41 protein-coding genes and 1 tRNA gene are annotated in these 51,390 nt (G+C 44.1%); 26 read left to right on the top strand and 16 right to left on the bottom strand.

Features of this window, described 5'->3' with window-relative positions; genetic code table 11:
- Positions 1-48: 48 nt before the first annotated feature.
- From INT03_RS00590 to INT03_RS00570, 5 genes are all read left to right on the top strand, one after another.
- Entirely contained in the window at positions 49-1,218 is a 1,170-nt protein-coding gene (locus INT03_RS00590; RefSeq protein WP_193007157.1) for a hypothetical protein, read from the top strand.
- 50 nt (positions 1,219-1,268) lie between these two features.
- Complete coding sequence (locus INT03_RS00585) at positions 1,269-1,538, top strand: hypothetical protein (protein ID WP_193007156.1); 270 nt, start codon at positions 1,269-1,271, stop codon at positions 1,536-1,538.
- Positions 1,539-1,660: 122 nt separating this feature from the next.
- Positions 1,661-2,071 carry an OsmC family protein gene (locus INT03_RS00580; RefSeq protein WP_193007155.1) on the top strand — a complete coding sequence of 137 codons (411 nt, stop codon included), beginning with the start codon at positions 1,661-1,663 and terminating at the stop codon, positions 2,069-2,071.
- 36 nt (positions 2,072-2,107) lie between these two features.
- Positions 2,108-2,572 (top strand): flavodoxin family protein, encoded by a 465-nt coding sequence (locus INT03_RS00575; RefSeq protein WP_193007154.1) that lies wholly within the window; start codon positions 2,108-2,110, stop codon positions 2,570-2,572.
- A gap of 74 nt (positions 2,573-2,646) precedes the next feature.
- Positions 2,647-3,300 (top strand): DUF938 domain-containing protein, encoded by a 654-nt coding sequence (locus INT03_RS00570; RefSeq protein WP_193007153.1) that lies wholly within the window; start codon positions 2,647-2,649, stop codon positions 3,298-3,300.
- A gap of 95 nt (positions 3,301-3,395) precedes the next feature.
- Here INT03_RS00570 and ppc read toward each other — a convergent pair whose 3' ends face one another.
- Together ppc and INT03_RS00560 are read right to left on the bottom strand one after the other, a co-directional pair.
- Positions 3,396-6,185 (bottom strand): phosphoenolpyruvate carboxylase, encoded by a 2,790-nt coding sequence (ppc, locus tag INT03_RS00565; protein ID WP_193007152.1) that lies wholly within the window; start codon positions 6,183-6,185, stop codon positions 3,396-3,398.
- A gap of 94 nt (positions 6,186-6,279) precedes the next feature.
- Complete coding sequence (locus tag INT03_RS00560) at positions 6,280-7,071, bottom strand: dienelactone hydrolase family protein (RefSeq protein WP_193007151.1); 792 nt, start codon at positions 7,069-7,071, stop codon at positions 6,280-6,282.
- Between the two features lie 312 nt (positions 7,072-7,383).
- Between INT03_RS00560 and INT03_RS00555 the strand changes: the two genes are divergently transcribed.
- The 3 genes from INT03_RS00555 (at position 7,384) to INT03_RS00545 (ending at position 11,961) form a co-directional block, all read left to right on the top strand.
- On the top strand, positions 7,384-9,471 hold the full coding sequence (locus INT03_RS00555) for a catalase (RefSeq protein ID WP_193007150.1): 2,088 nt from the start codon (positions 7,384-7,386) through the stop codon (positions 9,469-9,471).
- Positions 9,472-9,664: 193 nt separating this feature from the next.
- Positions 9,665-10,888, top strand: a complete 1,224-nt coding sequence (locus INT03_RS00550) for a hypothetical protein (protein WP_193007149.1) — start codon at positions 9,665-9,667, stop codon at positions 10,886-10,888.
- 284 nt (positions 10,889-11,172) lie between these two features.
- Entirely contained in the window at positions 11,173-11,961 is a 789-nt protein-coding gene (locus INT03_RS00545; RefSeq protein ID WP_045451637.1) for an MBL fold metallo-hydrolase, read from the top strand.
- A gap of 63 nt (positions 11,962-12,024) precedes the next feature.
- Here the strand turns inward: INT03_RS00545 and INT03_RS00540 are convergent.
- From INT03_RS00540 to INT03_RS00530, 3 genes are all read right to left on the bottom strand, one after another.
- Positions 12,025-12,100, bottom strand: a tRNA-Lys gene (locus INT03_RS00540).
- A 338-nt stretch (positions 12,101-12,438) separates the two neighbouring features.
- Entirely contained in the window at positions 12,439-14,388 is a 1,950-nt protein-coding gene (locus INT03_RS00535; RefSeq protein WP_226950260.1) for a MacB family efflux pump subunit, read from the bottom strand.
- A gap of 198 nt (positions 14,389-14,586) precedes the next feature.
- Positions 14,587-15,927 (bottom strand): efflux RND transporter periplasmic adaptor subunit, encoded by a 1,341-nt coding sequence (locus tag INT03_RS00530; protein WP_193007147.1) that lies wholly within the window; start codon positions 15,925-15,927, stop codon positions 14,587-14,589.
- Positions 15,928-16,168: 241 nt separating this feature from the next.
- Here INT03_RS00530 and INT03_RS00525 point away from each other — a divergent pair, with 241 nt between their 5' ends.
- Complete coding sequence (locus INT03_RS00525) at positions 16,169-16,582, top strand: Imm63 family immunity protein (RefSeq protein ID WP_193007146.1); 414 nt, start codon at positions 16,169-16,171, stop codon at positions 16,580-16,582.
- Here the strand turns inward: INT03_RS00525 and holA are convergent.
- The 3 genes from holA to leuS form a co-directional block, all read right to left on the bottom strand.
- The gene (holA, locus tag INT03_RS00520) at positions 16,556-17,629 is read right to left on the bottom strand and encodes a DNA polymerase III subunit delta (protein WP_193007145.1); all 1,074 of its coding nucleotides are present in this window, start codon (positions 17,627-17,629) and stop codon (positions 16,556-16,558) included. The two genes, INT03_RS00525 and holA, sit on opposite strands and share 27 nt — an antisense overlap.
- A gap of 58 nt (positions 17,630-17,687) precedes the next feature.
- Positions 17,688-18,407 carry a hypothetical protein gene (locus INT03_RS00515; RefSeq protein WP_226950252.1) on the bottom strand — a complete coding sequence of 240 codons (720 nt, stop codon included), beginning with the start codon at positions 18,405-18,407 and terminating at the stop codon, positions 17,688-17,690.
- Positions 18,408-18,480: 73 nt separating this feature from the next.
- Entirely contained in the window at positions 18,481-21,168 is a 2,688-nt protein-coding gene (leuS, locus tag INT03_RS00510) for a leucine--tRNA ligase (RefSeq protein ID WP_193007144.1), read from the bottom strand.
- A gap of 226 nt (positions 21,169-21,394) precedes the next feature.
- Here leuS and INT03_RS00505 point away from each other — a divergent pair, with 226 nt between their 5' ends.
- Positions 21,395-21,766 (top strand): arsenate reductase, encoded by a 372-nt coding sequence (locus INT03_RS00505; RefSeq protein WP_193007143.1) that lies wholly within the window; start codon positions 21,395-21,397, stop codon positions 21,764-21,766.
- Between the two features lie 31 nt (positions 21,767-21,797).
- On the opposite strand, the gene INT03_RS00500 is transcribed toward INT03_RS00505, so the two are convergent.
- The 6 genes from INT03_RS00500 to INT03_RS00475 form a co-directional block, all read right to left on the bottom strand.
- Positions 21,798-22,031 (bottom strand): hypothetical protein, encoded by a 234-nt coding sequence (locus INT03_RS00500; RefSeq protein WP_193007142.1) that lies wholly within the window; start codon positions 22,029-22,031, stop codon positions 21,798-21,800.
- A 12-nt stretch (positions 22,032-22,043) separates the two neighbouring features.
- Entirely contained in the window at positions 22,044-22,958 is a 915-nt protein-coding gene (gene argB, locus INT03_RS00495; protein WP_055124537.1) for an acetylglutamate kinase, read from the bottom strand.
- A gap of 82 nt (positions 22,959-23,040) precedes the next feature.
- Positions 23,041-24,819, bottom strand: coding sequence for a phosphomannomutase/phosphoglucomutase (locus tag INT03_RS00490; RefSeq protein WP_193007141.1), 1,779 nt, complete (start codon positions 24,817-24,819; stop codon positions 23,041-23,043).
- 90 nt (positions 24,820-24,909) lie between these two features.
- A complete protein-coding gene (gene dut / locus INT03_RS00485; RefSeq protein WP_045444733.1) occupies positions 24,910-25,374 on the bottom strand; it encodes a dUTP diphosphatase in 465 nt (154 codons plus the stop codon).
- Positions 25,375-25,436: 62 nt separating this feature from the next.
- A complete protein-coding gene (mgtE, locus tag INT03_RS00480; protein WP_083475673.1) occupies positions 25,437-26,840 on the bottom strand; it encodes a magnesium transporter in 1,404 nt (467 codons plus the stop codon).
- Between the two features lie 112 nt (positions 26,841-26,952).
- Positions 26,953-28,986, bottom strand: coding sequence for a UvrD-helicase domain-containing protein (locus INT03_RS00475; protein ID WP_060490569.1), 2,034 nt, complete (start codon positions 28,984-28,986; stop codon positions 26,953-26,955).
- A 901-nt stretch (positions 28,987-29,887) separates the two neighbouring features.
- Here INT03_RS00475 and ndhC point away from each other — a divergent pair.
- The 14 genes from ndhC to INT03_RS00405 all read left to right on the top strand — a co-directional run bounded on the left by ndhC (position 29,888) and on the right by INT03_RS00405 (position 47,328).
- Positions 29,888-30,511: an NADH-quinone oxidoreductase subunit A gene (gene ndhC, locus INT03_RS00470; protein WP_193007140.1), complete on the top strand. Its 624-nt coding sequence runs from the start codon at positions 29,888-29,890 to the stop codon at positions 30,509-30,511.
- 120 nt (positions 30,512-30,631) lie between these two features.
- Positions 30,632-31,300, top strand: coding sequence for a NuoB/complex I 20 kDa subunit family protein (locus INT03_RS00465; protein WP_025653094.1), 669 nt, complete (start codon positions 30,632-30,634; stop codon positions 31,298-31,300).
- Between the two features lie 246 nt (positions 31,301-31,546).
- Positions 31,547-33,322, top strand: a complete 1,776-nt coding sequence (gene nuoC / locus INT03_RS00460; protein ID WP_055124533.1) for an NADH-quinone oxidoreductase subunit C/D — start codon at positions 31,547-31,549, stop codon at positions 33,320-33,322.
- Between the two features lie 187 nt (positions 33,323-33,509).
- Positions 33,510-34,019 (top strand): NADH-quinone oxidoreductase subunit NuoE, encoded by a 510-nt coding sequence (gene nuoE / locus INT03_RS00455; protein ID WP_109592522.1) that lies wholly within the window; start codon positions 33,510-33,512, stop codon positions 34,017-34,019.
- Positions 34,016-35,440, top strand: coding sequence for an NADH-quinone oxidoreductase subunit NuoF (nuoF, locus tag INT03_RS00450; protein WP_193007139.1), 1,425 nt, complete (start codon positions 34,016-34,018; stop codon positions 35,438-35,440). The genes nuoE and nuoF overlap by 4 nt, the downstream gene beginning before the upstream one ends.
- A 10-nt stretch (positions 35,441-35,450) precedes the next feature.
- The gene (gene nuoG / locus INT03_RS00445; RefSeq protein ID WP_193007138.1) at positions 35,451-38,531 is read left to right on the top strand and encodes an NADH-quinone oxidoreductase subunit NuoG; all 3,081 of its coding nucleotides are present in this window, start codon (positions 35,451-35,453) and stop codon (positions 38,529-38,531) included.
- A gap of 52 nt (positions 38,532-38,583) precedes the next feature.
- A complete protein-coding gene (gene nuoH, locus INT03_RS00440) occupies positions 38,584-39,576 on the top strand; it encodes an NADH-quinone oxidoreductase subunit NuoH (protein WP_045445151.1) in 993 nt (330 codons plus the stop codon).
- A gap of 55 nt (positions 39,577-39,631) precedes the next feature.
- Positions 39,632-40,180 carry an NADH-quinone oxidoreductase subunit NuoI gene (gene nuoI / locus INT03_RS00435; protein WP_045444743.1) on the top strand — a complete coding sequence of 183 codons (549 nt, stop codon included), beginning with the start codon at positions 39,632-39,634 and terminating at the stop codon, positions 40,178-40,180.
- Positions 40,177-40,923: an NADH-quinone oxidoreductase subunit J gene (nuoJ, locus tag INT03_RS00430; protein ID WP_193007137.1), complete on the top strand. Its 747-nt coding sequence runs from the start codon at positions 40,177-40,179 to the stop codon at positions 40,921-40,923. The genes nuoI and nuoJ overlap by 4 nt, the downstream gene beginning before the upstream one ends.
- A 98-nt stretch (positions 40,924-41,021) precedes the next feature.
- Positions 41,022-41,330, top strand: a complete 309-nt coding sequence (gene nuoK / locus INT03_RS00425; RefSeq protein WP_193007158.1) for an NADH-quinone oxidoreductase subunit NuoK — start codon at positions 41,022-41,024, stop codon at positions 41,328-41,330.
- A gap of 4 nt (positions 41,331-41,334) precedes the next feature.
- Positions 41,335-43,209: an NADH-quinone oxidoreductase subunit L gene (gene nuoL / locus INT03_RS00420; RefSeq protein ID WP_193007136.1), complete on the top strand. Its 1,875-nt coding sequence runs from the start codon at positions 41,335-41,337 to the stop codon at positions 43,207-43,209.
- A 1-nt stretch (position 43,210) separates the two neighbouring features.
- The gene (nuoM, locus tag INT03_RS00415; protein ID WP_193007135.1) at positions 43,211-44,836 is read left to right on the top strand and encodes an NADH-quinone oxidoreductase subunit M; all 1,626 of its coding nucleotides are present in this window, start codon (positions 43,211-43,213) and stop codon (positions 44,834-44,836) included.
- A gap of 3 nt (positions 44,837-44,839) precedes the next feature.
- Positions 44,840-46,318, top strand: coding sequence for an NADH-quinone oxidoreductase subunit NuoN (gene nuoN, locus INT03_RS00410; protein ID WP_193007134.1), 1,479 nt, complete (start codon positions 44,840-44,842; stop codon positions 46,316-46,318).
- A 167-nt stretch (positions 46,319-46,485) separates the two neighbouring features.
- Positions 46,486-47,328 (top strand): ferredoxin--NADP reductase, encoded by an 843-nt coding sequence (locus tag INT03_RS00405; protein ID WP_193007133.1) that lies wholly within the window; start codon positions 46,486-46,488, stop codon positions 47,326-47,328.
- A gap of 141 nt (positions 47,329-47,469) precedes the next feature.
- On the opposite strand, the gene INT03_RS00400 is transcribed toward INT03_RS00405, so the two are convergent.
- Complete coding sequence (locus INT03_RS00400; protein ID WP_193007132.1) at positions 47,470-48,249, bottom strand: hypothetical protein; 780 nt, start codon at positions 48,247-48,249, stop codon at positions 47,470-47,472.
- Positions 48,250-48,803: 554 nt separating this feature from the next.
- Here INT03_RS00400 and INT03_RS00395 point away from each other — a divergent pair.
- Together INT03_RS00395 and INT03_RS00390 are read left to right on the top strand one after the other, a co-directional pair.
- Entirely contained in the window at positions 48,804-49,691 is an 888-nt protein-coding gene (locus INT03_RS00395) for an energy transducer TonB (RefSeq protein ID WP_060490580.1), read from the top strand.
- Between the two features lie 108 nt (positions 49,692-49,799).
- Positions 49,800-50,675 (top strand): mechanosensitive ion channel family protein, encoded by an 876-nt coding sequence (locus tag INT03_RS00390; RefSeq protein ID WP_045451667.1) that lies wholly within the window; start codon positions 49,800-49,802, stop codon positions 50,673-50,675.
- A gap of 17 nt (positions 50,676-50,692) precedes the next feature.
- Here the strand turns inward: INT03_RS00390 and ybeY are convergent, their stop codons facing one another.
- A complete protein-coding gene (ybeY, locus tag INT03_RS00385; protein WP_193007131.1) occupies positions 50,693-51,307 on the bottom strand; it encodes an rRNA maturation RNase YbeY in 615 nt (204 codons plus the stop codon).
- Positions 51,308-51,390: the final 83 nt, after the last annotated feature.

The following is a 51,390-nucleotide window of genomic DNA, read 5'->3' as shown; positions in this document are numbered from 1 at the left end:
CTCAGAAGTGAAACATCATTGCGCCAATGGTAGTGTGGGTTCGCCCATGTGAGAGTAGGTCATCGTCAGCTCTCTATTCTAAAAGTAAAACCCCCTTCTGCTTATGCAGAAGGGGGTTTTCTTTATTTATTTTTTTGTTTTAATGATAGTATTACAGAGAAAGAGTTACATACTTTTCTAGGGATAACTTTAATGTCTTCTGTTTTATTGGATAATGCAACAATCTCAAGCGTACAACGTGCATTGGGTAAAGCTCCAACTAAAGAACCAGCTTTACTTGATATAGAACATGTTGCTCTTGAACGCTTTAGTGAGGCTTTTTTATTAAGTGATAGTATAGTTGTTCCAGATACTTATAAAGCATCTTTAACACCTGCTAGAAAGAAGATGTTATCTGATCCTGTATTTTCTTTTAAAACGGTTTTAAAAGAAGAAGACAATGATTTATTGACTATCTCTAAGTCTCTTTCTGAAGCATGGACTACAGCGTTTAAGAGTGGATCTGACAGAAGTCTATTTTCACAATATTTTGAACAAGCTAATGCTTTTAGTGAATTCATTTGGGAGCATTCAAGTTCAGAGTTTTATTTAGTTTTTCGGACTATGGGTATTGAAAAGGAAAACCCTTTAATTGAAGCTTTTTTAGCGAGTCCAGCTGATTATAAGTTAGGAGAAGATTTTAAAATTCACGGTATTGACGGGAGACATGTCGACTGGAGAAGATTATCGCCACATGTTAAGCGAATGCTCGCAGTTATGGCGTGGTTAGGGACTCAGTATATATGGCATCAAGTATATGCTGCAAAACTAAATGTAACCTACATGTCTCATCCACTAAGAGACTTTTTTTCGTATGACTTCCTCGATCGTTTGAATTCTGGGTCAAATAATTCTACTGATTTTGCTAAATCTTTCAATGTTGGTATGAGAGGATTTAAGAAAAGCATGCTTCAAACATATAACGACTTAGATTTAGTTCCTAGCTCAGACGAACTCCATCTTCCTAATTTTATACCTATGCTAGTAAAAGAATGTACTGATGGACAAGAATACCTTGAAGCACTTTCGTATTATCGGAATAATTCGGAAGTGAAGGAAATACGAGAGAGACTTACTGAAATAGAAAAAGATATGGAACAGGGACGATATCAGAAGCATTCTAAAATGGTTAGTGAAATCAAGTGTGTTGGAGATAATCTTCTAAAGGCTAAAGGCTAAAGGCTAAAGGCGTAGATCCTAGGTTTATTAAATTAGCTCCTCCAACGAAAATGCTTGGTATTTCTGTCTCTGGAGATGACGCTAAAATAGAGCTTCCAATTCCTCCTTATTTATATAAACAATATTTTCTTGGAAAGAGATATCGCTCATTCGTGAGAAAGGTTATGAATGAGTTGTCAATGCCTTCACAATATGGTGCATTAAAAGATCGCTTAAATGGATATGCTTGGATTGAAAAAGATCAAATGCCTAAGTTCTATTTAAAACAGGATCAAATGCCTTCTTTATTCCATAAACCATTTCATAAATCCGCTTTATGATAGTAGTGAGAAATATTATGAACCACCATAACTCGATGCTACAAAGAAGATATATTTTTGCATGATGAAAGAAAAAATTTTTCAAATAGTAATTTAATAGCGATAACTACAAAAGGCAAAATATGACAACCTCAAAAGTAACTTATCAAGGCGATCTACGTACTACAGCGATACACCTACAATCAAATAACAAGATTATCACCGATGCGCCAACGGACAATCACGGTAAGGGCGAGGCATTTTCACCAACTGATTTATTGGCGACGAGTTTAGCCAGTTGTATGCTGACCATTATTGGGATTAAAGCTCGCGATATGGATATCGATATTGCAAGTACTACAGCTGAAGTTACGAAAGTGATGGCAGCTGACCCAAGACGAGTCAGTGAAGTGCATGTTGCTATCACCTTTAATAAGCAGCTAGATGAGAAAACGCAAAAGATATTCTATAACACCGCGCTGACTTGTCCGGTTGCGAAAAGCATCCATCCTGATATTATTCAAAAAGTGACTATTCATTCTAATAGTTATTGATTCCAAGAACTATTAACCTCTATAACGGTGATTAATATGGCTACCAAAACCTTACTTATCGTCGCGCATACACCGTCTACCAATACCAAAAAATTGGCACAAGCGGCTTACGATGGTGCCAATCATCCTGACTTAGATATCAATATCATATTAAAGTCCCCACAGGACACCCAACCCGAGAATGTATTGGCAGCTGATGCAGTATTATTAGGGACGACTGAGAACTTGGCTTATATGGCAGGGCTGACCAAAGACTTCTTTGATCGTTGTTATTATCCTGTGCTAGAAGAGAAGCAAGGCATGCCATTTGCACTATACATTCGTGCAGGACATGATGGTACGGGTACTAAGCTTGCTATCAAGACGATTACTACTGGGTTGCGCTGGTCATGGATTCAAGAGGCGCTGATACTACAAGGTGATTGGCAAGAAATCTTTACTGAGCAAGTCGAAGAGCTTGCGATGACGCTAGCCGCTGGGGTAGAAGCGGGTATTTATTAGTTTTTTCGACGCTTTGCTTGTCGCCATTATTAATATCAAAGCTACAGTAATGAAGACATATAAGGATATTAGCAGTGTTGAATGATGATTCAGATAATAGCCAATCGATTGCTCCTGCTGGAATAGCATTTTCTCAAGCGTGTGAAAATAATAAACAGCCGATTTTAGAGGTTTTACAGCAAGAGTTGCAAGATTCTACTTATATATTAGAAGTGGGTTCTGGAACCGGTCAGCATAGCGTATATTTTGCCCCTAGATTGACCTATTTAACATGGCAGACCAGTGATGTGTTTGTCAATCACGCCACTATCAATGCTTGGCATGCTGCTTATCCTGCCCCTAATTTATATGCACCGCTTACTTTTGATGTATCGCGTGATTCAGTGCCAGTCAATGAGGTTGCCACTGCGTCTTATGATGCAGTATTTACCGCCAATACCTTGCATATTATGTCGTGGACTTTAGTGGCTAAATTATTCCAATTGGTCGGTGATATGCTACCTTTAAATGGTAAATTCATCGTTTATGGACCATTTAACGAAAATGGCATTTATAGCAGCGCAAGCAATCGTCAGTTTGACCATAGCTTGCGCCAGCGCGATGCTAACAGCGGCATCCGTCATTTAGAAGACGTTATAGATTTGGCAAATACACATCATTTAACGTTAAATAAGCGTTATGAGATGCCATCTAACAATCAAATATTAGTATTCGAAAAACTCTATTAACGTAAAACGCTGAGTTGAGTCACTGTGATAACACCATGAATCAACTCAGCTTTGATACGATTTTGATTGAGTAAGTATCTATCAATATATTAATACTAACCCGTATTGCGTAGCCCTGCTGCCAAAGCATTGATGCTACGAATTAATGCATCTTCGACAGCCAGTCTCTCGTTATTTTCCAATTTATCATCACTAGCGTTATCAGGCTGGCGCATACGCTTGAGTAGCTCAATCTGGATGTAGTTGATGGGATCTAAATAGGCGTTACGCCATTCCAATGAATGAGCCAATTCTTGTTGGTTTGAGAGTAAAGACGCCTGCTCTAGCAAGGAGTTGAGACCTGCGTGCGTCAGTTCATGCTCATCAATCACTGCCTGCATGACTTGCTCACGCAAGCTTTCGTCTTTACACAGTTGACTGTATGCACGGGCGATATTCATCTCGGATTTTGTAAAAGCCATTTCAATATTACTGATAAAGACATTGAAAAATGGCCAGTTTTTATTCATCTCCTTCATTAACGCTTCGTCTTTTTTGACGCTATCTAAAGCACTGCCCACGCCATACCAAGCGGGAAGGGTAAAGCGTGCCAATGACCAGCCAAATACCCACGGTATCGCCCGAATCGTCGATTTGCTCGGCAGTCCTTTTTTACGGTGAGCAGGACGCGAGCCAATATTGAGCAATGAAATCTCTTGTACTGGTGTGGCCTCAGAATAAAACTGATAGAAGCCCTCTGTATTATCCGTCAGCTCTCGATATTGCTGTTCGCCTGCATCTGCCAAATCAGCAAACAAGGCTTCATAGCTATGTAGCTGTTTGGGTTGTTCAACAAATCGTGACGAGCTGGCTTTTAGCGCCCCCGTGATTCCCATGGTTAATTCAAACACGGCGGTATCTGGATTGGCATACTTGGCGTAAAGTACTTCGCCTTGTTCAGTGAACTTGATCTGTCCATGTAAAGTGCCAGCAGGCTGCGCGGCAATGGCTTGATGGGTTGAGCCACCACCACGACTGACGGAACCACCACGACCATGGAACAGGCGGGTGGTGATACCATATTGATTGGCGATATCGGTGATGGTTTGCTGGGCACTATATAACTGCCAAGCGGAGGTAATAATGCCGCCATCTTTAGAGGAGTCTGAGTAGCCAAGCATAATCTCTTGAATGTTTCCTGAGTGCTCAAGTAACTCCCGATATAGCGGATTGTCCAACACCATTGGCATAATCTTATCGATATTTTTTAAATCTTCGATGGTTTCAAACAGTGGCGCAACTGGTAGGGCAGAAAATAAATGCCCGTTCTTATCAATACCCGATAAGCCTGCAAAACGCATCAGTAGCAGCACTTCTAACAGCTGACTGGCGTTATTGGTCATCGAAATTACATAGCTACCAAAAGTATCGTCGCCGACCAGTTTGCGCAGTTTAGCGACAGAATTCATCAGAGCAAGCTGTTCGTGTGTTTGCGCGCTTAAGTTGTCGGTATAAATCAGCGGTGCACCTGGCTTTTCTAGCAAACGCGTTAGCCATTCTTGGCGCTCTGTTTCGCTGAGGGTGCGATAGTCGGGCAGATTCGAGGCGCTAGCAAAAATATCTGCAATAACTTCGCCGTGATATCCTGAATCTTGGCGAATATCTAGCGCAGCCAAATGAAATCCACAGGTTTTGACTAGGCGAATGGTATCAAGCAGTAAGCCTTCGCCATGCGCTTTGTCATGAGTATTGACGCTTTTGCGAATAAGGCGTAAATCATCTAACAACGCAGTCGGTGTTGAATAAGCCTCTTTTGCAGCCTCCTCATCTGTGCCTTGGCTTTGGATATGCTGGTTAGTCGCTTTTATTTTAGCCAGAATAATGGACAGCAGTCTTCGGTACGGCTCATTATTGTAATCATCAGGATTGTAGCAAAAGACTTTTTGATCGAGTGTGCTGTAGTCTTTGATACGGGTATAAATCTCTGGCGCGATATCGACGATAGTATCGCTATGAATCAGCTCACGACGCAATTTTCTGATCAACACTTGGTAATGGCGTAGCACGGTATTGGCATGCATCAATACCGCCATTTCAGTGGTTTCATGGGTGACGAATGGATTGCCATCTCTATCGCCGCCAATCCAAGAGCCAAAACTGACAAAGGCGGGTAAAGGGTAGTCGATTAACTCAGGATAGATATCGACGATAGCGTCTTTTATATTACGATATACTTTGGGAATGGCAGTGAATAAGCTGGCATCAAAATAGTGTAAGCCGTTGTTTATTTCATCATAAACCAAAGGTTTTCGGCTGCGAACTTCGTCTGATGACCACAGCAAGTCAATGGTTTCTGCCGTCTTTTGCTTAGCTTGCATAAAGGCTAGGCTGCCTTCGGGATAGTCGCTCATGGCATCAGTATGCTCATAGAGGGTTTGCAAGATATTCATGGTGGTGCGTCTACGGGCTTCGGTAGGATGAGCCGTAAAAACAGGAATAAATTTAAGGTGATCAATAAGCTCTTTGATTTGCGCAGGTTCGATTTGCCGCTCACGGCATTCTAACAAGGTGCGGCGAAAGGATCCTTCCCAGCTTTGATTGGACTGGGCACGCATAGTACGGCGTTGCTCACGCAGATAGTTTTCTTCCGTTAAATTGGCGAGGAAAAAGTAAATAGAGAATGCCCGAATGACGTTTTTTAAGGTTTGATTGTCTAATGAGGCAATAAGATCGATCAGCTGCTGTTTGTGTGCTGGATTATGCTCACGGCGCTCCCGAATAAAGCCCTTGCGCAATGTTTCGATAGTACGTAGGGTATCCTCCCCAGATTGGCGAGAAATGGCCTCACCTAAAAATGCGCCTAACAATCTAACACGCGCACGCAATACGTCGTTCTTCAATAACATAATTGGCTTCCTTGGCTTCTAATCGACTCATTTATCAATGAGATAGGCTGGTTAATAATTAAGGGTCGCTGTTCCTATAAAATATGAATTAAAGTTATTTATATTCATTTGCTAAAAAATCCAAATAGCGTTTCCACGAGCGCTCATCTGCACGTGCATCATATCTATCAATGCCAAATACGCTAAAGGCATGTGGTGCACCACTATATGTCACCATCTCATGCGGTATGTTGGCGGCTTCTAATGTCTTACCCAAAGTTGCGAAGCTCTCTAGAGAGACAGATTCATCAGCAGAGCCATGGAATACTAAGATTTCTCCAGTTGTCTTGTCATAACTTTGACCCGTTGGAATATCAAAGGCACCATGGAAGGGTACAAATGCTTTTTGCTCAAATCCTGAGCGCGCCAGCTCCAGAGCAACGGTACCGCCAAAACAATATCCCATGGTAGTGCCTTTACGCACATCATTACCTTGTAGTCTTCCAGCATTCAACGCACCTTGAAGTATGCGGCGCATTTTATTGCGATCATCGTATAATTCCCCAGTTAAGCGTTTGTTTTCTTCAATAGAAGTAGGACGAACGCCTTGCCCGAACATGTCTGCCGCCAATACATTGTAGCCCTCGCCTGCTAACATGTCAGCACGTTTACGCTCATAGTCTGTCAATCCATCCCAATCATGAATGAGTAAGATAAAAGGCGCATTCGCTTTGTCGGCTTTGGCGTAATAGCCTTCGTATGCTTGATCATCCACGGTATAGGTAATGTTTTTGGTCGTAATAGCGGCAGCTGTTTGGCTGAAAGTCAGTGCCATTAGTCCGATTGACGCACCCATTAGCAATGAGTGATAAGGTTTTTTGGACGGAGTATTTGAAGTTGATAACATGGTAGGTCGCCTTATAATCGTATAAAAAAGATAAATAGTTGGCTAAAACCATGCCCATTTTATTTATCAACTGTTTTAATGCTTCCTAAGAGCATACCTTAAAAAATCACTACATGACAAGAATCTATCGTCAACGTTGAAGCTCTCTTTAAATACGCTGAAATTACGGCTTTATCACGGCTGCAAACTTTAACCAAATATCAACAAGGAGTGCCATGAATTAGTCATATTTTTTGGCTAATATTAAAGACAGCTCTATACAAAGGTTCTAAAGAAATAGAGCCTACTTTTAATTACTAGCTAGGATGCATAATGAAAAATAATATTGATCATACTGACCCCGCTAAAGATATGAATACGGAACGTGGCAATGGCGGTGAGACTCACCAGCGCGCAGGGGATGACACTAAAGTGCTAACGACCCAACAAGGTGTCGTCATCTCTGACAATCAAAACTCTCTAAAAGCAGGCGCACGTGGGCCAACCTTATTAGAGGACTTTGTATTAAGAGAAAAAATTCATCATTTTGACCATGAGCGTATTCCTGAGCGTATCGTTCATGCGCGTGGTAGTGCTGCTCACGGTTATTTTGAACTCACTGAGTCGCTCGAAAAATATACCACGGCGAAAATTTTGACCGAGACGGATAAGCAGACGCCTTTATTTACCCGTTTTTCTACGGTTGCTGGTAATAAAGGCTCAAAAGATACGCCACGTGATGTGCGTGGTTTTGCTGTGAAAATTTATACCGAAGAAGGCAATTGGGACATCGTTGGTAACAACATGCCAATTTTCTTTATTCAAGATGCGATGAAGTTTCCAGATTTGATTCACGCGGTCAAACCAGAGCCAGATCGTGGATTTCCGCAAGCCGCTTCGGCGCACGATACTTTTTGGGACTTTGTGTCATTGAGTCCTGAGACCATGCATAATTTAATTTGGCTGATGAGTGATCGTGCACTACCACGCAGTTTACGCATGATGGAAGGCTTTGGTATCCACAGCTATCGTCTCATCAATGAAGCGGGCAAGAGCACCTTTGTCCGTTTCCATTGGAAACCTGTACTCGGTGTGCAGTCAACCACGTGGGATGAGGCGGTAAAAATCTCAGGCGCTGACCCTGATTATCATCGCCGTGATTTATTTGAAGCCATTAATAATGGCGACTATCCTGAATGGGAGTTTGGCGTCCAGTTATTTACTGAAGAAGAGGCTGATAAATTCCCGTTTGATCATCTAGATGCCACCAAATTGATTCCAGAAGAGATGGTGCCAGTGAAAGTCGTGGGTAAAATGGTGCTGAACCGCTATCCCGATAACTTTTTTGCAGAAACGGAGCAAGTGGCGTTCTGTCCATCGCATCTGCCACCGGGCATTGATTTCAGTAACGATCCATTATTACAAGGTCGTTTGTTCAGTTATCTAGACACCCAGTTATCACGTTTAGGTTCGCCTAACTTTGCCCAAATTCCAATCAATGCGCCGAAATGCCCGTTTGCTAATAATCAGCAAGATGGTCATATGCAGATGCAAGTACCTAAGACTCGTGTGCTCTATGAACCACAAAGCTTAGATCCGACTAGACCGCGCGAAAGTGCCCAACGTGGCTTTGAATCATTCCATGAGCAGTTGGATGATGGTGTGAAAGGTCGCGTGCGTGCAGAGAGCTTTGCCGATCATTATAGTCAACCGCGTATGTTCTATCGTAGCCAAACACCAGCTGAACAAGCACACATTGCTTCTGCTTATGCCTTTGAGCTAGGTAAAGTAGATACGGCGCATGTACGTACGCGTATGCTGAGTCATCTGCCACATATCGATGAAGACTTGGCAAATCGTGTGTCAACAGCGCTAGGTATGGAACTGCCAGCGCCTGCTGATGCCGCTGCTCCTGTACAGGATATGGCGACATCGAAAGCAGTACAGACGATAGGTCTAACGCCGAAAAGTCTACAAGGGCGTTTGATTGGTATCTTGGTCGCAGAAGGCTCAAAGCATAGTGAAATCAAAAAGTTCGAAGAGGCAGCAAAAGAGCAGGGTGCTAGCGTGAAAATCGTTGCGCCCAATAAAGAAGTTGTTTTAGATGACAACACTCGCATACAAGCAGATGAGCGTCTCGCTGGCGGTCCATCAGTGATATTTGATGCGGTCGTTAGTATCATTATGCCAGAGCAAGCTAAAAAGCTAGCAAAAGACAGCTCAGCACTAGATTGGTTCAATGATGCCTATGGACATTGCAAAGCCATTGCTTATTGCGGGGCGACCGATGAGTTTATCTTAAGTAAGCTACCCATTGAAAAAGACGCCTTTGTCACGCCACTGGCTGAATTGGATACTTTTATTGAGAATGCCAAATCTCGTCTGTGGGAACGTGAGCCAAAGGTTCGTGATTTGGCGTAGTTTTTTTAGACCTTTAATAAAGAACTCAGCCATTGTGCTGGGTTTTTTATTGAATTTTTAAAGCTAATTTCAGAGTGCTTGGTAGCGCCCAAATATTTGAAAATAGAATAAAAACTCAATGTGTATTTTAGTTGTTTTTTTGTTAAATAAAGTTTAAATTATCTAACAATACTATTCGTCCGGAATTTTTATCGTGAAAATACTTAATAAGAATTTATCACTTAGTTTGTTGATTCTACTGACAGGCAGTCTAGTAGGTTGTGGCGGATCAAGTGGCAGCGATAATGCTACTTCTAACGAACAGATAAATACTGAAAAACCGAAACCCGAAAAACCCAAGCCAGAAACTTCAAAACCCAGGCCTGAAATACCGAAACCTGAAGCAGTAGAGCTAAAAGATACTTTGACCCTACCTTCATTACCTCTCAATAATAAGCCATTAGATATCGAAGCTAATAATGACGGATTGAATGACCTTAAAACAGGAATATTTGATATTGACATTGGTCGCTACGAGGATAATAACCCGCAGGGTTATAGCTGTACGGACAAGAATCGAACATATTGTACTTTTGTTAAACAGTACAAGCTGGACGAAAGTTTAAATAAAGTTGTTGAACGCCATTGGATGTATGAGCCTGCATTAAAGCAATGGCTCTCAGTCAGTGATGGTATTACGGAAGACTTTTTTTATAATAGATACTTTACTGGAGATACTCTAAGCTACAATGGCAAATGGGGCAGCCGCGACGAACTTACGTTTCCTGATTATAGAAGTGATTTCAAGGTAGGCGCGGGTAAGCTGATTTTTGATAAAGGCAGCTCAAAATATGACGTTATTATTAAAGCGGTAGGTCTTCCGGGCGGGGCTAAAAGATACAATATCGACTTTATTTTAACGCAAGGTGAGGTAATAACGCTTGAAGATGTGGATTTTTTCTCAGGAAATAATCAATCAGGAGATGCCAACAAGTATTCAACATTAAAAGCGTATCGTGACGCTCACTCAAAAATTGAAGATTTGGTTTGTGCGCTTAAATTGAGTAACAGTGGACTGGTCTTTAACAAAGACACTCTTGGTGCTACTTTGTATAATATACAACCAGTTTGTACTTATGCCATCAATTATAATGTTTCACCTCAAATACTAGAAGAAGGCGTCAAAACAGTAGCTGGGAAAAAAGTAATTTATCTAAATAACCCCACTGATATGTCATTAGAGGCCTCTAAAAATACCAGTGAGCAGCAGTATCTGATGGCAATTGCATTGGGTAGTGATGGAGTTGCTCAAATGGGCCGAGCATATCAACCAGGGTTTGGCTACTCTTTAGAAACCCAGATTTATGATAGAAAAGGGATTTATCAGTATATGGAAATCACCAGTGACGATAAAGAGGCATTGGTTTTACCATTCTAATTTAAAAACAGCATGAATTAATAGGCAGTAAAAACTCAAATAAAAACCTAACATTAATGTTAGGTTTTTGCTTTTTAGCCAATGATGATTAAGCCAAAAAAAGAGTTAAGAAGCAAACCTATTTCAGACAAAAGCTCATCTCAAAAAAATAGCCACAAGCGTTCACTCAAAGTCATTACAAGTTGAATGGTGGGCGTTATACTAAATCCTATTAAGGCGCGTTAAAAGCGTCTCCTATAGTAGGGATACTATAACAGTGAGCAATCATGTAGCAGGGAACGCAAATGAGTTTATGTGAAATTGTACGTTTAGAAGGATATATCCAAAGTACTTATCTTGCGGTATATCCAGATAAAATCATGCTGCTGGACGGTGGTTGCCGCCCTGATGTAGCGATGGTATTAGATTATATTAGAACGAGGCTACAGCGACCAATCAGCGATCTAAAAGTCGTCGTGGTGACCCATATGCATCCTGATCATGCAGGCGGCGCTCATCAATTCAGAAAAGAGACGGGCTGTATCATTGTTTCGGCAGAAAAAAAGCGTCAATGGTATAGCGGTATCGGTGGGCATGCCATGCATTTTGTGGATATAAATCTTGCGCATTATGTGGCGAGACGTCAAGGTCGCTCCCTTAAGAACCTGTATTATCCTGCCCATCTTACGCCTGATATGACCGTTAAAGATGGGGATAGTGTGCCGAAATTTGATGAATGGCAAGTACTGGAAACACCCGGACATACAGATCGTGACTTGTCTCTATTTCATGTACCAAGTCGGCAAGTCTATACGGCCGATCTCATTATCAAACTGCGTCATAAGTTTGTGGCGCCTTTTCCTATTTATGATCCTAAAGTCTATATTCAGTCACTACAAAGAATAAAGGCGTTAAAACCTTCTATGGTTATGATGGCACATGGGCGTGAGCTAGCAATCGACGCAGAAACGTTTGATATGCTGATTACGCAAGCACCTAAGCATCCACGGACGATCAAAGACACGATTAAGCATAAGCTACTGTGGCGAAAAGACACTGACTTCACTATTTTTAAACGAAACCGTAAAAAATAAAGTGAAATTTTAAGCAAAAAAAAGCCCAGTCATTATTAATATAATGACTGGGCTTTCTAAATATGGTGGGCCGACCGCGACTCGAACGCGGGACCAATTGATTAAAAGTCAACTGCTCTACCAACTGAGCTATCGGCCCTGAAGAGTGTATAAAAAAAGCATGGCTTTTTTAACTCTGCAAGATAAATTTCCTTAAAGGCAAACTTATTAAAACTAGACATCTAAAAAATGTCTTTAAACTTAATTTTTAATATTAGTTCAATCAACATTAAAAGAGGCATTAAGTTTGTTTCAACGTTTAAAGAATTTCTATCCCTAAACGTGAGAGCACATTATATACACTATCAGGACAATTACAACCCCGTAATATAAAAAAAGTGCAATTAATGAGAAAAAATGCATTTTTTTATATAATTTGGCTTATTGGTGGCTGTTTCATGGCAGTAAATGCCTATTTAAAACGTCAGTCGCGATGTTTTAGTCCCTAGACAGTGCTTCAACAGGATCTAATTTAGCAGCATTACGCGCTGGCAAGAATCCAAATACGACACCAATCAGTGTTGAACATATAAATGCAGCAATAATAGAAGTTGGTGAGTAAATTACTTTAAAGCTATCACCAGCAAAATTATTAATGATTTCACCAATAGCAAAGGCCAGTCCAATACCTAATAAGCCGCCCAAAATACAGACGAGTACGGCTTCTATCAAAAACTGCTGCATGATATCGTTTTGACGAGCCCCAACTGCCATACGTACCCCAATTTCATTAGTGCGTTCCGTGACCGATACTAGCATAATATTCATCACACCAATACCACCAACGATCAATGAGATAACAGCAACCGATGAGATGAGCAGTGTCATAGTACCTGTCGTTGATTCAATGGTCTGACGAATAGAATCTGAGTTAATAATATTAAAATCATCTTTACCATGGCGACCTTCTATTATGTCGGAAATAGCTGACTCAGCTACACTAGATGAGACACTATCATCTAACAGTGCTATAAAACTATCAATATTTGCACTACCAGTTATACGTGACATCACAGTGGTATAAGGCATATATATGACGGGTGTCGTGCTACTTGGTCCAAAGCCACTGTCGCTTTCCTCAAGGACGCCAACCACTCGTCCAGGCACACTACCGATGAGTATGACTTCTCCGATAGGGTTATCTATATCTGCAAAAAAAGCACTCTTGGCATTGTCATCGATAATAATATCTTGACTGCGAAGGTCGATACTTTGCGAATCGAAACCTTGACCTAATGCCAGCGTCTCACCAGTGACCTCTAGATAATACTCACCAACACCATTGATGGTCGAGTCTTCCTGCACGCTGCGATAGCGTACACTAGAGCTGGTATTGACTTGAGGGCTCACATTGATAACATACGGTTGACTGCTGACCGCTTCTGCATCTTCTGGTGTGAGGTTGTCGTCATTATATTTACGTCGCGGGTCGCCTCTAGGGTAGCCGTCATTCACTGTTATAGTATTGGTTCCTAGCGAGCTAATATTTGCGAGAATTTGCTGCTGAGAGCCTTGACCAAGACCAACGATAGACACAACCGCAGCGATACCGATGATAATACCTAACATAGTCAGCAAGGTGCGCATCTTGTGTGCACGCATGGCAAGTAAGGACATTTTAAAAGCTTCGAGCAAACGATCCACAAAGCTTCCGAAGGCACTTTTACGATGTCCACCGAGGATAGATGCTGGGTGTTGAGTTGTCGGTTTATAATGCTCAGTTTTGTAATCAGCAATGACGTAGCCATCTTTTAACTCAATAACTCGTTCGGCTTGGGCAGCAAGTTTGGGATCATGAGTGACCATAATGATGGTATGACCCTTAGCATTTAGATCATGTAAGATCGCCATCACGTCTTCGCCAGATTTGCTATCTAGTGCACCAGTTGGCTCATCAGCTAAGATGACATCGCCACCATTCATCAGAGCGCGAGCAACAGAAACACGCTGCTGTTGGCCGCCTGAGAGCTGGCTAGGACGATTATTTACCTTTTCACCAAGACCTAGATCGGTCAAGAGCTTTTCTGCGCGATTGATTCGTGCCTCAGTATTCATACCAGCATATACGGCAGGGACAGCGACATTGTCCTTAGCACTGATATCACCAAGCAGATGATAACGCTGAAAGATAAAGCCAAAATGCTCTCGGCGTAACTCAGCCAATTCATCTGCCTCTAGCTTGTTTGCTGATTGGCCATAAATCTTATAGTCACCTGCTGTCGCCTGATCTAAGCAACCCAAGATATTCATTAATGTAGACTTACCAGAGCCAGATTGCCCGATAATCGCGACCATTTCACCTTGATTAATCGTTAAATTAACTTCGTGCAATACGCGAATGGTTTGCTCGCCGGCAGCAAACTCTCGAATAATACCCGACAGCTCCATAATGGGCTTGTCAGCGGTAGCTGCAGTATTGATATTATTCGGTGAGTCGTTTTCTATCGAAGCGCTACTGCTGTCAGTCGGCTGTTTAGTAGATTGAGATATAGTCATAGCAATGTCTTTAATCAAAGATAGTGAGTGTCATGATGAAAGGGCCAAGGTTTTTCAGCCCCTCCATCGTTAACATAGTCAAAGAATTAATTACATCCTTGGAGTACCACCAGGTATACGAGTACGACCACCACCTTTACCTGAAGCATTGGCACTACCTTCGCCGATGATGACTTGCTCACCTTCCTTCACACCACTCAAAATTTGCGCATTTACTCGGTTATCAATGCCCACTTCTACTGTGCGAGGTTCTACTGTGCCGTCATCATTTAGTACGCGTACAACCTTGCTGGTTTTTGCTTGACCTTCAGTTTGATTTTTCGCGGGTCTTTCTTGTATGGCTGCTGATGGCACAAGCAACGCGTCTTTGGCTTGATCGATGATGATATAAATCTGGGCGGTCATATCAATACGAAATAATCGCTCAGGGTTAGCTACTTCTACGTAGCCAACATAGTAGATTGCAGAATCGGTTGAGCTGGTCTTGCTAATTTCCTCAGGTGCCGGCTCAATAGCTGTCAGTGTCGCATCATACTGCTTGTCTGGATTACCGATGATATTAAAGTAGGCGGGCATACCAGCATTGACATTGATAACATCGGCTTCGGAGATTTGTGCGTTGATTCTAACAGTAGACAAATCTGCTAAGGTTACGATGGTCGGGGCTGTTTGATTGGCATTGACCGTCGTGCCTTGCTCTGTGGTCACTGAGACGACAGTACCTGATATTGGCGCGCGAATCGTTGTATAGCTAAGGTCTTCTTGAGCCGTTGCGACATTGGTTTGAGACTTTCGTAATGCTGCTTGTTGGCTATTAATGTTTGCAGTGGCTGTTGCAATGGCGGCTTGTGCCGTATCAATAGCAGCGCGTGCATTGGCAACGGCTGCTTTTGCTGTCTCGACACTGGTCGCCTGCGTGTCATATTCTTGTTGTGAGATAGCATCGATAGCGACTAAGTCTTGCAAACGCGCAAAGTCAGACTGTGCTTGTTTGAGCTCAGACTGACGGCTGGCAAGATCAGCATAGGCACTTTTTAGACTGGCTTGTTTGCTCAACGATTCTGCTTGCGCACTTTGTAGCGCGGCTTCGCTTTGCTCAAGACTGGCTTGTTCATTGCTCAGGCTGTTCTTCTGAGTCACTTGATCAATCTGCGCAATCAAATCGCCTTGCTTGACTTCGTCACCGACTTCAACGTACAGGCGTTTTACTTCACCAGATACCTGTGCCCCTACATCGACGGTATTTAACGCTTTTACTTTACCAGATGCCATGACATTGTTTTCGATATCACCAACCTCAACAGGTGCGGTTAAATAACTGGGTTTTTCTTCCTCTGGTTTTAAAAAAGTATAGGCCAAAGCCCCTAATGCTACGATGATTAAGGCGATGACACCCCATTTGATAGCAGACTTTTTGCTTATTTTGCGCATAACAACAATCCAGTCACAATGAAATCAAGTGTACATATAGTAGAGGCTTGAAGTCCAAAAGGGAATGGTAATTAGTTTAAGAAAGGTTAAGGTGGTTTTGTAAAAAAAATAATCATCTGAACGTAAGTTAGGATAGTAAAGTTATTCATATTGAAACAAGGATTTTATGATGCTAAATCATCAGCAAGTTCAAGATATAGTTAATGATTATGGTAGAAAAATAGGGTAGAGTACCAATGATGTGATCTTAAGAAAAAAGCCATCTGGATTCGGGGAACCACATTTAGAGATAAGTGATGACTATTACCATTATGTAGTATGTGAACGAGGTAGCGAACTCACTAGAAAGTCTTCTTGGGACGTAGATGATTTTATCTATAGGTTTTTTGAGACTACAACTTCTATGATAGCGAGTGAGTATCAACAGCAAAACACTGTCATCGGTGAGGATCAAAGAATAATTTGCTTTCATAAACAAATCGAACTTATGACTAAATTAAGCGATGAGTGGGGTAAAAGAAAAGAGGCTGATATAGCAGAAACTTTAAAAAACTTTCCTTATTCAGTTAATAACAGAACTTACGATAAGAAAACTTGGCTAAATAAGTTATTGAATTTTTTCAACCAATCAAACGGCAAACAGCCGCTTACCTGATAACTCAAGCGCTGCCTGCAATAATAACTCCCACGCTGGCTGACGCACGAGTCCTTTGATGGCTTGGTCACATTTATAAAGCAGGGCAGGCCATTCAGCCGTTTGAGTTTTTGACTGGCGACGGCATGCTTGCTGGTACAACCCTTGTTTGCTACGCCAAATGCCTAGGCTTTGTGGGTCTTGCCCATCCATCAATTGCATAATTTGCCGCATGTCTTTACTAACCGCCCATAATACCAAGGTGGTTGGCTCGTCGGTGGCTTTCAGCTGAAACATGATTTTGGCGACTTGCGTACTGTTACCGGCAAGCATGGCATCCGATAAATCAAAGACGCTAAATTGTGCGTCACTGACCAACGCGGCTTGTAGATCCTTAATGTCTAAGGCAACATTGTTTGGCAGTTGTGTAGAGTGATCTGCCTGTTGACTAGCCTCAATATTCTTAGCGACTAGCTGCGGCGCAAATAAGTAGGAGAGCCGCCATAAGGTCTGATAAGCGCTTAGCAGATGGTGCTCAGTATGCGACATAAGCAGCTGCCAGGCTTCTTGCGATAGCCGTAAGCCAAACTGCTGAGCTTGTATTTGCAATAGCTGCTGTCGTTGCTGCTCATTATATAAATTGCAATCAATGACATGACCATATTGAGCAAATGGCGCAAACCACTTGCTGCTTTGCGCTCGTTTGTCTTGCTTGGGCGTGAGCCATAATAAACTATGACTGTGCGTCCCTGTTTGAGCTTCAACGGCAAAGCGCTCAAGCTCAGTGATAACGGCCTTGTCAGGCTTATGGTTACCCGTCACGATGAGTGCACTGGCATCATCAAATAAAGACTGGCTACCAAGCTCTGACAATACTTCTTGCCAGCTCTTGACTGATATCAGCTCAATACGCTTAATCGCGTAATTCTGCGCGCGCCAATGTGGTCGCAGGGCATCGATGAGCCATTGACTGAGTAGTGGCTCATCACCATGCGCCAGCCACAAGCCCGCGACTGCAACGGAAGGCTGTAGTAGCTTTGGATAGGCTTGTATAAAGGTATCTTGCATAGGGTAATAAGTACACAGATTGATGAAAATAAACGTGGAATATGTTGCGCATTATAAATTATGGGTTTGGCACCACCACCGCGATCGACGTTGAGCCATTACCGCTTTGCACAGATTGTCTGACTCCAGAAGAGCTGACCTTAGGTAGGGAGATGGCGACATATTGATCAGTAATTCGGCGTGCCAAACTATCATAGAGCCAGTCACGAATTTGATCGCCTTGCTGATCATCAGTGCTCACCGATGCTTCATTATATTGATAGCTACGCTCGACTTGGATAGGGTTGCTTAGCGTAATTGGTTTGCCATTTTCCATCGTCTGATAGCTGACATCTGCTGAAAGTACCAAGCGTATCTCTGTCAAGACACCGACCAGCTCATAACGCTTAAAACGGACATTATTGATGGTGATAGCGGCAATGGGTTCAGCACTTGCTTGTTTGTTATTGTTCGCAACATCAGCTGCTGTCATGTTGTCAATGACATCAACACCTAAAGTTTTTAGGCGTCTTGTCAATGGCAGCTTAAGCGGAAATGAAGTGCGATTGTCTTCGAGAATCACGGCTGTTTTGGCGACATCAAGCAGCATTGGTGCGTCATAGCCACGTAATTGAAAGCCGCAGCCACTAATAGCTGCCGTTGCACCTAGTAGCGCAAACAGTGGCAGGGCGGTCAGAAAAGCCGCCGCCAGTTTTTGTCCGCTTGATTTTTTGGCAAAAGCGTCTTTTTTGCTTAAGCTGGCTTTGGGTGACTGACCTGCTCGATATTTATACGACATAATCGCTATCCTAATATTATAAAAAGGCTCAGACTAATCATTAAACTAATAAAAAGTACTGAGCCTAAAAAATCTAGCCTACCACCACGATGTTTACCAGCTTATTAGGGACGACGATTTCTTTTTTGATGTCGCCAGTCAAGAATTTTGCCACACTTTCCATTGAACGTGCTTGTGCTTTTAGCTGTTCTGGATCGCTATTTGGGGCTACGTCCATTTTACCGCGCATTTTACCATTGACCTGTACCACCATCGTGATCATATCTTGTACCAGAGCGCTTTTATCAACTTCTGGATAATTCAAGGTAATGGTATCTAAACCCAATTGCTCAAGTAAATGTTCACCAATGTGCGGCGCATATACGGATAGCATAATCAGCAGATCCGTCAATGCCTCATGCTGTACCTGTAGGTCTTGCTTGCTATTGGCCTTAAAGCCAGTCAGCTCGTTGGCAAGCTCCATCAAACTTGATACAGGCGTGTTCAATGCCAAACGATCACCCAAATCACTATCGATTTTAGCAATGGTTTCATGAGTTTTACGGCGCAAGTTTTTGGCTTCTTTGCTTAAGCCCTCAGTGCTCAAAGCTTCATTGTTCAGCGTCTCGATACTTAGGTTCGCGGCAGTAAGCGCATGCATGTGTTCAGTAGCAATACGCCATACTTTTTTGACGAAGTTATAAGGGCCTTTGAGCGCATCATCTGACCATTCTAGCGTTTGATCCGCAGGCGCGGTGAAGAGCGTATAGAGACGAACGGTATCAGCGCCGTATTTATCGATGGTAATTTGCGGATCGACACCGTTATTTTTTGACTTAGACATTTTTTCGATTTTGCCAATGGTCACGGGCTGCCCATCAGATTTTAAGATGGCTTTAATCGGTTGACCACGTTCGTCATAGTCGATATCAATGTCTTCTGCAAAGTAGTACGTGGTACTGCCATCCGCATTTAGGCGATAGAATGTCCCTGCCAATACCATGCCTTGCGTCATCAAATTAGCAAACGGCTCATTTCCTGACACCAAGTCTTCATCACGCATCAGTTTATGGAAGAAGCGTGCATAAAGTAGATGCATCACCGCATGCTCAACACCGCCGATGTATTGATCGACAGGCAGCCACTTATTGGCGGCAGATTTATTGACCATGCTTTGCGCATCATTTGGGCTTGCAAAGCGTGCATAGTACCAGCTTGACTCCACAAAGGTGTCAAAGGTATCGGTTTCGCGCTCAGCAGGATTACCGCATTTAGGACATGTCGTATTGACAAACTCTGGAATGTTTTTTAACGGATTTCCGCGACCATCAGGAACGACATCAGTCGGCAAGACAACGGGCAAATCTTGCTCTTCGACAGGTACGGTACCGCAATGCTCACAGTTAACCATTGGGATAGGACAGCCCCAATAACGCTGGCGAGAAACACCCCAATCACGGAGACGGTATTGGATTTTTTTCTTAGCAAGCTCTTGTGGTTCTAGTTTGGTCAGCATCGCTTCAAATGCTTGCTCAAAGTCTAACCCATCAAATTCGCCTGAATTGATCAAAGTATTGCGTTCGGCATAAGCACGATTAATCTCAGTATCGTTCGCCTTTGCATCTGCTTCTAACGCATCGAAATAGCCGACAGGGATATCGATGACTTGTTTGATGGGTAAGCTGTATTTAATCGCAAATTCATAATCACGCTCATCATGAGCAGGGACAGCCATCACCGCGCCTGAGCCGTAGCTCATAAGCACATAGTTGGCAACCCATACTGGCACTTCTTCGCCAGTGAGTGGATGCGTGACCGTAAGACCAGTAGCCATGCCGATTTTTTCAGCTTTAGCTAGGTCTGCTTCTGCAACTGAGCCTTTTTTGCAAAGCGCACAGAATTGCGCAATCGCTTCATCATGCTCAGCCGCATACTGCGCTAGCGGATGTTCGGCTGCGACCGCCACATAAGTCACACCCATCAAAGTATCAGGGCGAGTAGTGAACACATCTAACGTATTGGTCTCGCCAGCAAGCTCATAAGGGAAGTGTACTTCCATGCCTGCGCTACGACCAATCCAGTTGCGCTGCATGGTCAATACTTCTGATGGCCAGTGACCTTCTAATTGGTCTAAGTCATCGAGCAATTCGTCAGCATAGTCAGTGATGTTGAAGTAATACATCGGAATGTCGCGCTTTTCGACCGCAGCGCCACTACGCCAGCCTTTACCATCGATGACTTGCTCGTTAGCTAAGACGGTATTATCAACAGGATCCCAGTTGACTGTTGACAGTTTTTTGTAGACCAAGCCTTTTTTGTATAGCTGTAAAAACAACCATTGCTCCCACTGATAATACTCAGGGCTGCAAGTGGCGAATTCACGTGACCAGTCAATAGACAAACCCAGTAATTTAAGCTGCGCGCGCATGCTGTCAATATTGGCAAACGTCCATTTAGCAGGTGGCGTCTGATTGGCAATCGCCGCATTTTCTGCTGGCAAGCCAAAACCATCCCAGCCCATAGGCTGCATGACTTCATAGCCCTTGAGGCGATAGTAACGGCTCAGTACATCAGAAATCGTATAGTTACGCACGTGACCCATATGCAGCTTACCGCTTGGGTAAGGGAACATCGACAGCATATAGCGACTTGGCTTATCGCTTGGCTCATTGCTCACTTCAAAGCGTTTGTCAGTTGCCCATTTGGCTTGCTGCGCCGCTTCTATCGCTTGTGGGTTATAATGATTGTTTTCAGCTTGGTCAGATGTCACAGTATTGCTCATAGTTGGCTCGAGATTGATTAATACGAATAAATTGGGTGAAATTTCACAATGCCATAGCATAGCGTAATTTGGCAAAAATTGCGACGATATGATAGGGCGTTTACGCATGACGAAGAATACAAATTCGAAAATTTGAGCGGGTTTTTAATGTTTTGGTTATCTTAAACCAAATACCCATAGGCTTAGGTATAATAAACAGAATAATGATCATTGATTTGGAGTTTTTATGACCATCACTATTTACGGTATCAAATCGTGCAGCACCATGAAAAAAGCCTTTACCAAACTAGACGAGCTAGGTGTCAGTTATGAATTTCATGATTATAAAAAACAAGGTATCGATAAAGATAGCGTTCAGCGTTGGGTAGATAAATTAGGCATCGATAAAGTGCTTAATAAACGCGGTACGACATGGCGAAAACTAGACGACAGTCAAAAGCAAGCGGCTGATGCTAGTCTAGATAACGCCATTGATTTGCTCGTAGAAAATACCAGTATGATTAAGCGTCCGATAGTTGAAGGTGAGCTGACTGATAAAAATAAGAATATATTACTATGCGGCTTTGACGAAGCCGAGTTTGATAAAGTTTTTTCGTAAAAGAATACGGCTACCATCAATGAAGCCCGAGCTAAAAACCTCTTAGCTCGGGCTTTATAACACCTAAAAGAAACCAAATCACACTTGCGAGCCATATAAGCAAGACGTAAAAGCGAATTTGTTCAGCATTCCAATCTAGTGCAAACCATTCAATGAGGAAAAATGACTTCCACCCTTCTATCCATTTTGCGCCACCATAGCCAATAATCCACCAGCAATACAAGCTTTCTAAGATAAAAAGTAGACACCAGAGCCACAATGCCATGATTTACTCCTGCTACTCGGCCAATGATGAGCCTAAATCACGACTGATTAATGTACCAACCCCTTCGTTGGTGAAAATCTCTAACAGTGTGGCATGAGGCACGCGACCATCGACGATCACCGCGCTTTTTACGCCGCTACGTACCGCATCAAGTGCACATTGGATTTTGGGAATCATACCGCCTGAGATAGTGCCATCTTCAATGAGGCTGTCGACTTTCTTTGGCGTGAGTCCAGTCACGACTTCGCCGTCACGACCCAGCACACCTTTGATATTGGTTAGAAGCATGAGCTTTTCAGCTTGTAAAAATTCCGCTACTTTACCTGCAACCAAGTCGGCATTGATATTGTACGTATTGCCTTCGCTATCGACCCCAAGCGGCGCGATGACGGGAATGAAGTCAGAGGCAATGAGCATGTTAATCACGTCTTTGTTGACACTGACCACATCACCGACAAACCCTAAATCGACAGGCACAGCAATTCCATCTGCGCCAATTTTTTCCATCATCAGTTTTTTGGCTAGGATTAAATTGGCATCTTTACCCGTCAAACCGATAGCGCGGCCACCGTGCTTGTTGATTAAGCTAACAATAGATTTGTTGACGCTACCACCCAAGACCATCTCGACGATATCCATGGTGCTTTTATCGGTGACACGCATACCATCGATACGGTCTGACTGACGCCCCAACTCTTTTAATAAATTATCCACTTGTGGACCACCGCCATGCACGACCACGGGATGAATGCCAACGGTTTTTAACAAAACGATGTCGCGGGCAAATGAGCTCTCAAGCGCAGGATCCGTCATCGCATTGCCGCCGTATTTGACCACGATAAGCTTATCGACAAAGCGCTGGATATAAGGCAGCGCTGTGGTCAATACTTCAGCAGTGTTTTTGGCATCATCTAAATTAAGCGTCATTATAAACTCCTAAGTTATGGTATTAAAAAGTCATATTTTTATTTGACAGCAACTACTTTAACGGTAACTATTTTGCTCAAAACTATTCGGCAGGAATAGCGACAATTTGTTCCGCCAGTTTTTTATCAAATGGGAGACATAAAGCGGCAAATTTTGCTTGAATGTCACGTAAGTCTTCTATGCTATCACCAGCAAAGCGTGCGGTAAGATTGTGACTGGTATTTGATTGGCGGAGCACCCCAAAACCATGGTCGAAATCCAAACGCACGCCATCAATACAGCTCAGCTTTGTCCCCACTGGCAATAAGCATTTGGCTTGCTTGGACGTCATATATTGCCGACTCATCGAATAACGGCAAAGCGATGGCTGGCTAGTAGCTATCCAATGATCAGCAGAATCTTCTGCTACAGTCGCTTCTACGAGTTGGCGTAAATACTGACAAAATTTAGTCAGCTGTACGACGATAGCATCGTCTTTCTTAAGGGTTTTAGGCATCGGCAAATAATGATCCGCCGTACTGACCATAGCAGGCAATTGCTCTGTAATATCAGTCAGAGATTTCTTACCCTGAGCATCGTAAGCCGCTAGCCAATGCAGCAATCGCAAGGCCGCGTACATGGCGTCATCATAAATAATAAAACGGCTATCGTTAAATATGAAATGCCCTGACAATTCACCTGCAAAGACAATTTGACCAGCAGAATGCTGCATCTGTCGGCGCATAAAGCTGCTGCCCGTTTTACTGAGCACAGGTGTTGCGCCAAGCTCAGACAAGAGATTCGGTAGATGATGGGAGCATTTGATATCAAAAAGGATTTGAGAGGGCAGTTGTGAATGGACTGGGCCTTTAGAACACAGCGTTTCAGGGTGTTCAGTCAGCGCCACTTGCGCCAATAAATATAGCAAGTGATCGGGCGTGACAACTTTACCGCTATTATCGACGATCATTAAGCGATCGCCATCGCCATCAAAAGCGAGACCTATATCTGCTTGATGTTGACGCACACTTCGCTGTAATTGTTTAAGACGGTGTGGTTCAGTGGGATCAGGATTGCCAGAGGGAAAACTGCCATCTGCGATGTCATTAATCATGATGACCTGCTGGCAAAAATGCTCAAATAAACGCTGGGCGATATTACTGGTCGCCCCATGCATGCAGTCTATGACGACCACCACATCAAGGGTGCCAGATGGTTGTTGGTTATTTTTGAGAAGTGGTTTATTACAGGGATGGATTTGCTTAAAGACTTGAGCGATAGCCTCAATATAAGTCGCCTCAACTTGTGCATCGGATAAATTGAACGGTTGATTGCAAATAGACTTAGCAGTTGTATTTTTCAGCGTATTTTGAGCATCAACCTGTGTTTGAGCGTGATTGAGGTGGCAAGCATAGTTAGCCCGTGTTTTTTGCCAAAGCAACTGAATCTCTGCATGGCTCGGAGATTGATGGTTGACCAACCATTTGATACCTAAAATGTCTTTAGCAGAATGACTGGCGGTGACGATAATGCCATGACCCGAGTATTGCTCTGCCCAAAAAACCATCATGGGCGTAGTAACAAGACCTAATTGAATGACTTGTAAGCCATATCCAGTCAGTATATTAGCCAATCTCTGAGCGATAATATCACTACCGAGACGCACATCATAACCAAGCACAATGATGGTTCTTTTAAGGTCGATACTTGGTTTTGTTAGGCAGGCTTTGGCAGGAGCTGCGGTTGAGTTGCAATCTGCGACACTATAAAGCTGAGCAAATGCCTTGCCCAATGCCTGAATAAAGTCAGTGGTAAAATGCTGGCGTGAACCACGAATATCATAAGCACGAAATAAGCATTGCTGCGCAGCAAAAGACGGCATCGCTTATTCTCCTTATGGCGTGATTCACGTGCTGGTGATTTTGTGATGACTAAAATACAATTAAAATGGCAAATCAGTAATGATAACTAATTACTGGCGGCCTGAATGTCCAAAGCCGCCTGCACCGCGTGCACTGGTATCACTAAACTCTGACACCACTTCAAACTCAGGGCGGGCAACGGGTACGACGACATATTGTGCCATACGTTCCGCAGGATTCAACACAAAGTCTTCATTACTACGATTCCAAATACTGACCATCAGCTCACCTTGATAATCGGCATCAATTAAGCCAACTAAATTACCCAAGACGATACCGTGCTTATGACCAAGACCTGAGCGCGGTAAAATCATCCCTGCAAAGTTAGGGTCTTGGATATAAACCGCCAAACCAGTACCAATTAAATGTGTGGCACCTGCTTTAATCGTCAATGGCTCATCAATACAAGCGCGCAAGTCGATACCAGCGCTGCCATCAGTGGCGCGTGTCGGTAACGAGAACGCTTTATCTTCAGTAATTTTAGGGTTTAATACTTTAACTTGTACAGCTTGCATAACGCACTCACTTAACGGTTGGATAGTTTCTAAATAATATTGTTTGAACGTTGGCTATGTGATTATAGTATCAACACACTCGCCAAACCCAAGAATGACATAAAGCCGACGATATCCGTCACGGTGGTTAAGATAACCGAGGCGGATAGGGCAGGGTCAATATTCATGCGTTTTAGGAGCAGTGGAATACTAATACCTGAAACGTTAGCAGCAGTCATATTGATGGCAATGGCAAAACCAATGACGGCGCTAATTTTAATGTCATGAAACCATAGTTGGGCAATAATCGCCATGATTATCGCCCATATGATACCGTTTATCGCGCCAACCCACAGCTCTTTATTTAATAACCACAAACGGTTGGAACCACCGATTTGACCCATCGCCATACCGCGAATAACCACTGTCAGAGTTTGCGACCCAGCAATACCGCCCATACTCGCAACCACAGGCATGAGTATCGCCAGCGCCACCACTTTTGCCAGTACCGCCTCAAACTGACCAATCACAGCCGCAGCCAGTAAGGCGGTACACAGGTTAATGCCTAGCCAAATACTGCGGCTTTTGGCACTGGTTAAAATAGGCGCAAACAGCTCTTCATCTTGGCTGACACCCGCGAGGTTTTTCATGGTGCTATCGACATCATCTTGGATAATTTCCATGATGTCCTCGCCATTTAACTGACCGACCAACTCACCATGGCTATTAATAACGGGGGCAAAACGAATGTCCTCTGAGCGGAAAATCGCCGCGGCATCTTGGATGTCTAAGCGATCATTAATGGTGATGGCGTTATCAATCAATTCTGAGACTAAAGTAGTTTGATCATGTTTAATCAAATCGACCAAACTGAGCAGCCCGAGTAATTGTTGGCTTTGATCGACGACCAGCAGCTCTTGGCTTTCATCATCGAGCAAATCGTCATTTTCTCGTAGCCAGTTCTGTACTTCTGCAAGGGTGATATCATCCCTGATCTGAATGAGGTCAGGATCCATATAACGACCGACTTCCCAGTCAGCATAGGTATCGAGCTTATTGACCTGTACTCGGATGTCTTCATCCAAGGTTGCCATCACCGAGGTACGCACACTTTCGGTGACGGTGTCTAAAATCTCAGAGATGTCTTGCGCATCAAGGTCTTGGGTAAATAAGGAAATATCTTTCGATGAGACGTTTTCTAACAGCGGTTGGCGTGTATCAAACTCTAACTCGGCAAGCACTTCGCCTTTGATGTTTTCTGGTACTTGTGCCCAAATCAATAAGCGATTTTGGCTAGGGAACGATTCTAATAGGCTCGCAATCTCATATTTGGACTGCTTTTCTAAAAACTCAGTAATCGCCTCGTATGCCTTGTCAGCAACCAAACTTTGCAGGTATAGAAGCTTATATTCGCCGCTATACTCTGCTGGATTGTAATCTCCCTGTAGCGTAGATGGTCGTTCCTGATCAGGCATAGGGGTAGGCATAAAGGTTCCAAAGTTTTTAGAAAGTATAAATAATAACAAACACTAAGATGTCGAATAAGTGCTAATTTCTCATGTCGCTAACTGCTGATGCTATCAAGCGTTGAGCCTAACGCTAACGATTACCCAATAAAGCGCGAATATTAGCCAAGTATTCATCAGCAACGGCTTCTGGGTCTTTAGTCGCTTTTTTCTTTTTCGCCTTGGCTGGCCAGTCGATATGCTCTTCTGGTAACTCATCTAAGAAGCGCGATTCAGAAGTGACACGCATCTGACCGCCCGCACGGCGCTGAGTCGCTAACGTCAATGTCAGCTCTCGACGCGCACGAGTAATGCCGACATACATCAAGCGCCGTTCTTCTTCGACCGTCTCGCTTAGGATAGAGTTGCGGTGCGGTAGCATTTCTTCCTCAAGACCCATGATATACACAAAATCAAATTCCAAACCTTTTGCTGCATGCAAGGTCATCAAGTTAACCTTGTTGGTGTTTTCTTCTTCTTGCTGTTGCTCGAGCATATCCAGCAACACCAGCTTACGAATGATGGTATCAATGGTGCGATCTTCGTCTTCTTCGGCCCGATTAATCAGTGATTGAATACTAGTGTAGAGCATATCAATATTATCGATACGGTTTTTTTCTTGTTGCGGGGTTTTGGCGTCGCTACGCACAAAGTCGATATAACCCGTTTCATCAATCATTTGGCGGACGATAGGTACAGGGTCAGGATGCTGATCCAGCTCACGCGTATAATGTTCAATAAATTCACCGAACTCTTTTATCGTACCATAAGCCTTCGACGGTAAAACATGCGCGAGCCCTGCGTGTGTACAAGAAGCGAGTAGCGAGATGCTATGCTCTTGTGAAAATAAGCCTAACTTCTCTAGCGTTGCTGGCCCCATTCCACGCTTAGGCGTATTGATAATACGTAAAAACGCACTGTCGTCTTCAGGGTTCAGAATCAAACGCAGATAGCCCATGATGTCTTTAATTTCACTACGCGCAAAGAACGACTGACCACCCGATAATTTATAAGGCACTTGCAGTTGACGCAACTGCGCTTCTAGCATGCGCGCCTGAAAGTTACTGCGATAAAGAACGGCATATTGCTCCCACTCATTACCGAAACGCAGTTTATGAGTGACAATCTCTTTTGCCACACGCTCAGACTCATCATCATCATTGCGGCAGTTAATAATACGAATTTTTTCACCTTGACCTTTATCTGACCAGAGTTTCTTTTCAAATAAATGCTCGTTATTGGTAATAACGGCATTGGCAGAGGTCAAAATACGCGTGGTCGAGCGATAGTTTTGCTCAAGCATGACGATTTTGAGTTTTGGGAAATCTTCTTTGAGTAGCGCCATGTTTTCAGGTTTTGCACCGCGCCACGCATAGATTGATTGATCGTCATCGCCCACGACGGTAAAACGCCCTTGCGGTCCGACTAAGTATTTAATCATCTCATACTGGGCGGTGTTGGTATCTTGATATTCATCGACGAGCAAGTAACGAATACGGTTTTGCCATTTATCACGCAGCTCTCTGTTTTCACGTAATATCTTGGTTGGCAGGACAATCAAATCATCGAAATCAACGGCGTTATAAGCACGCAGATTGCGCTCGTATAATGCATACAAGGTCGCGAAGATCATGTCTTCTGGATCGTCTAAGGTTTCCATCGCCTTATCAGGTTCAATCAGATCGTTTTTCCAGTCAGAAATCATTTTAATGGCTTTACCGACCAATTCACGACTTTCAGCGCCGCTTAAATTGTCACGCATCATCAGCTCCATCAGTAAACGCTTACTGTCGTCGCTGTCCATGATGGAGAAGTTACCTTTGAGCGGGGTATGAATCAGCTCATAACGCAAAAACTGTAGCCCAAATTGGTGAAAGGTAGACACCGTCAGCCCGCGAGTTTTTTCACTCGGCAGCAATTTACTGACACGGGCTTTCATCTCGCGCGCCGCTTTATTGGTAAAGGTCACTGCGGTAATGCGCTCGGCTGGCATGTTGCATTCTTCGATTAGATACGCAATCTTGCGGGTAATCACCGATGTCTTACCGGAGCCGGCACCTGCTAGCACAAGCAATGGACCGGATACGTAGAGCATCGCTTCTTGTTGTTTGGGATTAAGTTGACTCATAAGGTGACCTGTAAGACAAAAGCAAAAAGAAAGCAAAAAAGGCGAGTGTTGATATCAAGCGTTGCTCAGTGAGATAAAAACGGCACGTATGAGGCAGATCGATAGCGCAAGACGGCAACATAGCATTATAGCTTGTTGCATCATATCGATATCAAAACATAGCGTCGATAAGGTTAATCAACCTATCCGCTAATCACGCTCATGACCATTAATATTTTGTGACAATTAATCAAGAGAGCCATCGTTAAAACAGCCGCTGATACTAGCATGCAATTAGGCGGGTTATTATAAAGCAAAAACCGTCACATTGGGGAGGAGTTCAAGGATCGGCACCCAGTAAAAAAGCGTTAATTTTTCGTGACTTATACTATATATACTAGCGTCCATTCAAAAATGTGGATTTGGGCTTAATATAAGGTAACGTCTATATCATAATTCATGGTAAAAAAAACATGTTTCTTTCACCTATAAAGTGACCGTTCAATACAGTTAAAAACTAGCTTTTAGGCACTGATATGCGTATAGTACGTAAATAATTTATGCCAGTTGTCTCGTCATTGTTGACCACGTGTAATGAGCTATTAAATCAATTAAATAAACTATCGAATATGATATTGATTTAATACGTTGATCTTACGTTGTTAGAAGATGCGTTAGGCGACCAGCCTTTCTCCGTTATATATCGGAGTATCTATAGTTGGTCATGTCTGACATCGTCGTCAATAAGCTTGATAATTGGTTATTACCAGCACAGTATCTATATGAGCCATTGAGTTATTAAGACCCAATGGCAGTTACTTTGTGTTTTCGTCTGCGTTATGCCAGTCGCTATTACCACTCTATAGTTTGTGAGTATGCGCGCTGCGCTTGACACTCGATTGGGTGAGGAGCACGTATTATCATGTCTGCTTTTAATTGGTCAGCCATTGCTTTTATCTTAGCCGCCATTGGGCTAGTGGTCTTTATGCTGGTTGTGCCGCGTTTGCTTGGCGGTCGCTCTCAGGGCTCACAAAAAGAAGAAGTATTTGAAGCGGGTGTTGTCGGAGCTGGCAACGCCCGTATTCGTTTGTCTGCCAAATTCTATTTGGTGGCAATCTTCTTCGTTATCTTTGATTTAGAAGCACTATATTTGTACGCTTATGCCGTTTCAGTACGTGAAGCAGGCTGGCTAGGCTTTGCCGCTGCCGCGATATTCATTACCATCTTGATTATAGGCTTGGTATACGAGCTCAGTCTGGGTGCGATGAATTGGGCACCATCGGACAAGCGCCGCAAGCAACCACGTCTATATGCAGCTCCGGCAGGTTTTAATTTGGCAGATATTACGCAGTTTGATGGCGTCGATGAGCTGATGGTCGATCCAACTGGCAAGATACCAGCCCAGTCTTCAGGGCAGATTAATGTCTCGAACAATATCGAGACCAACCGTCGTCATTTGCAAAATATCGATCATATTAATACTACTGGTAATGTGACTTCCATGGATTTTGCCACACCTGCGCAACAAGACAAAGTCAAATGCTAATCGCTTTTGACTGTCTTGTGGCACGTTACTGTAAAATGGTCGCCTATTAATAATAGAAGTTCAGGCGATAGCGGAAGCAAGATGATTGCTGCGCTTCGCCTAATATAAAGGTTGTATGTTATGAAATACACATTAACAAAAGCCAACCCTGATGCAGATGTCTATCCTGCACAGACCAGTCAAACGGTCAATGATCCAATCGAAGACGAAGTGAATAAAAACGTCTTTATGGGTCGTCTCGAAGACCTCGTCCATTCAACAGCAAACTGGGGGCGCAAGCACTCACTGTGGCCATTTAACTTTGGTACCTCTTGCTGTTATGTCGAATATGCCACCACCCTAACTGCCGTTCATGATTTGTCACGTTTTGGTGCCGAAGTTATTCGCGCGTCGCCCCGTCAGGCAGACGTGATGATCGTTGCTGGTACTTGCTTTGTTAAAATGGCACCGGTCATTCAGCGCCTTTATGAGCAAATGCTTGAGCCAAAATGGGTTATCTCGATGGGTGCCTGTGCCAATTCGGGCGGTATGTATGATATCTATTCGGTCGTGCAAGGCGTGGATAAAATTATTCCTGTTGATGTCTATGTGCCCGGTTGTCCGCCGCGTCCAGAAGCGTTGATCCAAGGCTTAATGTTGCTGCAAGAGTCGATTACTAAAGAGCGTCGCCCGCTAGGTATTCATGTCAATGATCAGGGTATCTATCAGCCACAAATGACGCCTGAGCGTGACCGTAAGCAAGCAGATCGTATCGCTGTGAAAAACTTGCGTAGCCCAGACAGTATTTAATCAGCGAGCCTGTAGCCAAGCTGCATGTGAGAAACAGCATATTAGGCATAAATTATTTGGCTATATCATGTTTTAGTTTGGCTCAATCATACACAATCCGTAAAAGTGCTCAGTACGCATATATTCATCGTAGTTCGCTTATGTTTAGCGTAGTTCAGTTATGATTAACATGGTTCAGTTATGATTAACATAGCTCGGTTAGGCTCAACATAGCTCAATGATTATTAATGAAGGAATACATCATTCATGGTCACGGTAGTTGAAAACATAGATCCTAATATTAAGCCTATTCCAGCGGTTATCACCGAGCTGGAGCAGAAGTATGCCGGTAAGTTTGTCGTGCAGCACACTGTGGATGAGATTCCAACGGTTTGGGTGGCACGTGCTGATTTGCTGGATATTCTTCTATACCTGCGTAAATTACCCCAGCCATACGTCATGCTATTTGACTTGTCAGCGATAGATGAGCGCTTACGCCAACATCGCCAAGGGTTGCCTGACAGTGACTTTACGGTGTTTTATCACCTAATGTCGCTTGAGCGTAATAGTGATGTGCGTATTAAAGTCGCGCTGAGTGAAGACGATGTCAATGTGCCGAGCGCCACCAATATTTGGCCAAATGCCAACTGGTATGAACGTGAAGTGTGGGACATGTTCGGTATTGTCTTTACCGGTCATCCGCATTTGACCCGTATCTTATTGCCAAAATACTGGGAAGGTCATCCATTGCGCAAAGAGTATCATGCGCGTGCGACTGAATTTACTCCGTATTTCTTGAACACCGCCAAGCAACAATACGAGCAAGAAAACTTGCGTTTTGTCCCAGAAGAATGGGGCATGAAACGCTCAGGTCGTGATGAAGACTTTATGTTCTTGAACATCGGTCCTAACCATCCCTCTGCTCACGGTGCTTTTAGACTTGTGCTGCAGCTTGATGGTGAAGAAGTTGTCGATTGTATCCCTGATATCGGCTATCACCATCGCGGCGCAGAGAAGATGGCTGAGCGTCAAACTTGGCACTCATTTATTCCGTATACCGACCGTATCGATTATCTCGGTGGTGTGATGAATGAGCTGCCGTACATCATGTCGGTCGAAAAGCTGGCTGGGATTACGATTCCACCGCGCGCTGAGACCATTCGCGTGATGATGAGCGAGTTTTTCCGTATTACCAATAACTTACTGTTCGTCGGTACGTTTATTCAGGATGCGGGCGGCATGACCCCGGTATTCTATATGTTTACCGATCGCCAAAAAGCCTATGACGTCATCGAAGCCGTGACTGGCTATCGTATGCATCCCGCTTGGTTCCGTATCGGCGGTACTGCTGCTGATCTACCACGTGGCTGGCAGCGTCTGGTTCGTGAGTTCTTGGATTGGATGCCAAAACGCTTGGACGAATATGTCAAAGCGGCATTGCAAAATAGCGTGCTCAAAGGTCGTACCCAAGGTGTTGCACAATATAATGCTAAGCAAGCACTTGCTTGGGGCGTGACGGGCGCTGGTCTGCGCGCGACAGGCGTTGACTTTGATTTGCGTAAAGCACGTCCATACATGGGCTATGAAAATTACGATTTTGAAGTGCCAGTCGGTTATAACGGTGACGCTTATGATCGCTGTATGGTCAAAGTCGAAGAGATGCGTCAGTCGCTACGTATTATTCGCCAGTGCATGGATAACATGCCACAAGGCCCTTACAAAGCCGATCATCCACTAGCGGTACCACCGCCAAAAGACCGTACCTTAAACGATATTGAAACCTTGATTAATCACTTTATCTCAGTATCTTGGGGTCCGGTGATGCCAGCGGGCGAGTGTACGACGATTGTAGAAGCGACCAAAGGTTTGAACAGCTATTACATCACCTCAGATAAGGCAACGATGAGCTATCGTACCCGTATTCGTACGCCGACATTTGCGCATTTGCAGCAGATGCCATCGGTGATTAATGGCTCGCTCGTCTCTGATGCCATCATGTATTTGGCATCGATTGATATTGTAATGGCTGACTGTGATCGTTAGTACTGTGATCGCTAGCACTTTAGTCTAATGCTTTGATCAGAAAATTATCGTTATTAAAGAAATACGTTTATCAATATATCATTGCCAAATGGCACACCAAAATGCTGATATCTTGCCATATAGCGACACTTATAAGACTGTCGCTATTAGCTGATAAAGCGTGATGAGTGAGGACAGATAGAAGACTATGAAAATTGTTTCCGACAAAATGCCAAAAGTAGATGTGGCAAGCATTCTCACTAGCGAGGAAATTGCGGCTATTCATGAGTTTATGCACCATTACCCACAAGCACGTGCTGCTTCGCTCGATGCGCTAAAGATTGTGCAAAAGCGCAACGGCTGGGTCGATGACGCACAAGTGAATGCCATTGCCAATATTCTAGACATTCCGATGTCAGATATGGACGGGGTTGCTACTTTCTTTAACCGTATTTATCGTCAGCCTGTCGGTCGCCACGTCATCCTTATCTGTGATTCAGTGGCTTGTTTTTTGACAGGCTATGAGGCGTTATCGTCTGAAATCAGATCGCAGCTGGGTATTGAGTATGGTCAGACAACGGCTGATGGTCGTTTTACGCTATTGCCAATTTGCTGCTTAGGTAACTGTGACAAAGGCCCTGCTGTGTTGATTGACGAAGACACGTATGGTCCTGTTCAGCCTGAAGAAGTCACGCAATTATTGGAGCTATACGCATGAGATTAACGCTTTCAGAGCAGATTGCTCAACGTAGTCAAGGCAAAGCACCTAGCCAGCTTAATGAGCAGCGCATTCCAATTTATGGCGATAAAGCCACAGCGACTAGCGAAACCAAACCATTAACATGGCGTCTAGCACATCATGATGCCGTACTAGATTTGACCACCTATGAGTCTTTAAAAGGCTTTGATGGCTTAAAGCAAGCTTTGGGTCAATCGCCTAAAGCAGTCGGTGACATGATTAAAGCTGCCAACGTCAGAGGTCGCGGCGGTGCAGGTTTCAATGCTGGTCTCAAGTGGACATTTATGTCACCGCCAGATGGTCTACCACGTTATCTCATCTGTAATGCAGATGAAATGGAGCCGGGCACCTTTAAAGACCGTCTATTAATGGAGCGCCTACCGTTTCAGCTGATTGAAGGTATGTTGATTACCGCTCATGCGATTGGTGCAACTGACGGGTATATCTTTATCCGTGGTGAATATATCTTAGCCGCCCAGCGTCTGGTCACTGCCATCGAAGAATGCTTGGCTAACAATCTCATGGGCAAGAATATTTTAGGCTCAGATTTTAGTTTTAATCTGCATGTGCATACTGGCGCTGGACGTTATATTTGCGGTGAAGAAACCGCATTGATTAATTGCTTAGAAGGTCGCCGTGCTAATCCACGTACCAAACCACCGTTTCCACAAATTTCTGGTGCATGGGGTCGTCCAACCGTTGTCAACAACGTTGAAACCTTGTGTAACATGCCAGCCATCCTAAACCATGGTGTTGAATGGTATCAGTCATTATCTAACATCAAAGGCAAGAGCCAGACACCGGGTACCAAACTGTTTGGCTGCTCAGGTTTAGTCAATGACCCAGGTCTGTGGGAGTTACCGTTTGGTTATACGGCACGCGAAATCATTGAAGATTTAGCGGGTGGTATGCAAGCAGGCAAAACACTGAAAGCTTGGCTACCGGGCGGTGCCTCTACTGACTTTTTAACCACTGAACATTTAGATGTGGTGGTGGATTTTGACACCATTCAAAAAGCAGGTAGCCGTATGGGTACTGGGCTAATTATGGTGGTGGATGAAGCACAAGATATGGTGCCACTCGTTCGTAATCTCGAGATTTTCTTCCAACGCGAATCCTGCGGTTGGTGTACGCCATGCCGTGACGGTCTGCCTTGGGGTGTCAAATTGCTTACCGCTATCAACGATGGCGAAGGGCAAGTGGGCGATGTAGAAAAACTAGAGGGCCTTACGCGTGACTTATGGATTGGTAAAACTTTCTGTGCACATGCGCCGGGTGCGATGGAACCACTGATGAGTGCGATTAAATATTTCCGTCCAGAGTTTGATCAAAAAATCGCGCAGGCGGTTGGTGTCGATGTCATTGATGCGGCAGCCAATCAACAGCCAGAAGTGAAATAAGGAGAGCGGCATGGCAGTCATACATATCGATGGAACCACTGTCGAAGTAGATAGCGCAGATAACTTGCTACAAGCCTGCTTATCACTCGGCATTGATGTGCCGTATTTTTGTTATCATCCAGCCCTTGGCTCAGTAGGGTCGTGCCGCCAGTGCGCGGTCAAGCAATTCCAAAACAAAGAAGATATGGAAGCAGGTCGCGGCCGTCTTGTGATGTCATGTATGGTCGCTCCTGGCGATGACATGTATATCTCTGTCACTGACGATGAAGCCAAAGCGTTTCGCAAGTCGATGGTTGAGCTACTGATGACCAACCATCCACATGATTGTCCAACCTGTGAAGAGGGCGGACATTGCCATTTGCAAGATATGACGTATATGTCAGGTCATAGCCGTCGTCGTTATCGCTTTACCAAACGCACGCATCATAACCAAGAGCTTGGCCCATTCATCGCGCATGAGATGAACCGCTGTATCGCTTGCTATCGCTGTGTCCGTTTTTATAAAGACTATGCAGGCGGCGAAGATTTGGGTGTTTATGGCTCAAACAACCGTGTTTATTTTGGCCGTGACAAAGATGGTCAGTTCGAAAGCGAATTCTCAGGCAACTTAACGGAAGTATGCCCAACGGGTGTCTTTACCGATAAAACGCACTCTGAGCGCTACAACCGTAAATGGGACATGCAGTATGCGCCAAGCATCTGTCATGGTTGCTCAGCAGGTTGTAACATCTCACCGGGTGAGCGTTATGGTGAATTACGCCGTATTGAAAACCGCTATAACGGTGAAGTAAACCGCTATTTCTTATGTGATCGTGGCCGCTTTGGTTATGGCTATGTCAATCGTGACGATCGCCCAACGCAAGCGCTTGAGCGTATCAACGATAAGCATGTCAAAATCAATATTGACTACGCACTCGATGAAACTATTAAGCGTATCAAAGACAAAAAAGTCATCGGTATTGGCTCACCGCGTGCCAGTTTAGAAACCAACTTTGCACTAAAAAACCTCGTTGGCTTTGATAAGTTTTCAACAGGTCTCAATCATCAGCAGCAAGCATTGGTTAATAAATGCATCGAAGTATTGAGTACTGATGGCATTTATAACCCAAGCATGACTGATATCGAAAGTTATGATGCGGTATTGGTATTGGGTGAAGATATCACTCAAACCTCATCACGTGTCGCGCTGTCAGTACGTCAAGCCGCAAAAAACGAAGGCCTGAAAATGGCAGCGGCATTGCAAACGCAGTCTTGGCTTGCAGAACCGGTTAAACGTATTGCTCAAGATGCGTTAAGCCCAGTTTATGTCATCGACGTGGTGCAAACTAAGCTAGAAGACATCAGTAAAGTGAGTGTGGTTGCAACGCCTGAAGACATCACTAAACTTGGCTTTAAAGTCGCTGATGAGATTACCAATTTCGCTGATGATTTATCAGAAATCGCAGATCCACAAGCAGCTGAGCAAGATGTCGATACTGCTACTAGTACTAATGCCAGTACTGAGACTGACGGTATGCAAGCATTAGCGAAGCAAATTGCTTATGACTTGATTCAAGCGGACAAGCCATTGGTTATCTCGGGTAGTAGCTTATCTTCTACCGCATTGATCGAAGCAGCGGCGCAGATTACTCAAGCATTGACCCAAAAACGCTCAGCCATTAAATCGACTGAACAGCAGCAAGTGGACACGTATAATGCTCAAGTCCGTGATGAGCAAGCGCAAATAGAAGATAAAGAGCTATCCGCTAAACCAAACAAACCTGAAACTGGTGTTGATACAGAAACGCAAGACAATGTAGAACGCGCTCCTGCTAAAAAACTTGAACTGAAAGAAGTAAATAATAAATATCAGGCACAAGCAGGTATTTACCTAACGGTTACCGATGCCAATAGCATGGGTGTTTGCATGCTTGGCGGTCAATCAGTCGAAGAGCTACTGGCGACTGATTTCGATGTGGTGATTGTCGCTGAAAATCAGCTGACTGATGCCATTGATGCCAGTAAGTTGACTCAACTATTAGCCGACAAAACCGTCATTGCGCTAGATCATCAGTTGCTTGATTGGCATAAAGACGTCGATATTGTGTTACCTGCGGCAAGCTTTGCAGAAGCAGACGGTACGTTGATATCGGCTGAAGGTCGTGCACAGCGTTTCTTCCAAGTTTACGACAACGAATACTACCATCCAATGAGCAGTATTAAAGAGGGCTGGCGCTGGTTACATGCAGTGCATAGCAGCATCGAGGGTCGTGATGTTGATTGGACGCAGCTAGATGACGTTATCAATGCATTGATCGCCACGCATCCTAAACTTGCAGGTATCAAAGGCGCTGCGCCTGATGCTGATTACCGTATAACGGGTCTGAAAATCGCGCGTCAACCGCGTCGTTATTCAGGTCGTACTGCTATGCGTGCGCCAATCTCAGTGCACGAGCCAATGCAGCCAAAAGATTTGGACACTGGTCTAACTTTCTCAATGGAAGGTTATAGCGGTAAAGAAACGCCAAGCTCGATGATTCCTTTTGCCAATGCGGCAGGTTGGAACTCACCGCAAGCATGGAACAAATACCAAGACAAAGTCGGTGGTCATCTGAAAAATGGTGATCCAGGTGTGCGTTTGTTCGATCAGCTAGAGCGCCTAGCTACTCGTCAATATGTGGCGCCAGAAGCGATGTCTTCGAATACAACTGACTTGCAGCAAGGTCAAGCGAAACTGGTGCCTATCCATAATATTTATGCCAGCTCTATGATGGCGTCACGTAGCCCAGTGGTTGCGGAGCAACTGCCTGTTGCTGCATGGCGTATCGGGATGGATGATGCTAAGGACTGGAACATCGCTAATGGCGATTACTTAGCGATTGAAATCGATAAGCAACAAATCACCTTGCCAGTACAGATTGTCGGTTATTTGGCAGAAGGCTGTATCGGTTACCCAGTTGGGCAGGTGAGTATTATTCATCCATCAATGCCAGCGTCGGTTCGCAAAGTGGATGCACCAGTGACGATGATGGGTAGCATGGCTAACGATATGATGAACAATAACGATGCTGCGCAAATGAACACAGCACCGACCACCACACAGGAGGTGTAATATGCAAGTTACCCGTATTATCCCTGATGTGCCAAGCTTCTTGGCTGGTAGCATGAGCTTTGATGCTTGGTCCATTTTATTTATGGTCGGGCAATCACTGGTCATCTTCTTGGTCGTGGTTATGGTTGCCGCTATGATGATTGTCTATGAGCGCCGTATGCTAGCTTTGTGGCAGGATCGTTACGGTCCAAACCGCGTCGGACCCTTTGGTTCGTTGCAACTAGTCGCGGATATGCTCAAAATCTTCTTTAAAGAAGATTGGACACCAAACTTTACCGATAAGTTTATGTTTACGTTGGCACCTGCGGTCGCTATGTTTACCGCATTGGCCTCATTTGCCATTATTCCTATCTCGCCGACGCTTGGCGTGGCTGATTGGGATATCGGTATTCTGTTCTTCTTTGCGATGGCAGGTATTGCCGTCTATGCAGTGATGTTCGGTGGTTGGGCCTCTGCTAACAAATTCTCGCTACTGGGTGGTTTGCGCTCTGCTGCACAAACGATCAGTTATGAAGTCTTCTTGGGCTTATCACTGATGGGCGTAGTCGCATTGACAGGCTCATTTAACTTGCGCGCCATTGTTGAGGCGCAAATCGACGGCTGGTATATCATTCCGCAGTTTTTTGGCTTTTTGACATTTGTGGTAGCTGGCGTGGCAGTAACGCACAGACATCCATTTGATCAGCCAGAAGCAGAGCAAGAGCTGGCTGAAGGCTATCATGTTGAATATTCTGGCATGAAATTCGGTATGTTCTTTATCGGAGAATATGTCAACGTTGTACTGATTTCTGCCTTGATGACGTGCTTATTCTTTGGTGGTTGGCTTGCACCTTTTAATTTAGATATTCCATTTATTCCACCAGCTTTTTGGTTCATGATTAAAACGCTGTTCTTTATGACCATGTTTATTTTGGCTCGAGGCTCACTCATGCGTCCGCGTTATGATCAAGTGATGAACTTTGGCTGGAAAGTTTGTCTGCCAGTAACGCTGATTAATCTGTTGGTTACTGCTGCGGTCATTTTGATCTTTTCCCCAACGTTGTAGTCATCACTAGCCATCATTGATGAACTAGGGTAAAGCTGATAAGGATAATAATCCCATGTTTACTACCATAAAAAAGACCGTCATTGGACTATTTACCATTGTCCGCAGCATGTGGATGGTCAATAGTCATGCGCTCAGACCGCGTGACACCATCCTTTATCCTGAGGTGCCGGTACCTGTGCCGCCGCGTTTTCGTGGACGTATTGTTCTAACGCGTGACCCTGATGGAGACGAGCGCTGTGTGGCTTGTAACTTGTGTGCGGTGGCATGCCCGGTAGGGTGTATCTCCTTACAAAAAGCGGAACGTGAAGACGGTCGTTGGTATCCAGAGTTCTTTCGAATTAACTTTTCGCGCTGTATTTTTTGTGGATTGTGTGAAGAGGCGTGTCCAACGACAGCCATTCAAATGACGCCTGACTTTGAGTTGGGTGAATATAAGCGCCAAGATTTGGTCTATGAAAAAGAGCATTTGCTCATTTCAGGGCCGGGTAAATATCCTGATTATAACTATTATCGTGTGACGGGTATGGCGGTAGCGGACAAACCAAAAGGCGCAGCACAAAACGAAGCTGCACCGATTGATCTAAGGAGCTTGCTACCATGATGAATATTTTGAACCATCCTGAACTGGCTGGATTTTATTCGCTTGCAGCAGTGGCCATATTTGCCAGTCTGCGCGTCGTGACTCAAGCCAATCCAGTGCATGCTATCTTATCGATGATTGTGTCATTACTGGCAATCGCAGGGATATTTTTTGTACTAGGCGCGCCATTTGCTGGTGCGTTAGAGATTGTCGTCTATGCCGGCGCCATTATGGTGCTGTTTGTTTTTGTCATCATGATGCTGAACTTAGGTATGAGCAATGATGAGCGTGAAGAGCGCTGGCTTGATGCGGGCACTTGGGCGCTACCGACAGGATTGACGATTATTATCGCGGTTGTGCTGTATGCGATGATTGGTATGGGTCATGACGAAGCGGCAATGATTGGTGGCTCGACAATATCTGCCAAAGCAGTGGGTACGGTGCTATTTACTAAATATGTGATGTTGATAGAAGTGGCTGCATTGCTACTATTGGCAGCCTTAGTCGCCGCTTATCATTTGGGTAAAGAGTCTATCGCTGATGAGGTTACTGTTAATGCAAACCACAGTAATGATAGTCAAGCATCTAATGCTAATGTCGCAAGTATCAAACACTACGATAATCACGGCATGCCTATAGATGCTGACGCGGCGAAAATGGCAGAACCTTACGAATATAAAGATGTTGACCCGCATGACTATGTAAGTATGAATGCAGGTACGCAGCTGGGTGTGAATAAAGTCACGCGCAAGGAGTCAGACTAATGGTACTAGCAGCGAGCGTGGCACAAGATGTGTCAAACGTGCCGTTTGCCCACGAGGTAGCAGGCTTAGTACAGCCAGTTGCTGAGGCGCAGAATGTACTGGGCATGATACCCATGAGCCATGGACTGATTTTGGCAGGTATCTTATTTGCCATTGGTCTGTGCGGCGTCATGGTACGACGTAATTTCCTATTTACGCTAATGAGCCTTGAGATCATGATGAATGCAACAGCATTAGCATTTGTGGTGGCAGGTAGTCGTTGGGTCGATCCAGATGGACAGATTATGTTTATCTTTATTTTGACCTTGGCAGCAGCAGAGGCCGCCATTGGTTTGGCAATATTATTGCGGTTTTATCATCAGCGTGGGCATCTCGATGTCGATAGCGCCAATGAGATGAAAGGATGATGTCATGAGTTTATTACCATTAACCTTTATATTCCCGCTCGTTGGCTTTTTGATTTTGGCCTTTATGCGCGACAAGCTAACAGAGCAGGTGGCAGCGATTGTCGGTGTCGGTAGTATGCTGTTATCAGCACTATGCACGCTAATCGTTAGTTATACTTTTTTAACCAATAATCCAGCAGGAACGGTCATAGAGATTCCGCTTTGGACATGGTTCCAAGTCGGGGATTTTGCCCCAAGTTTCGGTCTGAGCTTTGATGGTTTGGCACTGACGATGACGGGTGTCATCACTGGGATTGGCTTTTTAATCCATCTCTTTGCCGCTTGGTATATGAAAGGCGACACTGGATTTGCCCGCTTCTTTAGCTATATGAACTTGTTCGTCGCCAGCATGTTATTGCTAGTCTTGGCAGATAACTTGTTCTTGCTTTATCTTGGCTGGGAAGGCGTTGGTATCTGTTCGTACTTACTGATCGGTTTTTATTACCATGACCGCGCCAATGGTCTTGCAGCGATGAAAGCCTTTACGGTGACGCGCGTGGGTGATGTATTCTTAGCGTTTGGTTTGTTTTTATTATTCCGTGAATTCGGCACGCTTAATATTCAAGAGATTATTACGCGCGCGCCAGAAGTATTCGATATCAACAATCCAACGATGATGTTGACCACCATGATGTTGGTTGGCGGCGCAATGGGTAAATCAGCGCAACTACCACTACATACATGGCTTGCTGATGCGATGGCAGGTCCGACGCCAGTATCAGCGCTTATTCACGCGGCAACGATGGTCACGGCAGGGGTTTATTTAATTGCGCGCTTACATCCATTGTTTGAGCTGACGCCTGGTATTTTATTATATTGGGTCGGCGGCGTAGGGGCGTTGACCTTAGTTGTTGCTGGATTCTGTGCACTGGCACAAACCGACATCAAACGTATTCTTGCATACTCAACCATGAGCCAAATTGGCTATATGTTCTTAGCACTCGGCGTTGGCGCGTGGCAAGGCGCAATCTTCCATCTGATGACCCATGCTTTCTTTAAAGCCTTGTTATTCTTATCATCAGGTGCAGTCATTCTTGCGGTACACCATGAGCAAAACATCTTTAAGATGGGCGGTCTACGTAAAAAGATACCGTTGGTATTCTGGTGTTATATCGTCGGTGGCGGTGCATTGGCAGCGATACCTTGGGTTACCGTTGGCTTTTATTCTAAAGAAGCGATTCTTTGGGAGAGTTATGCCACCGGTCATATGGTCTTATTCTATATGGGTGTATTCGGTGCTTTCTTAACCGCACTTTATACTTTCCGTATGATTTGGATTATCTTCTTTGGTGAAGAAAAGACGCACGCGCATAAGTTATCTGGTGTGTCGTATTGGCTGCCACTTAGTGTATTGCTCGTATTATCAACGGCAGTGGGTGCATTTATCACTCCGCCATTACAAGGCGTCTTGCCAGAGAGTGTTGGGCATTTATTGGAAGTCGCTGGTCAAGCGCATGGTAAGCATACGGCTGAGTTTATCGCCATGGGTGCGATGCTGGCTGGTCTAATAATAGCGGCGCTATTATATGTGGTGGATAAAGGTCGCATGCTCACCCGCTTTAAGCGCTCACGTGTTGGTGGGGCGCTATATCACTGGTGTTATCATGGTCTAGGTTTTGATGCGCTATACGATATAATTTTTGTAAAACCCTTTTTGTTCATCGGCCGCTTATTTAAAGCCGACCCTATCGATAAAGCGTGGCTCGTCTTACCTAAGCTGGCATCTGCTGGTAATAAGGTATTGTCTGCGACGCAAACTGGGTCACTTCGAGGTTACGCTGCAAGCTTTGGCTTGGGCATGGCTGTATTACTAGTGCTGGTAATGATGACGGTGGTATAAGATGATTGAGTTACAACAAACGTGGATGCTACCAGTATTAATTGCAATTCCCTTTATTGCTGGGTTGTTATGTTGGTTGGTCGAGCGCTTTAATAAACGTCTGCCGCGATGGATTGCTCTAATCGGTATGACGTTGACCTTTGTATTGTCGCTAGTGCTGTGGCAATACGGTGACTTTAGTGGCATGAGTAAACAAGTCATTGCGCCAGACGCTGCTGTGCCTTGGGTCGCTGAATTTAGTGTGCCATGGATACCGAGCTTTGGCATTAGCTTCCATTTAGCGATGGATGGCTTGTCACTGATGATGGTGGCGTTAACAGGGTTGCTTGGTATTGCTGCAGTGGCTTGTTCGTGGAATGAGATTCAGCGTCGAGTCGGCTTTTTCCATCTCAACCTTTTGTGGAGCTTGGGCGGCGTCATTGGTGTGTTCTTAGCCATTGATCTGTTCTTGTTCTTCTTCTTTTGGGAGATGATGCTGGTTCCTATCTACTTCTTGATCGCTATTTGGGGTCATGATGTGGTTGGCAAAACCAAGGAATACGCAGCGACTAAGTTCTTTATTTATACTCAAGCGTCTGGGCTTATTATGCTGGTCGGTATTTTGATATTGGTCATTATCAGCTACGCTCAAAAAGGGGTGGTGAGCTTTAACTATAATGATTTACTCGGTACGTCACTTGGCGGCTGGGAATATCCGATCATGTTGTGCTTCTTTATTGGCTTTGCCGTTAAGTTGCCCATTATTCCGTTCCACGGCTGGTTGCCAGATGCGCATGCGCAAGCACCAACGGCAGGTTCGGTGGATTTGGCAGGGGTTTTGATTAAAACCGCCGCTTATGGCTTGATTCGTTTTGTCTTGCCATTATTTCCAGCAGCATCACAAGATTTTGCGCCGATTGCGATGACCTTGGGTACCATTGGTATCTTCTACGGTGCATGGCTAGCCTTTATGCAGACCGATATGAAGCGTTTGCTCGCTTATACCAGTATTTCGCACATGGGCTTTGTGGTATTAGCAATTTATGCTGGAACCTTACTCAGCTTGCAAGGTCTGATGATTCAGATGTTAGCGCATGGTTTAAGCTCAGCAGCGCTATTCATCATGGCAGGGCAGTTATATGAGCGTCTACATACGCGTGATTTAACCTTGATGGGTGGTATGTGGGGTCAGTTCCGTTACTACGCACCGATACTGATGTTCTTCTGTGCGGCATTGCTCGGTATTCCGGGGACAGGTAACTTCATCGGCGAGTTCATGATTTTATTTGGTGCCTTTGCTCAGTATCCAGTGTTTGTGGTCTTTGCAACATTCAGTCTGGTACTAGCAGGGCTATACTCGCTTATTTTGATTCACCGTGCACTATTTGGCAAAAACAATATCGAAGCAGTCGCCATGCAAGAAACCAAAGCACATGGTTTGCCTACGCGTCCATTAAAAGACTTGGGCAAGCGTGAGCTGTCATTGTTATTGATGCTCGCTGCAGGCTTAGTATGGCTTGGTCTATATCCACAGCCGTTCCTTGATACTTCAAGTCATGCGATGCAGTGGATCAATAATGCATATATATACAGTCAAGTCACACAAGTAGATGCGTCGCAACTGCTTGATGCAATGGAGGCACGTTAAGTCATGAATGATATTACGATGAATGATTTGATGGGATTGTTGCCTTATGCGCCAATCATTGCCGTTGTTATTACGGTATTGGTGGTCATGATTGCCATCGCAATTAAACGCTCACATATGGTGACTGGTACGATAACGGTCGTCGGCTTAAATATTGGTCTGTTTACCCTCATTGGGCAAATGACAGGTATGGTGAATAGCGGTACTCTCGTGCCAAATGCTGAGCAGTTATTCGTTATTGATAACTTTGCTCAGTTTAATATGGTGATTATTTTTATCTGTGCATTGGCTTGCTGTACGCTCTCTTATGCGTATTTAGCCAACCTCAAGGATAATAAAGAAGAGCTATATTTGCTCATGTTGCTATCGACGATTGGTGCTTTACTGATGGTCAGTGCTCAGCATTTAGCGTCATTCTTTATGAGCTTAGAGATGCTGTCTATACCGCTATACGGCATGCTGTCATATACCTATATGCGCAACCGCTCGCTCGAATCGGGTCTGAAATACTTGGTGCTGTCAGCGACGGCATCGGCGACATTGCTCATGGGTATGGCATTTATCTACGCCGAAGTAGGCTCGCTCGCCTTTAAGCCAATCAGTATGGTATTAGGTGATGTTTTTGAGTCGCCACTACTGATACTTGGTGCGGCGATGATGATGTTTGGTATCGCCTTCAAACTCTCTGCTGCGCCGTTTCATATGTGGACACCAGATGTTTACGAAGGCGCTCCAGCACCAATCGCTACCTTTTTAGCATCGGTATCAAAAGTAGCTATGATGGGCTTGGCGGTTCGTTTCTTAATCGATACGTCTTTATTGGCCTTACCATCGGTGCAAATGCTGTTAATGGTCATGGCAACTTTATCTATCTTAGTCGGTAACTTATTAGCAGTACGTCAAACCAGCCTCAAACGCCTATTGGGTTATTCATCCATTGCCCATATGGGTTATGTGTTGATTGTCATCGTCAGTATCGGCGCGGCAGCGGATAGTATCTCTAGTATGTATATGGCGGTTTATGCATTAACCTCTATCGGTGCCTTTGGCGTTGTAACCTTGATGTCGAGCCCTTATCGTTTATCTGGTGAGGCTGATGAGTTGACTCACTATCAAGGTCTGTTTTGGCGTCGTCCCGTATTGACTGCAGTTATGACTATTATGATGTTGTCATTGGCAGGCATTCCGTTGACGGCTGGCTTTATTACCAAGCTATTTGCGATATTGGCAGCGGTACAAGGAACCAACTGGTTCTTGGCAGCGATGATTATCTTGGGTAGTGCGATCGGCTTATTCTATTATTTACGTGTGATGCTCACCCTCTTTAAACGTCCTAAACAGTTCATTGAGTTTGACGTTTCTAGCCAATGGGCGATGCGTACTGGCGGGATTATGGTTATTGCGGTAACTGCGATGATTATCTTCTTTGGTATTTTGCCAAACAGCATGATTGAATGGGCAAGTCTGGCACGTATTTGGTAAATAGCAAAAGGGTAAGTAGGGGTATACTGATACCGCTGCTTATCTGTTATTACGGTCAGAAACCCAAGATGCGCCAGCTTTATGATAAGCTTGGCGCATCTTTTATTGTGTGTCGTTCAAAGTTTTGATAAAAATAATGATTACTAAAAAGTGAGTCGATAATTCTTATGAGTGATAATATTCAGGCAGTAACCGTGCTTAGTAAGACCACGTGGACGCCAAATCTATTTAGCTTCACTGTCAGCCGTCCTGATAGCTTTAAGTTTACTGCGGGTCAATTTGTGCGTTTGGGCGTCAATCCCAGTCAATTAAAATATTATAAACAGCAGCGTGCAGCAGGTAATGCCATTGCTAATGAAGAACAGAATGAAAAACTAAACGAAGACATCTTTCGGGCTTATTCCATCGTTTCTTCACCTTTTGATGAGGTGCTAGAGTTCTTCTCTATCGTAATTCCTGATGGCGCATTTACGTCGCAGTTGCAGCATTTAGAAGTGGGCGATGAGCTGCTGCTTAATACCATGCCGTTTGGTTTTTTGACGTTAGCACGTTATCAAAAGCCTTTACCAAAAGATTTATGGCTGCTCGCGACTGGAACGGGCTTGGCACCATTTTTATCAATGTTACAAGATTTGCAGACGTGGGAAGATTACGAGCACATCATCTTGGCTTATAGTGCGCGCTCGATAGAAGAGCTTGCCTATATCGACAAGATTGAAAGTTTGCAAGAAGACTTTGGTTCTTTGGTTGAAAATCCTGCAAAACTAATCTTTATTCCTATCGTTACCCGTGAACCTGTCGAAGGCGCCCTGACAGAGCGTCTGCCCAAGCTGCTGCTAGATGGTACGCTGCAAGCGCGAGCGGGCATCGCCTTGGATGTTGATAGCACGCACGTCATGTTATGTGGCAATCCAGACATGGTGGAAGATACCAAAGAAGCGCTCAAGACTTTAGGTTTGGTGATGAATCGTCGCGGCGAGGGCAATATTGCGGTAGAAAATTACTGGTAGTTGCATGATTGATGACGGCACGCTTTAGAAGCCATTGAAAATTTTCTTGATAAAAAAGCGCTGACGCTAAAAGACAATAATAGTCTCTAAGTGTCAGCGCTTTTTTGCTAAGTAAAAAACGTCATTTGTATACTGAGGGGTTTATACCTGACTCGGCTCGGTCGCATCATCTATTGGGTTAATAGGGCCTTGCATCAGCTCAGGCTCATCATCATCGCCGATAATATCTTCGCTACTGCTGGCAGCCAATAAATCACGATAATTGATTTGAGTTTTTAAAATCATTTGCTCTTCTTCAAGCTCGCCATAGTTGACTTGAACTTTATGCAAAGTGCTCATGATTTTTTTGTTCTTTTTTAACCAGCGATTGATATCAAGGTAGATAACCTCGTCTTTTGCACGGGCGATATTGATATAAGAGAGAATAAAGCCTAAAGGGTCTTTTTTCAGAATAGTGTGATAAAACCAAATAAACAGTTTGATACCTTGGCGCTTAATAAACGACTCACAACGTAGATTTAGCACATCAGTATAAGTCTGTTGACCAAAGACAAATCGCTGGACGTTACGATCGAGCTGTACATGAATCAAACTAAAATTACTCGCCACCTCTGCATAAATGCCACCAGCGTCGACCGTACAGTATAAGCGAAACCAGTCATCATGCATCTCAACACGTAACTCTAAGATGGCTTTTACATTATCAGTGACGAACTTCTGCAGCGCATCATTGACATAGATCTGTGCTACTGGCAGCGACAACTCATCTTCGAATTTATCAGTTGTTCTATGATATATCTGTTTGATTGATTGGGTAAGGCGCTCCCAACCATCGCTAAATGATTCGTCGAAACGATAGCCCATATTTTCAAAAAATTCATCAAAATTGTCTGAATTATCCCTGTTATCAAAATCACTCAAACTTATTATCCTTATAATTATAGGGGAGGTAGCTGACTCAATGGCATAAAGAGCGACTGATTAAAAAATGACAGACAGACTGTTCTCTAATGAAAGCTGGCGAGTGGTCATTACATGCGTTTTTGCTAAATCAGCTCTGTCTATTTACGCCTGTTTAACCTGCCCTTCAGCTCTGTCTATTTACGCCTGTTTAACCTGCCCTAATGACACAAAAATTATAAAACAGTATATAACAAATATGATGGCTTCAAAATGGACACATGGGTTTTGTCGCAAATCATTTAATTGGCAATGCTTATATGTTCAAAATACGGTCTAGCGATGACATACCGGCATTAGTGTTATATCATTTTTGCTGGTTCCGCTTGTCAATAAATTGACCAAAGGAGATAAATAATGTGTGAGTGGATTAAAATGAGTCGGCAACGGTTGTGCTAGCGACAGAATTCTATGTCATGTTATGATAGCGCCAGCATAAATCCTGCCCATTATCATAACGCTTATTACTTGCTGTCTTGTATTTATAAGCTCATATTCATAAGCTGAGACCCATTGTGGCCTATATCAAAGATTCACAAAGCTATCATTTTTCCGCGCAAGCACCTAAGCGGGATGTTAGTTTACCGGTGGCCATCGTTATCGCTGTGGCCGTACACGCCATTATTATTTTTGGTATTGGCTTTTCGATGGGCAAAGATCCTGCAGCAATGATGCAAGATGTGGCAAAAGCGCTAACTGACAATATGCAGCCAAATGAAGACGCTCACTTTATTGCTAATGCTTCCCAAGAAGGTGGCGGCACAGTGGAGGAGCAATTAAGACAAGAGAACGACCAAATCAGCCCATTGTCTGCTGAGCAAATAAGTGAGACGCAAGATGTGATTAGCCTGCAGCGTCAAGTCCGCCAGCAGCATTACCAAGAAAGCTATCTGCGTACCACCTTAAGCTGGCGTCAAGCGAGCGTGGAGTCTGATAATGATAGCAAGCAAGCACAAGATGATATGATGGCGCAAGAAGAGCGTCTGCGCAAACAAATTGCTACTTTAGAGACACAGCTGTCTCAACGTCAGCAAGTCTATGCAACCAAATCAAAAGTCGTGACGGTCGATAGCAACTCGACGACGCGTGGTGCCGCGGCTGATTATATTAATACTTTCCGTGAGCATGTCGAACGCATTGGGAATTTGCATTATCCCATGCAGGCACGGGCTCAAGGTATCACGGGCGAAGTGCGCCTTATGGTCATCATCAGTAGTGATGGTAATATTAAAGCCATACGTCTGCTTGAAAGCTCCAACTCCACATTACTAGATGAAGCAGCAAAGCAATCAGTACGCCAAGCAGCGCCCTTTGGTAAATTCACCAAAGACATGGAAGATATTGTTGAGCTGCGTTTGATACGTACCTATCGTTACAGCGATAAAGTGGATGTTACTTATTAGGGCGAATTCAATATATAGATGATGAGCGTTAGCTACGCTGCAAACAGATAAGATACCAATATTTATAACAAACGAATACCACACACCGCTATAAAATAAAGAGTCAGTATGGAATTTTTAGGTTTTACAATAGATGTTGCCAACTTAACCAGTAACGCATTAAGCTTGGTCATTAAAGTTGCGCTAGCGATATTAATATTCGTCGTAGGTCGCTGGCTTGCCAAAAAGGCAGTTACCGTTGCTCACAAAATGATGTTGCGTAGTCGCTTAGATGACACCGTTGCGAACTTTTTAGGTCGCCTAATTTATGGGGTGCTACTGGTCGTGGTTGCGTTGGCTGCCTTGAGTAAGGTTGGCGTACAGACCACCTCAGTCGTCGCTATATTGGGCGGTGCTGCAGTAGCCATTGGTCTGTCACTAAAAGATCAGTTGTCTAACTTTGCTGCTGGCATCATGATTGTGACGTTTCGCCCCTTTGTGCGCGGCGATTATGTGCAAATCAGCAGCTACACAGGGACCGTAACAGAAATCACTTTGGTCAATACCCACCTAACGACGATAAACAATCACGATATTATCATCCCAAATAGTGATATTACGACTTCAGCCGTGACGAACTATACGGCGCTACCCAACCGCCGTGTCGATATCACGGTTGGTATTGGCTATGATGCCGATATCAAAACTGCCAAAAATGTGATGCTGAATTTGGCAAAAAATAATCCGTTGGCCTTTACTGACCCTGAACCTATCGTACGCGTCACCAATTTGGGTGATAACTCGGTAGACTTGACGCTAAATATTTGGACAACCAATGCTGACTGGTGGACAATGCAGTGTGATTTGCTGGAGCAATTCAAATACGCCTTAGATGATGAAAAAATCGACATTCCATTCCCGCAGCGTAATGTCCATGTTAAAGGACTGGATCAGATGATTAATCAGATGAGTCAAGCACAAAAGCTACCGATGACCAAAGACTAGTCGCTAAAAAATATGAATTAAGTATAAGGGTTTGGAAGGCTGAGACCGGCTAAAACCTCAATTTCAAACCGTTCCATCTCATCTTGCTCGGCTTGTCCAAGCTCATGATCAAAACCCAATAAGTGCAGCACACCATGTATCAGTAAATGGCTAATGTGCTGTGCGGTTGTCTTTTCTTGCTCTGCAGCCTCACGTACTATGACGCCATGACAGATGACCAGCTCACCGAGAGGTAGCGTTGGCATCAGCTCAATAATTGCGGCTGGCAGATCACTTGGATAAGATAAAATGTTGGTCGCATAATCCTTACCGCGTGCTTCCAAATTTAATGCCTGACCCTCGATTTCATCGGTAATGTATATGTCTAATACTTTAGATTTTTCTTGCCATAGCTCAGGGTCGATATCTACAAAATAGGGTAGCGTTAGACCTTCTTTAATGCGCTCATCGATATAATCCAACGCTGCCATCATCACAGACTGTAAGTGCTTACGATCATAAAAAGTGTCTAGTATGTCATCATCAATACTACTGGTGGCACTGATATCAAGTGCTGCCAAACTGGCATCATCGCCAGCACGCTCATTTGTATCATGGTTGTCAAAACTGTTGTTACCCTTCTCTTGGCTCATGCCATTATCCTTTTACTTTATTGTAAGATGGTGTGCTTTATTATCTCCTAGATTCAAATAAGAAGTGCAACGTTTTAAAAGAA

It is taken from the genome of Psychrobacter sp. PG1 (assembly GCF_014897815.1).
GTDB lineage: Bacteria > Pseudomonadota > Gammaproteobacteria > Pseudomonadales > Moraxellaceae > Psychrobacter.
This window is presented reverse-complemented; position numbering and strand designations above follow the sequence as displayed.

Excerpts from the sequence above, each read along its gene's own strand:
- INT03_RS00585 (WP_193007156.1), top strand. The coding sequence starts at position 1,269 with ATGCTTGGTATTTCTGTCTCTGGAGATGACGCTAAAATAGAGCTTCCA.
- nuoH (WP_045445151.1), top strand. The coding sequence starts at position 38,584 with ATGAGCTTTGATGCTTGGTCCATTTTATTTATGGTCGGGCAATCACTG.
- INT03_RS00500 (WP_193007142.1), bottom strand. The coding sequence starts at position 22,031 with ATGGCATTGTGGCTCTGGTGTCTACTTTTTATCTTAGAAAGCTTGTAT.
- nuoC (WP_055124533.1), top strand. The coding sequence starts at position 31,547 with ATGGTCACGGTAGTTGAAAACATAGATCCTAATATTAAGCCTATTCCA.
- nuoL (WP_193007136.1), top strand. The coding sequence starts at position 41,335 with ATGAGTTTATTACCATTAACCTTTATATTCCCGCTCGTTGGCTTTTTG.
- mgtE (WP_083475673.1), bottom strand. The coding sequence starts at position 26,840 with ATGCCTACCCCTATGCCTGATCAGGAACGACCATCTACGCTACAGGGA.
- ybeY (WP_193007131.1), bottom strand. The coding sequence starts at position 51,307 with ATGAGCCAAGAGAAGGGTAACAACAGTTTTGACAACCATGATACAAAT.
- leuS (WP_193007144.1), bottom strand. The coding sequence starts at position 21,168 with ATGAGCAATACTGTGACATCTGACCAAGCTGAAAACAATCATTATAAC.
- nuoM (WP_193007135.1), top strand. The coding sequence starts at position 43,211 with ATGATTGAGTTACAACAAACGTGGATGCTACCAGTATTAATTGCAATT.
- INT03_RS00390 (WP_045451667.1), top strand. The coding sequence starts at position 49,800 with ATGGAATTTTTAGGTTTTACAATAGATGTTGCCAACTTAACCAGTAAC.
- nuoE (WP_109592522.1), top strand. The coding sequence starts at position 33,510 with ATGAAAATTGTTTCCGACAAAATGCCAAAAGTAGATGTGGCAAGCATT.
- INT03_RS00545 (WP_045451637.1), top strand. The coding sequence starts at position 11,173 with ATGAGTTTATGTGAAATTGTACGTTTAGAAGGATATATCCAAAGTACT.
- INT03_RS00575 (WP_193007154.1), top strand. The coding sequence starts at position 2,108 with ATGGCTACCAAAACCTTACTTATCGTCGCGCATACACCGTCTACCAAT.
- INT03_RS00560 (WP_193007151.1), bottom strand. The coding sequence starts at position 7,071 with ATGTTATCAACTTCAAATACTCCGTCCAAAAAACCTTATCACTCATTG.
- INT03_RS00555 (WP_193007150.1), top strand. The coding sequence starts at position 7,384 with ATGAAAAATAATATTGATCATACTGACCCCGCTAAAGATATGAATACG.
- INT03_RS00530 (WP_193007147.1), bottom strand. The coding sequence starts at position 15,927 with ATGCGCAAAATAAGCAAAAAGTCTGCTATCAAATGGGGTGTCATCGCC.
- INT03_RS00465 (WP_025653094.1), top strand. The coding sequence starts at position 30,632 with ATGAAATACACATTAACAAAAGCCAACCCTGATGCAGATGTCTATCCT.
- nuoJ (WP_193007137.1), top strand. The coding sequence starts at position 40,177 with ATGATGAATATTTTGAACCATCCTGAACTGGCTGGATTTTATTCGCTT.
- dut (WP_045444733.1), bottom strand. The coding sequence starts at position 25,374 with ATGCAAGCTGTACAAGTTAAAGTATTAAACCCTAAAATTACTGAAGAT.
- nuoG (WP_193007138.1), top strand. The coding sequence starts at position 35,451 with ATGGCAGTCATACATATCGATGGAACCACTGTCGAAGTAGATAGCGCA.
- INT03_RS00475 (WP_060490569.1), bottom strand. The coding sequence starts at position 28,986 with ATGAGTCAACTTAATCCCAAACAACAAGAAGCGATGCTCTACGTATCC.
- ppc (WP_193007152.1), bottom strand. The coding sequence starts at position 6,185 with ATGTTATTGAAGAACGACGTATTGCGTGCGCGTGTTAGATTGTTAGGC.
- INT03_RS00405 (WP_193007133.1), top strand. The coding sequence starts at position 46,486 with ATGAGTGATAATATTCAGGCAGTAACCGTGCTTAGTAAGACCACGTGG.
- nuoF (WP_193007139.1), top strand. The coding sequence starts at position 34,016 with ATGAGATTAACGCTTTCAGAGCAGATTGCTCAACGTAGTCAAGGCAAA.
- INT03_RS00515 (WP_226950252.1), bottom strand. The coding sequence starts at position 18,407 with ATGTCGTATAAATATCGAGCAGGTCAGTCACCCAAAGCCAGCTTAAGC.
- INT03_RS00490 (WP_193007141.1), bottom strand. The coding sequence starts at position 24,819 with ATGCCGTCTTTTGCTGCGCAGCAATGCTTATTTCGTGCTTATGATATT.
- argB (WP_055124537.1), bottom strand. The coding sequence starts at position 22,958 with ATGACGCTTAATTTAGATGATGCCAAAAACACTGCTGAAGTATTGACC.
- holA (WP_193007145.1), bottom strand. The coding sequence starts at position 17,629 with ATGCAAGATACCTTTATACAAGCCTATCCAAAGCTACTACAGCCTTCC.
- INT03_RS00505 (WP_193007143.1), top strand. The coding sequence starts at position 21,395 with ATGACCATCACTATTTACGGTATCAAATCGTGCAGCACCATGAAAAAA.
- ndhC (WP_193007140.1), top strand. The coding sequence starts at position 29,888 with ATGTCTGCTTTTAATTGGTCAGCCATTGCTTTTATCTTAGCCGCCATT.
- INT03_RS00580 (WP_193007155.1), top strand. The coding sequence starts at position 1,661 with ATGACAACCTCAAAAGTAACTTATCAAGGCGATCTACGTACTACAGCG.
- nuoI (WP_045444743.1), top strand. The coding sequence starts at position 39,632 with ATGTTTACTACCATAAAAAAGACCGTCATTGGACTATTTACCATTGTC.
- INT03_RS00535 (WP_226950260.1), bottom strand. The coding sequence starts at position 14,388 with ATGGAGCTGTCGGGTATTATTCGAGAGTTTGCTGCCGGCGAGCAAACC.
- nuoN (WP_193007134.1), top strand. The coding sequence starts at position 44,840 with ATGAATGATATTACGATGAATGATTTGATGGGATTGTTGCCTTATGCG.